General features: G+C 59.1%; 58 protein-coding genes (1 of these 58 running past the window's edge). 25 read left to right on the plus strand and 33 right to left on the minus strand.

What is annotated here, in order from left to right; genetic code table 11:
- Both BK658_RS20590 and BK658_RS20595 read left to right on the plus strand, forming a co-directional pair.
- A partial coding sequence (locus tag BK658_RS20590; protein ID WP_185019873.1) for a DUF637 domain-containing protein occupies positions 1-2,379 on the plus strand: 2,379 nt, incomplete at its 5' end.
- Complete coding sequence (locus BK658_RS20595; RefSeq protein WP_123583922.1) at positions 2,379-2,837, plus strand: hypothetical protein; 459 nt, start codon at positions 2,379-2,381, stop codon at positions 2,835-2,837. The genes BK658_RS20590 and BK658_RS20595, both read left to right, overlap by 1 nt.
- Before the next feature lie 288 nt (positions 2,838-3,125).
- Here the strand turns inward: BK658_RS20595 and BK658_RS20600 are convergent, their stop codons facing one another.
- The 5 genes from BK658_RS20600 to BK658_RS20620 all read right to left on the minus strand — a co-directional run bounded on the left by BK658_RS20600 (position 3,126) and on the right by BK658_RS20620 (position 6,379).
- Positions 3,126-3,392 carry a short-chain dehydrogenase gene (locus BK658_RS20600; RefSeq protein ID WP_123583923.1) on the minus strand — a complete coding sequence of 89 codons (267 nt, stop codon included), beginning with the start codon at positions 3,390-3,392 and terminating at the stop codon, positions 3,126-3,128.
- Complete coding sequence (locus BK658_RS20605; RefSeq protein WP_123583924.1) at positions 3,389-3,673, minus strand: DUF3077 domain-containing protein; 285 nt, start codon at positions 3,671-3,673, stop codon at positions 3,389-3,391. Before BK658_RS20605 ends, BK658_RS20600 begins: the two co-directional genes overlap by 4 nt.
- Positions 3,674-4,154: 481 nt before the next feature.
- Positions 4,155-4,763 carry a hypothetical protein gene (locus BK658_RS20610; protein ID WP_123583925.1) on the minus strand — a complete coding sequence of 203 codons (609 nt, stop codon included), beginning with the start codon at positions 4,761-4,763 and terminating at the stop codon, positions 4,155-4,157.
- Positions 4,764-4,771: 8 nt separating this feature from the next.
- Positions 4,772-5,371: a papain-like cysteine protease family protein gene (locus BK658_RS20615; RefSeq protein WP_123583926.1), complete on the minus strand. Its 600-nt coding sequence runs from the start codon at positions 5,369-5,371 to the stop codon at positions 4,772-4,774.
- A 270-nt stretch (positions 5,372-5,641) separates the two neighbouring features.
- A complete protein-coding gene (locus BK658_RS20620; protein WP_123583927.1) occupies positions 5,642-6,379 on the minus strand; it encodes a DUF899 domain-containing protein in 738 nt (245 codons plus the stop codon).
- A 192-nt stretch (positions 6,380-6,571) separates the two neighbouring features.
- Here BK658_RS20620 and BK658_RS20625 point away from each other — a divergent pair, with 192 nt between their 5' ends.
- Positions 6,572-6,964 (plus strand): transcriptional regulator, encoded by a 393-nt coding sequence (locus BK658_RS20625; RefSeq protein WP_123583928.1) that lies wholly within the window; start codon positions 6,572-6,574, stop codon positions 6,962-6,964.
- Here BK658_RS20625 and BK658_RS20630 read toward each other — a convergent pair.
- Together BK658_RS20630 and BK658_RS20635 are read right to left on the minus strand one after the other, a co-directional pair.
- Positions 6,961-7,830: a DUF6279 family lipoprotein gene (locus BK658_RS20630; protein ID WP_123583929.1), complete on the minus strand. Its 870-nt coding sequence runs from the start codon at positions 7,828-7,830 to the stop codon at positions 6,961-6,963. The two genes, BK658_RS20625 and BK658_RS20630, sit on opposite strands and share 4 nt — an antisense overlap.
- 176 nt (positions 7,831-8,006) lie before the next feature.
- Positions 8,007-8,195 (minus strand): hypothetical protein, encoded by a 189-nt coding sequence (locus tag BK658_RS20635; RefSeq protein WP_017337097.1) that lies wholly within the window; start codon positions 8,193-8,195, stop codon positions 8,007-8,009.
- 352 nt (positions 8,196-8,547) lie between these two features.
- Here BK658_RS20635 and BK658_RS20640 point away from each other — a divergent pair, with 352 nt between their 5' ends.
- Both BK658_RS20640 and BK658_RS20645 read left to right on the plus strand, forming a co-directional pair.
- Positions 8,548-9,384, plus strand: coding sequence for a CvfB family protein (locus BK658_RS20640; RefSeq protein ID WP_019692453.1), 837 nt, complete (start codon positions 8,548-8,550; stop codon positions 9,382-9,384).
- Between the two features lie 97 nt (positions 9,385-9,481).
- The gene (locus BK658_RS20645) at positions 9,482-10,411 is read left to right on the plus strand and encodes a DMT family transporter (protein WP_123583930.1); all 930 of its coding nucleotides are present in this window, start codon (positions 9,482-9,484) and stop codon (positions 10,409-10,411) included.
- On the opposite strand, the gene BK658_RS20650 is transcribed toward BK658_RS20645, so the two are convergent.
- Complete coding sequence (locus tag BK658_RS20650) at positions 10,359-11,537, minus strand: MFS transporter (protein WP_123583931.1); 1,179 nt, start codon at positions 11,535-11,537, stop codon at positions 10,359-10,361. The genes BK658_RS20645 and BK658_RS20650 overlap by 53 nt on opposite strands.
- A gap of 103 nt (positions 11,538-11,640) precedes the next feature.
- Between BK658_RS20650 and ptrR the strand changes: the two genes are divergently transcribed.
- Positions 11,641-12,576: a putrescine utilization regulator PtrR gene (ptrR, locus tag BK658_RS20655; protein ID WP_123583932.1), complete on the plus strand. Its 936-nt coding sequence runs from the start codon at positions 11,641-11,643 to the stop codon at positions 12,574-12,576.
- 72 nt (positions 12,577-12,648) lie between these two features.
- Entirely contained in the window at positions 12,649-12,777 is a 129-nt protein-coding gene (locus BK658_RS30390; protein WP_259740122.1) for a PA1414 family protein, read from the plus strand.
- A gap of 169 nt (positions 12,778-12,946) precedes the next feature.
- On the opposite strand, the gene BK658_RS20660 is transcribed toward BK658_RS30390, so the two are convergent.
- Together BK658_RS20660 and speB are read right to left on the minus strand one after the other, a co-directional pair.
- Positions 12,947-14,326 carry a sodium:solute symporter family protein gene (locus BK658_RS20660; RefSeq protein ID WP_123583933.1) on the minus strand — a complete coding sequence of 460 codons (1,380 nt, stop codon included), beginning with the start codon at positions 14,324-14,326 and terminating at the stop codon, positions 12,947-12,949.
- 415 nt (positions 14,327-14,741) lie between these two features.
- Positions 14,742-15,692 carry an agmatinase gene (speB, locus tag BK658_RS20670; RefSeq protein WP_123583934.1) on the minus strand — a complete coding sequence of 317 codons (951 nt, stop codon included), beginning with the start codon at positions 15,690-15,692 and terminating at the stop codon, positions 14,742-14,744.
- A gap of 372 nt (positions 15,693-16,064) precedes the next feature.
- On the opposite strand from speB, the gene BK658_RS20675 reads away from it, so the two are divergent.
- Together BK658_RS20675 and BK658_RS20680 are read left to right on the plus strand one after the other, a co-directional pair.
- Entirely contained in the window at positions 16,065-16,958 is an 894-nt protein-coding gene (locus tag BK658_RS20675; RefSeq protein ID WP_123583935.1) for a LysR family transcriptional regulator, read from the plus strand.
- A 13-nt stretch (positions 16,959-16,971) separates the two neighbouring features.
- Positions 16,972-17,571: a tRNA-uridine aminocarboxypropyltransferase gene (locus BK658_RS20680; RefSeq protein WP_123583936.1), complete on the plus strand. Its 600-nt coding sequence runs from the start codon at positions 16,972-16,974 to the stop codon at positions 17,569-17,571.
- 52 nt (positions 17,572-17,623) lie between these two features.
- Here the strand turns inward: BK658_RS20680 and lapD are convergent, their stop codons facing one another.
- The 3 genes from lapD to BK658_RS20695 form a co-directional block, all read right to left on the minus strand.
- A complete protein-coding gene (gene lapD, locus BK658_RS20685; protein WP_123583937.1) occupies positions 17,624-19,564 on the minus strand; it encodes a cyclic di-GMP receptor LapD in 1,941 nt (646 codons plus the stop codon).
- A 140-nt stretch (positions 19,565-19,704) separates the two neighbouring features.
- Positions 19,705-20,100 carry a YbaN family protein gene (locus tag BK658_RS20690; protein WP_123583938.1) on the minus strand — a complete coding sequence of 132 codons (396 nt, stop codon included), beginning with the start codon at positions 20,098-20,100 and terminating at the stop codon, positions 19,705-19,707.
- 10 nt (positions 20,101-20,110) lie between these two features.
- Positions 20,111-20,698 carry a UPF0149 family protein gene (locus tag BK658_RS20695; RefSeq protein ID WP_019692442.1) on the minus strand — a complete coding sequence of 196 codons (588 nt, stop codon included), beginning with the start codon at positions 20,696-20,698 and terminating at the stop codon, positions 20,111-20,113.
- Positions 20,699-20,973: 275 nt separating this feature from the next.
- On the opposite strand from BK658_RS20695, the gene recQ reads away from it, so the two are divergent.
- From recQ to BK658_RS20710, 3 genes are all read left to right on the plus strand, one after another.
- Positions 20,974-23,103, plus strand: coding sequence for a DNA helicase RecQ (gene recQ / locus BK658_RS20700; RefSeq protein ID WP_123583939.1), 2,130 nt, complete (start codon positions 20,974-20,976; stop codon positions 23,101-23,103).
- Between the two features lie 118 nt (positions 23,104-23,221).
- Positions 23,222-23,656: a MarR family transcriptional regulator gene (locus BK658_RS20705; protein ID WP_123583940.1), complete on the plus strand. Its 435-nt coding sequence runs from the start codon at positions 23,222-23,224 to the stop codon at positions 23,654-23,656.
- Between the two features lie 112 nt (positions 23,657-23,768).
- Entirely contained in the window at positions 23,769-25,421 is a 1,653-nt protein-coding gene (locus BK658_RS20710; protein WP_123583941.1) for a motility hub landmark protein FimV, read from the plus strand.
- A 46-nt stretch (positions 25,422-25,467) separates the two neighbouring features.
- Here the strand turns inward: BK658_RS20710 and BK658_RS20715 are convergent, their stop codons facing one another.
- On the minus strand, positions 25,468-27,657 hold the full coding sequence (locus BK658_RS20715) for a patatin-like phospholipase family protein (RefSeq protein ID WP_123583942.1): 2,190 nt from the start codon (positions 27,655-27,657) through the stop codon (positions 25,468-25,470).
- Positions 27,658-27,727: 70 nt separating this feature from the next.
- Here BK658_RS20715 and BK658_RS20720 point away from each other — a divergent pair, with 70 nt between their 5' ends.
- Positions 27,728-28,015: an Rdx family protein gene (locus tag BK658_RS20720; RefSeq protein ID WP_123583943.1), complete on the plus strand. Its 288-nt coding sequence runs from the start codon at positions 27,728-27,730 to the stop codon at positions 28,013-28,015.
- Here BK658_RS20720 and BK658_RS20725 read toward each other — a convergent pair.
- Together BK658_RS20725 and BK658_RS20730 are read right to left on the minus strand one after the other, a co-directional pair.
- Positions 28,009-28,902 (minus strand): DMT family transporter, encoded by an 894-nt coding sequence (locus tag BK658_RS20725; RefSeq protein ID WP_123583944.1) that lies wholly within the window; start codon positions 28,900-28,902, stop codon positions 28,009-28,011. The genes BK658_RS20720 and BK658_RS20725 overlap by 7 nt on opposite strands.
- Before the next feature lie 91 nt (positions 28,903-28,993).
- Positions 28,994-29,752, minus strand: coding sequence for a helix-turn-helix transcriptional regulator (locus BK658_RS20730; protein ID WP_123583945.1), 759 nt, complete (start codon positions 29,750-29,752; stop codon positions 28,994-28,996).
- 134 nt (positions 29,753-29,886) lie between these two features.
- On the opposite strand from BK658_RS20730, the gene BK658_RS20735 reads away from it, so the two are divergent.
- Entirely contained in the window at positions 29,887-30,708 is an 822-nt protein-coding gene (locus BK658_RS20735) for a UDP-2,3-diacylglucosamine diphosphatase (protein ID WP_123583946.1), read from the plus strand.
- 150 nt (positions 30,709-30,858) lie between these two features.
- Here the strand turns inward: BK658_RS20735 and BK658_RS20740 are convergent, their stop codons facing one another.
- Together BK658_RS20740 and BK658_RS20745 are read right to left on the minus strand one after the other, a co-directional pair.
- Positions 30,859-31,449 (minus strand): HD domain-containing protein, encoded by a 591-nt coding sequence (locus BK658_RS20740; RefSeq protein ID WP_123583947.1) that lies wholly within the window; start codon positions 31,447-31,449, stop codon positions 30,859-30,861.
- Between the two features lie 99 nt (positions 31,450-31,548).
- On the minus strand, positions 31,549-31,860 hold the full coding sequence (locus BK658_RS20745; protein WP_123583948.1) for an Mpo1-like protein: 312 nt from the start codon (positions 31,858-31,860) through the stop codon (positions 31,549-31,551).
- Positions 31,861-32,020: 160 nt separating this feature from the next.
- On the opposite strand from BK658_RS20745, the gene BK658_RS20750 reads away from it, so the two are divergent.
- A complete protein-coding gene (locus tag BK658_RS20750; RefSeq protein ID WP_123583949.1) occupies positions 32,021-33,082 on the plus strand; it encodes an AraC family transcriptional regulator in 1,062 nt (353 codons plus the stop codon).
- On the opposite strand, the gene BK658_RS20755 is transcribed toward BK658_RS20750, so the two are convergent.
- Positions 33,039-34,493, minus strand: coding sequence for a TrkH family potassium uptake protein (locus tag BK658_RS20755; protein WP_123583950.1), 1,455 nt, complete (start codon positions 34,491-34,493; stop codon positions 33,039-33,041). The two genes, BK658_RS20750 and BK658_RS20755, sit on opposite strands and share 44 nt — an antisense overlap.
- 121 nt (positions 34,494-34,614) lie before the next feature.
- Here BK658_RS20755 and BK658_RS20760 point away from each other — a divergent pair, with 121 nt between their 5' ends.
- Positions 34,615-35,181 (plus strand): nitroreductase family protein, encoded by a 567-nt coding sequence (locus BK658_RS20760; protein WP_123583951.1) that lies wholly within the window; start codon positions 34,615-34,617, stop codon positions 35,179-35,181.
- Between the two features lie 112 nt (positions 35,182-35,293).
- Here the strand turns inward: BK658_RS20760 and BK658_RS20765 are convergent, their stop codons facing one another.
- The 6 genes from BK658_RS20765 to BK658_RS20790 all read right to left on the minus strand — a co-directional run bounded on the left by BK658_RS20765 (position 35,294) and on the right by BK658_RS20790 (position 39,354).
- On the minus strand, positions 35,294-36,640 hold the full coding sequence (locus BK658_RS20765) for a sensor histidine kinase (RefSeq protein WP_123583952.1): 1,347 nt from the start codon (positions 36,638-36,640) through the stop codon (positions 35,294-35,296).
- Between the two features lie 67 nt (positions 36,641-36,707).
- On the minus strand, positions 36,708-37,148 hold the full coding sequence (locus BK658_RS20770; protein WP_123583953.1) for a Spy/CpxP family protein refolding chaperone: 441 nt from the start codon (positions 37,146-37,148) through the stop codon (positions 36,708-36,710).
- Between the two features lie 104 nt (positions 37,149-37,252).
- Positions 37,253-37,930, minus strand: coding sequence for a response regulator transcription factor (locus BK658_RS20775; protein ID WP_123583954.1), 678 nt, complete (start codon positions 37,928-37,930; stop codon positions 37,253-37,255).
- Positions 37,931-37,937: 7 nt separating this feature from the next.
- The gene (locus BK658_RS20780) at positions 37,938-38,348 is read right to left on the minus strand and encodes an SH3 domain-containing protein (RefSeq protein ID WP_123583955.1); all 411 of its coding nucleotides are present in this window, start codon (positions 38,346-38,348) and stop codon (positions 37,938-37,940) included.
- A gap of 108 nt (positions 38,349-38,456) precedes the next feature.
- On the minus strand, positions 38,457-38,756 hold the full coding sequence (locus tag BK658_RS20785) for a YciI family protein (protein WP_123583956.1): 300 nt from the start codon (positions 38,754-38,756) through the stop codon (positions 38,457-38,459).
- A gap of 1 nt (position 38,757) precedes the next feature.
- Complete coding sequence (locus tag BK658_RS20790; RefSeq protein WP_123583957.1) at positions 38,758-39,354, minus strand: septation protein A; 597 nt, start codon at positions 39,352-39,354, stop codon at positions 38,758-38,760.
- 87 nt (positions 39,355-39,441) lie between these two features.
- Between BK658_RS20790 and BK658_RS20795 the strand changes: the two genes are divergently transcribed.
- The 5 genes from BK658_RS20795 to rluB all read left to right on the plus strand — a co-directional run bounded on the left by BK658_RS20795 (position 39,442) and on the right by rluB (position 44,357).
- Positions 39,442-40,305, plus strand: coding sequence for a PHP domain-containing protein (locus tag BK658_RS20795; RefSeq protein WP_123583958.1), 864 nt, complete (start codon positions 39,442-39,444; stop codon positions 40,303-40,305).
- Between the two features lie 13 nt (positions 40,306-40,318).
- Entirely contained in the window at positions 40,319-40,948 is a 630-nt protein-coding gene (locus BK658_RS20800; RefSeq protein ID WP_103315681.1) for an L-threonylcarbamoyladenylate synthase, read from the plus strand.
- Between the two features lie 120 nt (positions 40,949-41,068).
- Positions 41,069-41,767 (plus strand): segregation and condensation protein A, encoded by a 699-nt coding sequence (locus tag BK658_RS20805; protein ID WP_185019876.1) that lies wholly within the window; start codon positions 41,069-41,071, stop codon positions 41,765-41,767.
- Positions 41,768-41,779: 12 nt separating this feature from the next.
- Positions 41,780-42,772: an SMC-Scp complex subunit ScpB gene (gene scpB / locus BK658_RS20810; protein WP_123583960.1), complete on the plus strand. Its 993-nt coding sequence runs from the start codon at positions 41,780-41,782 to the stop codon at positions 42,770-42,772.
- Between the two features lie 301 nt (positions 42,773-43,073).
- Positions 43,074-44,357 carry a 23S rRNA pseudouridine(2605) synthase RluB gene (gene rluB, locus BK658_RS20815; RefSeq protein ID WP_123583961.1) on the plus strand — a complete coding sequence of 428 codons (1,284 nt, stop codon included), beginning with the start codon at positions 43,074-43,076 and terminating at the stop codon, positions 44,355-44,357.
- Positions 44,358-44,528: 171 nt separating this feature from the next.
- Here rluB and BK658_RS20820 read toward each other — a convergent pair whose 3' ends face one another.
- Positions 44,529-45,491: a M29 family metallopeptidase gene (locus BK658_RS20820; protein ID WP_123583962.1), complete on the minus strand. Its 963-nt coding sequence runs from the start codon at positions 45,489-45,491 to the stop codon at positions 44,529-44,531.
- 67 nt (positions 45,492-45,558) lie between these two features.
- Complete coding sequence (locus BK658_RS30055; RefSeq protein ID WP_054596264.1) at positions 45,559-45,696, minus strand: hypothetical protein; 138 nt, start codon at positions 45,694-45,696, stop codon at positions 45,559-45,561.
- Between the two features lie 952 nt (positions 45,697-46,648).
- Between BK658_RS30055 and BK658_RS20825 the strand changes: the two genes are divergently transcribed.
- Both BK658_RS20825 and arfB read left to right on the plus strand, forming a co-directional pair.
- Entirely contained in the window at positions 46,649-48,070 is a 1,422-nt protein-coding gene (locus BK658_RS20825; protein WP_123583963.1) for an amino acid permease, read from the plus strand.
- 206 nt (positions 48,071-48,276) lie between these two features.
- Complete coding sequence (gene arfB, locus BK658_RS20830) at positions 48,277-48,690, plus strand: alternative ribosome rescue aminoacyl-tRNA hydrolase ArfB (RefSeq protein ID WP_123583964.1); 414 nt, start codon at positions 48,277-48,279, stop codon at positions 48,688-48,690.
- Here arfB and BK658_RS20835 read toward each other — a convergent pair.
- The 6 genes from BK658_RS20835 to phhA form a co-directional block, all read right to left on the minus strand.
- Entirely contained in the window at positions 48,687-49,886 is a 1,200-nt protein-coding gene (locus BK658_RS20835) for an MFS transporter (protein ID WP_123583965.1), read from the minus strand. The genes arfB and BK658_RS20835 overlap by 4 nt on opposite strands.
- A 115-nt stretch (positions 49,887-50,001) precedes the next feature.
- Positions 50,002-50,184, minus strand: a complete 183-nt coding sequence (locus BK658_RS20840) for a hypothetical protein (RefSeq protein WP_123583966.1) — start codon at positions 50,182-50,184, stop codon at positions 50,002-50,004.
- A gap of 74 nt (positions 50,185-50,258) precedes the next feature.
- Complete coding sequence (locus tag BK658_RS30400) at positions 50,259-50,390, minus strand: hypothetical protein (protein ID WP_256676601.1); 132 nt, start codon at positions 50,388-50,390, stop codon at positions 50,259-50,261.
- A gap of 268 nt (positions 50,391-50,658) precedes the next feature.
- Positions 50,659-51,852 carry an amino acid aminotransferase gene (locus tag BK658_RS20845; protein ID WP_123583967.1) on the minus strand — a complete coding sequence of 398 codons (1,194 nt, stop codon included), beginning with the start codon at positions 51,850-51,852 and terminating at the stop codon, positions 50,659-50,661.
- A complete protein-coding gene (locus BK658_RS20850; RefSeq protein ID WP_019692410.1) occupies positions 51,852-52,208 on the minus strand; it encodes a 4a-hydroxytetrahydrobiopterin dehydratase in 357 nt (118 codons plus the stop codon). The genes BK658_RS20845 and BK658_RS20850 overlap by 1 nt, the downstream gene beginning before the upstream one ends.
- A 69-nt stretch (positions 52,209-52,277) precedes the next feature.
- Positions 52,278-53,069 carry a phenylalanine 4-monooxygenase gene (gene phhA / locus BK658_RS20855; protein WP_123583968.1) on the minus strand — a complete coding sequence of 264 codons (792 nt, stop codon included), beginning with the start codon at positions 53,067-53,069 and terminating at the stop codon, positions 52,278-52,280.
- Between the two features lie 281 nt (positions 53,070-53,350).
- Between phhA and BK658_RS20860 the strand changes: the two genes are divergently transcribed.
- On the plus strand, positions 53,351-54,913 hold the full coding sequence (locus tag BK658_RS20860; protein WP_123584122.1) for a sigma-54-dependent transcriptional regulator: 1,563 nt from the start codon (positions 53,351-53,353) through the stop codon (positions 54,911-54,913).
- Between the two features lie 386 nt (positions 54,914-55,299).
- Positions 55,300-55,637: the beginning of a flagellar basal body rod protein FlgF gene (locus tag BK658_RS20865; protein WP_123583969.1), read on the plus strand. 403 nt of this gene lie beyond the right edge of the window; the window shows 338 of its 741 coding nt (coding positions 1-338); the start codon lies at positions 55,300-55,302; the stop codon falls past the right edge of the window.

Below are 55,637 nucleotides of genomic sequence, written 5' to 3' on the forward strand. Positions count from 1 at the left end.
GAGCAGCACTCGTACAGCAAAACCAAGGAAGTGAAGAGCCAGGAGGACCATGTTCACCAGGTGTCCACCACTCTCACCGCCGGCGGCAATGTCGCGCTGAGCGCGGGCAAGGACTTGACGCTGATTTCCAGCCGCATCAACGCGGGCGACGAAGCGTACCTGGTGGCGGGCGACAAGCTTGAACTGCTGGCCGCACAAGACAGCGATTACTCGCTGTATGACATGAAGAAAAAGGGCAGTTGGGGCAGCAGTAAAACCCAGCACGATGAAGTGACTCAGGTCACGAACGTCGGCAGTGAAATCAAGACCGGCGGGGACCTGACACTGGCCAGCGGTGGGGACCAGAAGTATCAGGCGGCCAAGCTTGAAAGCGGTAAGGACATCACGCTGCAAAGCGGTGGCGCCATCACCTTTGAAGGGGTGAAGGATCTGCATCAGGAGAGTCATGAGAAGAGCGACAGCGACCTCGCCTGGACTTCTATGGAAGGTAAGGGCAGTACTGATGAAACCCTGCGACAGAGCAAACTGCTGGCCCAAGGCAATCTGGTGATCAAAGCCGTCGACGGCCTGCACATCGACGTCAAGCAGATCAACCAGAACACCGTTAGCCAGACCATTGACGCAATGGTCAAGGCCGACCCACAACTGGCTTGGCTCAAAGACGCCGAGAAGCGTGGGGATGTGGATTGGCGGCAGGTTAAGGAGATGCACGAGTCCTTCAAGTACAGCCATTCCGGGCTGGGCCAAGGGGCGATGCTGGCGATCATTATTATCATCACGGTGCTGACGGCGGGAGCGGCGAGTGCAGCGGTGGGGACTGCGGCTGGTGCTGGCGCCGGCTCAGGCACTGCAATGGCTGCTGCGGGCACTTCCGCGATGGTTGAAGCTGGTACGGCTGTAGGAACCGCCGCCGCTGGATGGGGCAACGTGGCTGCCGCCGCAATGCTGACCTCAGCTGCCAGTGGGGCAGCAATTAGCACAATCAACAACAGAGGCAACGTTGGGGCTGTGCTCAAAGATGTCACTTCCAAGGAAAGCCTTAAAGGTTATGTGGTTGCCGGAGTCAGCGGTGGTATAGGGAATGCGAGCGTTGGTGTTCGATTAGCGGTTAACTCTGCGTTGAAAACAGTCGCCAATGGCGGAAAGTTCAAAGACAACCTCGCCCAGGCCGCGATCGGAATGGCCGCAGATATGCTCAGCGGGGCGATCTACGACAAGGTCGGCGATCGTTTGTTAGGTAGCGGTTTGCCGACCAAGGTTGCAGTTCACGCCATAGTAGGTGGTTTGATCGGTGAGGCGGCAGGCGGAGACTTCACTACTTCGGCGCTGGCGGCTGGAGCAAACAAAGCGTTGGTCCAACTGGTGGGGGACAAGATTTTTCCTGGCGAAGCTCATAACCAAGTGCTGGCCATGACTTCTCAACTGCTGGGTATGACTGTTGCGGCGGCGGCCGGTGGTAGTGATAAGGATCAGCAAGTAGCTGGATGGGTAGCACAGCAGGCCACGGTTAACAATTACCTAAACCATAAGGAGGTTGAGGGCTTAATAGAAGAGTCCAGAACCTGTGCTGCCACTAATACCTGTGAGCAGGTTAGAAACAAATACGCAGATTTGAATGATGCCAACGAGAAACGGCTGAAATCGTTTTGCGACGCTGATCCAAGCGGGTGTAAAGCAGCATTTCAAGATTTGGTGGCGGATTACAACAAGACACACGAACTCATTTCTCAAGCGCGGGTATCCGGTGATATTCCGGAGGAGATGAAACGAGTACTTGCGACTGCTCAGTTGATGAACCAAACCACTCAAATTCGCCTTGTGGAGGCGGGGATAGCATCGGGAGCAGCGCAAGCTGCTAGCGATTTTGCGGGGCGGTTTGGTGTTGATGTCAAGCCCGAAACGGTGGGGAGTTTTGCCAAGTGGTCGGCTATACTCTTTGGGGCAGGGAAGGCTGCCGGCAGCTCTTCCCCGAAAACAGCAGTTCAAGAGCTTGAGGTGGACTCTTATCAAAATTTGAAATTAAGAGAAGTGGTTGGAGATGGCCTAGAGCATGATCATATCCCTTCATTTGCTGCGTTACGTACGGCGAAGGAAGCTGAGTTAGGTCGTCCCCTTACTGAAGTGGAAACGAAGGCTCTATATCAAAATGCTACTGCTGTAGAGGTGTCGAGAGATGTACATATTGCAGGTACTACTTATGGCGGAAAAAATACGCCTGCACAGATTCAGCGAGATGCGGCGGATCTCTGCGGTGCTGTTTGTCGTGATACAGACGCATTGCGAACAAGCTTAACGAGTCGAGGTTATGACTCGAAGCTTGTGGAAGAGACAGTTCAAAAAATCGTGGAAAGAAATCGGCAAATAGGGGTTATTAAATAATGAATATTTGGTCGGATTTTGTTCTGGCCCTTGGTCAAAAAGAGGCTGGGGACGTAGTAGAGAATGTGTTTCGGCGGATTGGAGAGTCTCCGAGTGTTTCAGAAACTCCAGATAGTTATAATGATCCGTTAGGGAAAACTAAGTTTTATAAATTTTATGAGTCGGGTTTGGAATTTGGATTTCGTTCTGGGAAACTGAATCATGTGCATTTTTTTGTGCAAGATCATGAGGGGTATTCAGCTTATAGGGGGGATATGCTTGGTCGAGTCGCGCAAGTCTGGAACTGTAAAGAAGTTGTTAGAGAGTTAGGTATTGCTAGTAGAGCGGGGGAGGGTAGGGTCGATATGCTCATCGGCTATGTACATCAATGGATGAGGTATGAGTATGGGGAATATGCGCTACGTATGGAGTTTTCTCAAAATGGTGATTTGTGGAAGGCAACTTTAATATCGACATAAAGATCGCTTCTATGAGCTGGACGAAAAGAGGACACCCATTAGCCGGTCTCAAGTCAAGGCTAATAGGTGTCCCCTTTTGGGTGCAGATCAATTGCAGCTTGGAAGGCTCCACCATCGGGCCCACTCCGAAAACGAATCTTACCCTCAAATAAATCGTACCCCGCGATGAGGTAAATGGTTATCGCGGGGTACGGCGTTGAACACCATCGCTTTGCAAGATTTTGCACGCTTGGCCTGAGGCTCAGTTCATCCTTCCCCGCAACGTGCGGGAACAGCCTATGCGTTACTTCAGTGCTGCGCCCGAATCTGGCGCCCCAATACATCCATCACATCGCAGCCATCACGCAGCAGCATGGCCGCTGCGTGGGCTATTTGCTGCACGTCTGCGCCTTTGGCATGGGCAATGTCGAGGCTGGCCAGGCTTTCCATCATCTGCGTGACCGCCAGAAACCGTGCAGCGGCGTTGCTGTGCAGCACCTCCAGCGGCGCTTGGGTGGCGACCAGCAGCACCGGGATGTCGCAATCGTTGTTGGTCATCGGCATGTGCGGGTTCATGCGTCCTCTCCCGGTTGGGCGGCGTGCAGTCCGTCGATCGAAGCCTGGAGCAGTGAGCGGGCGGTGCCGAGCATCTGCTGGCTGGCCCAGCGTAACGAGACGATGTGTTCCGGGGTGGTGGCGGTGGGGGCTTGATGGGCGAGGGCTTCGGCGCAGCTCAGGTAGACCGAGGCGTGTTCGAGTGCGTCGAGTAACGGGATGTCGGGTTGGACGGCGAACAGGTAGTGGTCGATGTGGTCGCAGCGGGCGAAGGGGGTGGATTTTGTGGTTGGATCGGTCATGGGTGTAGCTCCTTGGAAGTCAGAGAGCTGCCACTGGGTCGCCGTCAAACGAAATAGGGTGGCAACTGTGCGCAGGTTGACGGACCGGTCCAAGATACCCGGCGCACTCGAAAGTGCCCCGCACACAGTTACCATTAAGCTGTGCAGCGGGCACACAAGTGCACGAGCAAAGTTGAGGAACCATGCGCATCTTGGAATTGCCGAGCCGTCAAACCCGATCACGAATGAGTCGTGACAGGCGCGAGGATAGGGAGTGGGGCGAGGTCAGTCAATCGACCTAAGGTCTGACGCAGGTGGTTTGTTTGTAGGTTTGTTCCGGAACTGACAGTTGCCGTGTGCGCAGATACCGATGCGGAAAAGGGGACACCCATTAGCCGATCCCGCCCTGAACAAGGTTCACACCTGTTTCAGAACCAGACACTCACCAAAAAGCCCGAACACTGTCCGGGCTTTTTTACATTTCAGCTCACCAACAGCTGATTTAACTCCCCAACAATCCCGTAGTGTCCGCATCAAACAGTTTTTTGGTCTGGTTGGCGGCAGGCGTCAGCAGGGCGAGTATTTTTGCCTCGTTATACAACTGCGTACCGGCCAGGCTCTTGGGTGTCGGTTCTATCGGAATAATGACGTCCTCATTACTCGCGTCGTTTGCATGCAGCCAGATCGCCACAAAGTGCAGTGCCGAGACAAACAACACTCTTAGCTCATAGGATTTTCCCTGCAGGCTCGCCGAGTTTTCTGCCAGGTTCAGCGCGCTGACGGTGGCGGGGGCCATAGCGCCATGGTTCACCGATGAGAACTCGACATTGCCGTGTGCTTCGGTCAGCTCTGCATCGGCAATGGTCGTTCCATCGGAAAACACCAGGTAGTGCCAGTTACCTTGGGTGGCCGCTTTCAAGCCTTTACCCTGGGTCAAGTCTTCCAGGCTCAGTGAATAACCACGGTAAGGTTCGGAGAGGCTGATTTTGCTCGGGACGGCATTTGCAAACTGGCGGTTGATACCAAAGCCTTGTGTCTGCAAGGCCGCTTGAAGAGCGGGACGCAGTGCCTGTACGCCGTTGGAAGGCGCCATTGGGTAAGAAAGTTTCATGATGCCTCCTAGTTTTTCCGGGTGAAGTAAGTGTTGGTCCAGTTGCCGCCGCTGTTGTATGAGCCGGGGAACGAAGTCAATGCGCGCGTGGAATAGCCATAGATGGAATCTGCAACTAGTACATAGTTGCCGTTGGTCCCATAAAACGTCAGGAAGTGAGCACCACCGCCATACCAGGCAACGCGTATGCCGATGGGTCTTCCCATGTTGATCTGTTTTTCGATGGCGCTCATTTGAATCGAACCCTGGCTCATGCTGGCAAAGCTTCTTGTGGTCCTGAGGGCCGAGTCCAGATAGCCGTAAACGTTGCAGGGGCCCGGCTGGTTGCAGCAGGAGTTCCTGTCGAGTTCATCGTTGGCGACAACGCATTGGGTCCAGGACCCGGTGCCGTAATAGTTGCCAACAGACGCCGAAACCGCTGCCCAGCACCAGTTGGTTTGGGTTTGCCGCTGCATGCTGAAATTGAGACTGGCAGCGGCCAACGCTGCTTGCTCTACCGATGTTTCGATTTCGGCCAGTTCAGGGTTGATAAGGTGTTGGGACAGGCATTTGGGAAGGGCTTCGCCGGTGGCCGAACTTTTAAACTGTGTTTCTTCAGTCAGTAACATGATTCATCCTCCATGAATAAACGTAAGCGTCCAGCTTGGGTATGTGTACCTAATTGAAATAAAACTGCTTTTTAGCGGGTGAGGTATCGGCTTGCGCTATTTGCCATTTTCGATGGCCTGCTCCGATCGGGTCTCGCTGTAACCTTAGGATGCAATATGCGTTAGCGCAAATTTATAATGCGTTAATGCATTTTTTGTGGCGGACGTCTTCGAGTGGAGAGGGCGCTTGCACTCCCTCGCCCCAACCGGGGCGAGGGGCCGGCAGCATCATTACTCGCAGCCACAGTCTTTGGCGCCTGGCGCGGTCTCGTAACGATCGTGATGGCGCACCCATTTCATGCCTTGCTCTTCGTTGCGGCCCTTGGGCGTCAGGTCGAGGTAGTTATAGGCTCCGACCAGCAAGTCCAGACCGCGAGCGTAGGTGGAATAGGTGTGGAAGATTTCCCCGGCGTCATTGCGATAAAACACGCTCAGCCCCGGCAGTTCACCTTCAGTGCTGGTGCTTTTTTCGTAGTTGTAGGTCGCGGTGCCGTCCGCGAGTTCCTGATCGCTGATGGTCACCTTGTAGTCGGCGTTGAAGTCGCTGCCGGCCGATGAGACCCATTTGAACTTCCAGCCCATGCGTTTGCGGAACGCCTGGAATTCGCTGAGTGGCGCGTGGGAAACCACTACCAGCGAAATGTCGTGGTGGGCCAGGTGCAGGTTGGCGCCGTCGATGTGGTCGGATAGAAACGAGCAGCCGTGACAGCCTTCTTTCCAGCCCTTGCCAAACATGAAGTGATAGACGATCAGCTGGCTGTTGCTACCGAAAAGATCGGCGAGGCTTTGCCGCCCGTCGGGGCCCTCGAACACATAGTTCTTGTCGACTTTTACCCAGGGCAGTGCGCGACGTTCGGCGCTGAGTTTGTCGCGCTCCCGGGTAAAGGCTTTTTCGTGAATCAGATGCTGTTTACGGGCCGCGAGCCATTCTTCTCGGGACACGATCTTATGCTGTTGCACGCTGTTCATGACTGTTCCTCCTGCGAGGTGGGCGTGTTGTGGCTTACACAGCCTAGTCGTTTGGCCGACGCTGTAATCGACAAGCCGCTGATCGGTTGTCGCCGAGATCTACCCGCATGACAACCAGGTTGAACGGCTATCGATGGCGCCGGTCACAACCTATGAAAGGCATTTCACTCTCTGTCTGGAGGTTGATATCGGATGACGGCTTATAACTGGGATTTGCTTGAACGAATGCTGCACGAAGTGCAGAACAGCGCCGAGCATAGCTTTGCCCCGCGCGTCTACGCCGAGCAGCATGCGGCGGCGAAGGCTGCAGAGGGTGAGCCGATCGGCAATCTGGATGAGCTGAAAGTGACCGCCACCGAATATGAAAAGCTCCTGCTGGACCGTGGCTATATCGAGTCACGCCCCGAAAGCGAAGGTGGTAACGGCGAGAACTTCATCCTGACACCGCGCGGTTCGAGTCTGCTGAGCATGATCGACAGCAGTATTACGGGCAATGACCATCCACGGCAGGTGCTCGACGAGCAGGTGGATGCACTGGACCCGGCGACCTTTGATGAAGTGGCGTCTAAAGCGCAGATCGCTTAAGAGGCTCCCGCTACTTTTAAACACTTCAATGCGCTGAAATCGCTGCGCATCTTGTCGATTTTTTTCAGCAAGTGCTGGCGTTGATCGGCGGTACTGTCGGCCATCAGGTCGACAATCAGGCTGCGCGCCTCGGCTTCGGTGTGGGTGTAAGCCTGACGATACGCCGGGGTCCATAGGGTCTCGCGATCGACCAGCAGGGTTTCGATGCGTTGCGCAAAGTCGCTGCTGTGACGTTGTTCCACTGCTGCGCTGAACAGTGCCTGCCAATGAGCGCGGTTGGCGATCCATTGCTGATTTTGCTCGCCCAACGCGTTGGCCCAGGCAACAACCCGCTGCGCCTGAACAGTGTTGAGCGGACCAAGCCAGTCGTCCACGCGTTTATCCATCCGCTCGATGCGATGTTTGATCTGCTGTGCCAGCGGCGCTTTGAGGTATTTCTCCTGATGCGCGCGCTGGTCTTTGGCGAAGGCCTGTTTCATTTCATTGACCTGCTGGTCATTCAAGCCTTGCAACAACTCGACCGCCGACGGGGTGATTTCCCGGGCGGTCTGGGCAATGGCTTGCTTGGCTTCCAGGATGCGGGCTTGCAGTGCGGCGTCCGTGACTCGATTGGTTTCGACCATCTGCTGCAAACGGTCGAGCCAGTCGACGTAGCCGGGTATTTGCGTGGAGCAATGCCAAGTGAGGTGTTCCTTGAGACGTTCGCTGAGCCAGCCTTTCTGCTCGCTGTTCATGTCCAGGTAGTCGTTGAGCGTCCAGGGAATGATGATGTCGAGATTACGATAGGCCAGGCTCACTCGGTTGCAGGCCGATAGTGAGAGGCACAGGGTCAGGAACAGGGCCAGGTGTTTCAACCAGCGCGACATGAGCCAATCCTTGCAAGGGCGTAGTTCTGGTATCTGAATGCAGGATGGACCCGGTCGTTCAGCTGATCAAATAGAACGCACGTTTGGTCTTGAAGGATGTTGCAGGGGAGGAGGGTTCCAGTCCTAGCGCTTCGAAGCTCAAAGCGCTTAGGGACCAGGGTGACGCGAGGGGGGTATTACTTTTTGCCCAGGGTGATCTGTTTGGACGGGCCGAATGTCTGGCCGCTGACGCCTTTGGCAATTTGCTGGATCTCGCCGCCGGACTTGAGGAAAGCAGCAATCTGGTTGTTGATCGATTCGCTGGTTTCAACGGCTGGAGCTGGCTTTGCTTTGCTGTTGGATGCTTTTACACGCATGGCGGCCATTAACCTGTAGAAAATTAACTTGGCCAGGCATCGTACAGGAAATACTTGACAATTGCTTGGTAAATATCCCCCTGGAATAACCGAGGGTAGGGGTCGATTATTCATAAGTTGCTATTCGCAATAATCACCTAAGCTGCTGTTTTGAATAAGAACGCAGGCCTGAAAAGTACCGTGTATGGCTTACCGATATCAGCAGAATACCGTCCGGACGGTCTGACGAGCGGGCTCTGCCCTGGTGCAAAACCCAGGAAAAATGAGCCTTGCAGCGGATTTTTCTTCGCAAGCCGGCCAGTCACCCAACAGCACCGGCAAAACCGGGTAGAATGCCGCCCAAGCAATGAGGGTATTGGAAATGGCTTTAGTCGGGCGCTACAACAGCTTGCAAGTGGTTAAACACACTAACTTTGGTTTATATCTGGACGGTGGCGCGGATGGCGAAATCCTTCTGCCGAATCGTTATATCCCCAAAGATATTCCCAGCGAAGATGAAGACTGGCTGAACGTTTTTGTTTATCTGGACAGCGATGACAAACTCATCGCAACTACTGAAAAGCCGAAAGTTCAGGTCGGTGATTTCGCCAGTCTTAAAGTCGTTGAAGTCAACAGCATCGGTGTGTTTCTCGACTGGGGTCTGCCCAAGGACCTGCTGCTGCCGTATTCCGAAGAAAAGCGTCAGATGACCGCGGGCGAATACTGCGTGGTGCACGTCTACCTCGACAAGCACACCCGCCGTATCACCGCGACCGCGCGTCTGGATCGCTACCTGGACAAAACCCCGGCCAACTACAAACCCGGCCAGGAAGTTGACCTGTTGGTAGCCGAAGCGACCGATATGGGTTTCAAGGCGATCATCAACAACAAGCATTGGGGTTTGATCCACAAGAACGAAATCTTCAAGTTCATGCGTGCCGGCAAGGAAGAGAAGGGTTTCATCAAGGAGATCCGCGCCGACGGCAAGATCAGCCTGAGCCTGCAGCCCGTGGGCGAAGAAGCAGCCACCAGCTTGAACTCGAAGATTCTCGCCAAACTGCGCGACAACAACGGCACCTTGCCCGTCAGTGACAAGAGCGACCCGGCGCTGATCAGCAGTTTGTTCGGCGTCAGCAAAGGCAACTTCAAGAAGGCCATCGGCGCGCTCTACAAGAACGGCCAGATCGTCATTCATGCGGATCGAATTGAACTCAGCTGAGCCGAGCTGACCTGACCTGATTGCCCCGGCCAAGTACCGGGGCATTTTGTTTTTATTGAGTAACTGCCATGTCGTTAACCGTTCGCGAGGTTTCGCGGTGATTCCTACTCGGCGCAGCGCCGATGGTTTTGCCCTGCAAGTGATGCTCGGGTTGTGCCTGGTCTGGGGTATCCAGCAGGTCATGATCAAATGGGCGGCGGCGGACATCGCACCCGTGATGCAGGCCGCCGCACGTTCCGGGATTTCTGCATTGCTGGTGGGTTTGCTGATCTGCTGGAAGGGCGGCTGGAACCAGGTCGGCAGCACCTGGCGCGGCGGTTTGCTGGCGGGCGGCCTGTTTGCCACCGAGTTTTTGTTCATCGCCGAAGGCCTGAAACTGACCACGGCGGCGCACATGTCGGTGTTCCTCTATACCGCGCCGATCTTCACCGCATTGGGCGTGCACTGGCTGCTGCCGAGCGAGCGCTTGCGACGGTTGCAATGGCTGGGGATTTTGCTGGCGTTTATCGGCATTGCCGTGGCCTTTGCCGGGGGCGTGTCCTGGGACAATCTGGACCGGCGGATGCTGCTCGGCGATGCGTTCGGCGTTCTGGCCGGGGCTGCCTGGGGCGCGACGACCGTGGTCGTGCGCGCCTCGCGGTTGTCGGAAGCGCCGGCGACCTTGACCCTGTTTTATCAACTGATCGTCGGTTTTCTCGGTTTGTTGCTGATTGCCGCGCTAAGCGGGCAGGTCACCCACGTCCACCTGACTCAGGTGGCGGTGGCCAGCGTGCTGTTCCAAGGACTGGTGGTGTCGTTTTTCAGCTACCTGACGTGGTTCTGGCTGCTGCGCCGTTACCTGGCGTCGAACCTCGCGGTGTTCTCCTTCATGACACCGCTGTTTGGTGTCACCTTCGGGGTGTTGCTGCTCGGTGAGCCATTGAGTGTCAACTTTATCGTCGGTGCCGTGCTGGTGTTGCTCGGCATCACGTTTGTCAGCGCAGAACAGTGGGTGCGCCGTCGTTTGCGCAAAGCGCTGGAGCGTTGAGTGGACGCAGCAGCAAACCACCGGCTACCAGCATGCCGCTGCCAGCCACCATCAACGCCGGTTGCAAGCCACCACTGAAGTGGCTGCTCAGCGCGGCCAGCAATGGCCCGCTGAGCTGACCCACGGCAAAGCACGCGGTCAGCAGGCCGGCGTTGCGCTGGGTGGCCTGCGGCGCCAGTTCTCGCGAGCGTTGCATCACCAATTGCATGCAGGCCAGAAACGGCGTGCCACACAGAATCACCCCCAGGGCCAGACCAAGACCGCTGCCCAGCAGACAAGCGAAGACCCCGGCCGCTTGCAGCCACAGCTTCGCGATCAGCCAGTGCCGCGTGGCATTGGGGTTATGCGGGCGCAAACTCACCAATAGCACACCGGTGGCGGACGCCAGACCAAAACACGGCCAGAACAAATCGGCCTGCCATTGACCATGAAAGCGGGCACTGGCCATCTGCGACAGGAAGGTCGCAGGAATGATGTAGCCCAGGCCGTACAGTGCGTAGATCAAACCCAGTCGCGGGATACCGGCACTCTTTGAGGCGTCGGCCGTGGGGATGGCTGCCACGCTCGCGGTCGGTTGCGGCAGGATCGGCAGAATCACCAACAGCATTGCCAGGCCTACGCCGGCATACGCCAGCCACAAGGTCGCAGAGCTTTGTCCCAACAGGTTCGAGCCAAGAGCGAGCAAGCCCGTCAGAAAAATCCCCAATCCCGGCCCGGCGAATACCAGAGCGCCAAGCCGTGGACGCCCGGCGGCCATCGCCAATGGCTGACTCAATGCGGTGATCATTACCAGCACCCAGGCGCTGGCTACGCCGGTACCGAAGCGCAAAACCAGATGCGGCCAGAAGCCCTTGGCCCAGAACGACGCGAGGGTCAGTAGCACGCACAGCCACAATCCGCCGAGCAAGCGCCGGCGGACTTGCTCGGGGCGACGGGCGAACATCGAGTCCACGGCACCGATGAAGTAGCCCAGGTAATTGGCCGCTGCAATCAGACCAGCGGCAGTCAGGTCGATCTGACCTTCGCTGAGCAAATGCGGCAGCTGCGGAGTGAGCGCAAAGCGGCCAATACCCATGGCCATCATCAAGGCGATGAAGCTGGCGAGTAAGCGTACAAGTGGCGACATGATCAGGATTCCTGCAGCGGAGCAATGACCGTTAGGCTAGGACTGATTGACTTTCTTTAAAAATGAATAATAGTGAGTAACTTGTTCTTATTTGGAGAAAGGTGTGGAGTTCAGCCAATTGCGCATCTTCCAGGCTGTGGCCGAGGAAGGTTCCATCACCCGCGCCGCTGAACGCTTGCATCGGGTGCCGTCGAATTTGTCGACCCGGCTCAAGCAGCTTGAAGATCAGTTGGGCGTAGAACTGTTCTTGCGTGAGCGTCAGCGCTTACAGCTGTCGCCCGCAGGCAAAGTGCTGTTGGACTACACCGCCAAATTGTTTGCCCTGCATGACGAAGCCCACGCAGCCGTGCAGGGCGGGCAACCGGCCGGCGATTTTGTGCTTGGCACCATGTACAGCACCGCGGCGATTCATCTGCCGGGTTTGCTGGCGCGCTATCACCGCACTTATCCGGCGGTGAACCTGCAAGTGCAGTCGGCGCCCAGCGGCGAATTGCTTGAAGGCCTGCTCACCGGGCGCCTTGATGCCGCGCTGGTCGATGGCCCGCTGCAGCTTGCCGGGCTCGACGGTGTACCGCTGTGTGACGAAAAACTGGTGCTGATCAGCGAAGCCGATCACCCACCGGTACGCAGCGCACTGGATGTGCAGGGGCGCTCGGTGTTCACGTTTCGCCAGGGCTGTTCCTACCGGATGCGCCTGGAGGCCTGGTTCGCCCATGACCACGCGGCGATGGGCCGGGCGATGGAAATCGAGTCCTATCAAGGGATGCTGGCGTGTGTGATCGCCGGCTCCGGCGTAGCGCTGATGTCCGAGTCGATGCTGGCCAGTCTGCCGGGCCGCGAGAGTGTGGCCGTGCATCCGTTGGCCGAGCCTTTCGCCAGTGCCACCACCTGGTTGATGTGGCGCAAGGGGATGCTCGGCGCCAATCTCAATGCCTGGATCGAAGTGCAACAAGCAGCGTTCGGTGGTAACTGCCCGGTTAGGGCCGATTTTGATGAATTCGGTAACAGATCTTTGCCTTTTGAGGCGAGCATTGCGTAAGACTTCGGACTACTATCTGTATGAAGCGTCTATAGAACCCGGTCGCTCAGCACTACCCTGAAGGGGGGCACCATGAAAGAGAAACTGCAAAACTGGCTCCATGACCTTGGTGTCGCGCTTGGTTTGATCGAACCACCTCTGCAGCCCGTACCCGTCCGTACTGACGATGAGCAACGTCGGCGTCAGCAACGCCGCCGGTAAGCACCGTCCAACGCCGAAGATCGCAGCCTTCGACAGCTCCTGCTGGCATCGTGCCAAACCGTAGGAGCTGTCGAAGCCTGCGATCTTTCTGTTTCTCCAGACGAAAAAAACGGGTGTGGCAACCGACGCCACACCCGCCGAAGAAAGCGATTCTATTGATAGTCTGGGATCAGGCAACGCTGGCCTGTGCAACCGGGCGAGGGGACAGCAGGCTGACCACGACGAAGCTCACCAGGCCGATCGCCAGGCTGTAGTAGATCGGGGTGTTGGCATCCAGGCCATCCTTGAACATGAACACCAGCGCGGTCACAAAGCCCAGGCCCATGCTGGCGATAGCGCCGGAGGTGGTTGCACGTTTCCAGAAAATGGCCCCGATCAGCGGAACCAGCATGCCGCCCACCAACAGGTTGTAGGCCAGGGTCAGGGCACTGATCACGTCACTCACAACCAAAGCGATACCCAGCACGACAATACCGGTTAGTAGGGTGAACAGACGGTTGATTTTCAGGCTCGACTGTTTGCCACCGCGCAGTTTTGGCAGCAGGTCTTCGGTCAGGGTGGTGGACGCGGCGAGCAGGCCGGCGCTGGCGGTGGACATCATGGCGGCCAGGGCAGCAGCGATGACCAGGCCACGGATGCCATCAGGCAAGGACAGTTTGACGATTGCGGCGAAGGCGTTGTTGACATTGTCCAGATCCGGGATCAGCACGTGCGCAGCCATACCGATCAGCGCACAGGCCAGACCGTAGAGGATGCAATAGAAGCCGGAAATGGTGCCTGCATACTGAGCGACTTTTTCGTTCTTGGCGGTGAATACCCGTTGCCAGATGTCCTGGCCGATCAGGATGCCGAAGAAGTAGATCATGAAGTAGGTGATGATGGTGTCCCAGCCAATGGTGGTGAAGCTGAAGCTGGATGCCGGCAGTTTCAACACCAGCTCATCCCAGCCGCCCACGCGGTACAGGCAGATCGGCAACAGGATGAACATCAGGCCAACGGTCTTGATCACGAACTGAACGATGTCGGTCAGGGTCAGCGACCACATGCCGCCGATGGTCGAATACACCACAACCACACCACCGCCGAGTACCACTGAAATCCAGAATGGCAGGCCGAACAGCACTTGCAGCACGGTGCCGATCGCCAGGATCGAGGTCACGCCGATCATCAGCGCGTAGGCCAGCATGATCACCGCACTGGCCTGGCGGGCCATTGGGTTGTAACGCTTTTCGAGGATCTGGGTAACGGTGAAGATCTTCAGTTTGAGCAGCGGCTTGGCGAGGAACAGGTTCAGCGCAATGATCCCGCAACCCAGCGCGGCGCAGAGCCAGAAACCGGAAATACCGTGGACGTAGCCCAGGCGAACGGTGCCGACGGTCGATGCGCCGCCCAGTACGGTAGCGGCCATGGTGCCCATGTACAGGGTTGGACCGAGGTTACGACCGGCCACGAGGTAGTCTTCGTGGGTCTTGGCCTTGCGCATGCCGTAATAGCCCAGCACGAGCATGCCGGCGGCATAGATGAGTACAACGAATAAATCCAAAGCCATGAAGCGTGTCTCCGATTGTCTTTCTTATGGTGGAACACTGGGTTGAAGCGATCTCTGTGGCGAGGGGGCTTGCCCCCGTTCGACTGCGCAGCAGTCGCAAACCGGCAGAGGGGTTCTTCCTGATGAATCCCTATGCTGGCTTCAGGGCCGCTTCGCGCCCCAACGGGGGCAAGCCCCCTCGCCACAAAAGCTCCAAGTCACAGAATGTGTTAAATCAGCCTGTTTTGCGCATGACCGCTTTAGCGAACGAATCCGTGCCCGTGCTGCCCGAACACGGCCACTGGTGCGGGGATCAGGCTCGACAACGCCAGCTGTCGCACAACGCCTGATTGGCATTGCGCGATAGCTGCGGTTGTCCGAGGGCATAGAGAACGAAGCCGGCAGCAGCGCTGAAGCAAGCTGGGGTTTCGTTGCCTCAGCGGTGAGCCACACCCGGCAGTACGCAGAGCATTTCGTACAGCAGGTTGGCGCCCAGCAGCGAGGTGTTGCCGGTGGTGTCGTATGGCGGCGAGACTTCTACCAGGTCGCAACCGACCAGGTCGAGGCCTTGGCAGCCACGAACGATTTCAATCGCCTGAATGGTCGTCAGGCCGCCGATTTCCGGGGTGCCGGTGCCTGGTGCCCAGGCCGGATCGATGCCGTCGATGTCGAAGCTCAGGTACACCGGGCCGCCGCCGACTTTTTCGCGGACTTCAGCCATCAGAGGCTCCAGCGATTTGTGCCAGCACTCTTCAGCCTGAACCACGCGGAAGCCCTGTTTGCGGCTCCAGTTGAAGTCTTCGGCGGTGTAGCCCTGCGCGCGCAGGCCAATTTGCACGACGCGGTCGCAGTCCAGAAGGCCTTCTTCAACGGCGCGACGGAAGGTGGTGCCGTGGGCGATCTTCTCGCCGAACATGTGATCGTTCACATCGGCGTGGGCGTCGATGTGCACCAGGCCGACCTTGCCGTGCTTTTTGTGGATGGCACGCAAGATCGGCAGGGTGATGGTGTGGTCACCACCGAGGGTCAGCGGGATCACGTCGTGTTTGAGGATCTCGTTGTAGGACTCTTCGATGATCCGCACGGCGTCCAGCAGGTTGAAGGTGTTGATCGCCACGTCACCGATGTCGGCAACCGACAGCGAGTCGAATGGCGCAGCGCCGGTGGCCATGTTGTACGGGCGGATCATCACCGATTCAGCACGAATTTCCCGCGGCCCGAAGCGGGTGCCGGCGCGCAAGGAGGTGCCGATGTCCAGCGGGATGCCAATGAAGGCAGCGTCCAGGCCGGCAGCGGTTTGCAAGTGGGGGAGTCGCATCATGGTGGCGATGCCGCCGAAGCGCGGCATTTCATTGCCGCCCAGTGGTTGGTGAAGAATCTTGTCCACGGGTATGGCCTCATCATCATTGTTTTATTTATGGGGTTGCACCGCGCAAAGGGATCGCACGGGCACCTGTTGGGCGGATTCTGCGAAATACGCTGCGGGAGAAGAATCGCTGCCGGCAAATACTTAGTTCAGGTTTTTCTAAACTAATGCCTTCGACAACGATAGACTTCCGGCCAGGTACTACTCCCTGTGGCGAGGGGGCTTGTCGGAACGCCGCACCGCCCCGTTGGGCTGCGAAGTGGCCCCCAAATCAGGCAACCGCATTCTCTCTGACACACCGTATAGCCTGATTTTACGACTGCTACGCAGCCGAACGGGGGCAAGCCCCCTCGCCACAAGAGCATCGCGCTTCTTTGCAATTGGAGACTCCTCATGGCCAACGCTTTACCCGACCTGAAACTGTTGCGCATCTTCGTCAGCGTGGTGCGTCATCAGGGGTTTGCCAATGCGCAGCAGGAGCTCAACCTCTCGACATCGGCCATCAGCACCTACATGAGCCAGCTCGAAGCGGCGTTGGGGCTGGTGCTTTGCCATCGTGGGCGTGGCGGTTTCAGCCTGACCAGCAAGGGCGAGCTGTTCCATCAGGAAACCTTGCGCCTGTTCGGTGAACTTGAAGGTTTCGAGCAATACGCCGCGGCGCTCAAGGGCGAGTTGCGCGGCACGCTCAACCTCGGGGTGATCGACTCGACCGTCAGCGACAACGCCTTGCCGTTTGCCGAAGCTATCGGCGCCTACAGTCAGGAGCACCCGGCGGTGCATTTGCACTTGTCGGTGATGAGCCCTTACGAACTGCAACTCGGCGTGCAGGACAACCGGCTCGATCTGGCCATTGGTGCGTTCTCCACGCGCATGAGCGGGCTGGTCTACATGCCGTTGTACCGTGAACAGCATTGGCTGTATTGCAGCAATCGTCATTCCTTGTTCAACGAGCGGCGGATTCCCGAACAAGTCATCACCCAGCAGCGCATGGTCGGTCGCGGTTACTGGAGCCAGGCCGAGTTGGCCCGCCACGGCTTCAAACACAGCGCGGCGACCGTGGAGAGTATGGAAGCGCAGCTGATTCTGGTGTTGTCCGGCGCCTACATCGGCTACCTGCCGGAGCACTACGCCCAGGCCTGGGCCGACAAGGGCGATTTGCGCGTGCTGCTGCCGGCGACCTTTGGCTATCAGGCACCGTTTTCGATGATCGTGCGTCGTGGGCGCAGCCGCGAGCCGTTGATCCAGACCTTCCGCGATTTGCTCAAAGCGCAGCTCAACCAGGCCTGATCGGAGAAGTCGTATGTCCAGAATCCAATGCGCCCATTGCCTGCGCCCGCAAACTCACTGCCTGTGCCCGTTGATTCCGAGCCTCGACAGTCGCACCAGGGTGCTGCTATTGCAGCATCCAAGCGAGGTGAACCATGCGTTGAACACCGCGCGGCTGGCGGCGTTGGGGCTGAACAATGCCGAGCTGATCGTCGGTGAAGTGTTCGAGGATTTACCGCGTCTGCTGAATCCACCGGGTTACCAGGCCCGCTTGTTGTTCCCGGCCGATGATGCGCAACCGTTACAGGCCTATACACCCGCCGATCAACCATTGCTGCTGGTGGTACCGGACGGCACCTGGCGCAAGGCGCGCAAGATGCTGCACCTCAATCCATTGCTGGCAGCGTTGCCCCGAGTGACGCTGGCCGAAGGCGCGGTCTCGCGTTATCGGTTGCGCAAGGCACCGGGGCCTGGGGCGTTGTCAACGGTGGAGGCGATCGTACAGGCGTTGCAGGTGCTTGAGGCACCGACTTCGTTCGAACCGTTATTGCGACCGTTTGAAGCGCTGATCGAAGGGCAGATCGCGGCGATGGGGGAGGAGACGTACCAGCGTAATCATGGTGGCAAAGTCTAGAGGCCACGACGCAAGCTGGCGTAGCCTGCCACTGGGCGGCCACACCTGCGTACTACATGGGTTCTGGTGGTCCGATCAGGCGGCCCATGACGCCGAACACTCCCAGCGACTTGATTGCCTCCAGTTCCCCCTGCGTTTCTATCTGCTCGGCAATCAACGGCAAATCGATGCTGTTGGTCGCGCGGAAAATGGCTTCGATGAACAGGCGCTTGTCGCTTTGCTGGTCGATGGCGCGAATGTAGCTGCCGTCGATTTTCAGGTAGGCCAAACCGAGTTGGGTGAGGTTGCCGATCTGGCTGAAGCTGCCACCGAAGTGCTGCAGGCCAATCGCGTAGCCGGTGTCGCGCAGGCTCAGGCACAGTTGACGCAGCTCTTCGGGGGGCGGCAGTTGGCGTTCGTCGAGCTCAAGGGTCAGTAAGGGTGCAAGGCTGGGCAGGCCGTCGAGCATATCGAGGATCAGGCGCCGTTGCGCGGCATCGCGCAGGGTGCTGCCAGACAAGCTCAAGGCCAGCGGCCAGCGGTGTTCGGCAAGGTAGTCGAGGGTGTGTTCGAGCATTGCCAGGTCGAATCGCGCCGACCAGCCCAGACGTTCTATCCAGGGTAGAAAATGTCCGGCGCAAATGGCTTTGCCCTGCGGATCGAGCAGTCGCGCCAGCACCTTGTGGTGCAGCACCTGGCTGGTGTCGGCGCATTGCACCACGGGTTGAAAGTACAGCTGCATCTTGCCATGGGTCAGGGCGTCATCGATCCAGGTACGCCAGTCGTGCTGCGTCTGGTTCGGTGTGTTATCGGACTGCTCCAGATGCACCCACGGTCGTTCTGGATGCTGCTGGGCCTGAGTCAGTGCCTGATCGAGGCGCAACAGAATGTCGGTGGAAGTTTCGCCAGGTGTGTAGGCGACTATTCCCAGATGCGCCACTGGCATGCAGTCGCTGGCGCCGGTCAGGCGCAGGTTTTCCAGGGTGGCGCTGATCTCTGCGGCCAGGCGCGCTGCGTCCTTGCTAGCCAGGCCTGGGGTCAGCAGGCTGAACTCACCACCACGATTACGTGCAGCCAGCCAGGTATGGCGATCCGGCTGTTGAATCAGGCGTTTGAGTAACTGACCCACGGCGCTGATCAGGGCGTCGGTACGCTGGCCACCCAGTCGCTGGTTGAGCCCGGTCAGGTCATTGATCCGCAGCATCAGCAGGTGTCCGGCGCTGCTCTGCTCGGTCACCAGCAACTGATCGGTGAGTTGCTCATTGAGCAAACGTCGGTTGGCCAGCCCCGTGAGGCTGTCCTGAAACGATTCGGCGCGCAGTTGTTCGCTACGCGCGGCTTCTTCGGCAAACAGCCCTTTGAGCTTTTCGACCATTTGGTTCATCGCCAGCACCACGCGTTTGAGTTCCGGGGTTCTGGGCAACTTCGGCAGGCTGAGAAACTCGCGTTTGTTGATGGCTTCGGCCTGTTTGACCATGGCGTCCAGCGGGCGCAGTTGCCGACGCAGCAACCAACTGCCGAACACCGCGCTGAGCAACCCGCACAGCAGTAACCAGATCAGACTGCCGAGGGTACTGTCCCACAGTTTGGCCAGTGCGAATTGTGGGGTGCTCACCACTTCAACACGTGCGGCTTGCTCCCAGCCGCGCATGACCAAGGCATCCCCCCCTTGCGGGTGCAGGTTCACCAGATCGACGAACCAGTTCGGTACACGTTCGGTGGTGGCGGCCGCATTGCGCTCGACCAGGACGCGCTCGTCCTCGATATTGATGACCCGAATACTGGAAAAGTAGCCGCTGTCGAAGACCGAGCTGACCATCAATTCAATCATCGCCAGATCGTTGATCTGTGGGGTCAGCGACAGCCCCAGTGCGGTGGCAGTGTCCTGGGCATGGGCGCGCAATTGGCTGAGCATCTGCGCACGCGAGCTTTCCAGGCTGACAAAAAAACTGCCGCTGAAGGCGACCAGCAAGAACAGGCAGATGGCCAATAACAACTGTTTGAGTAGCGACATGAGACGCTCCGGAGACATGACTATCCTGGGCAACAGGATTTGTCTGGCCGTTGACGTGCAGATGTCTGGAGTTTAGGCGCTGTTTTGTGAAAAGCAGGGCAGGTCGTTGGACAGGCCCTTGCCGCAAGGTTGGAAGGTATTCAGGGTTTGATCAGGGTTTTCTGCCGCAGGATATACACCGTCACCAGCATTGCGCTGGTCAGCATGAAGCCGCGTGCCCAGGGCAGTGGGACGAGGATGCAGGACAGGCCGATGCTCAGCCACATCAGACCAATGGCATAGACCTTGCCCTTGAGCGGGATGCCATTGCCGTCCAGATAGTCGCGAATCCATGGTCCGAGTCGTGGATGCTCGACCAGCCATTGATAAAAGCGCGGCGAACTGCGGGCGAAACAGGCCGCCGCCAACAGCAGGAAAGGGGTGGTGGGCAGTACAGGCAGGAAGATCCCGATCACCCCCAACGCTACGCTCAGCCAGCCGATGGCCAGCAGCACGTAGCGCAGGATCAGGGGGCGGTTGCCTATGGGGTCAGCCACAGGCAACGACTCAGTGGTGACGAGGCTTGAGGATCGCCGGTTTTTCGTCTGGCGCGTTGCACAGCAGGTACAGCGCGGTCAGGGCTTCCGGGATCTGCACGATCATGTCGTCCATCAGGTTGGCGTCGGCCGCGATGTCGGAGAACTCGGGCTGTTCGTCGAACAGGCCGGAACCGACCATGATCGGCAGCAGCATTTCGCTGACTTCGTCTTCGGCGGTTTCGAACCAGGCTTCTTCACGCAGGAATACGCCTTCCATGAAACCGATGCACCAGCCGCGCAGGTCGGAATCATCCGGCTCTTCGCCCAGGTCCAGGTCACATGGGAGCTCAAACTCTTCATCGGACGCCAGTTGGCGAGCAATGTGAGCCTTGAGGGCCAACAGGGTCGATTCGATTTCCTGACGCTCGGCGTCGTCGCGATAATGCGGCTCTTCGGCGAACAGCGCGTCGATCCACTCACGATCAGGCACCGTCTCGGAACAGATCGACAGGGCTGTCAGATAGCCGTGGGCGGCCACATAGTCCAGCGCCTCGTCATGCAGCTCGTCGGCGTCGAGGAAGGCTTGCAGGCGGGTTAGTTGCTCAGCGAAGGACATTGAAGGGCTACCTTGGGAATATACGATGCCCAATTCTAGGCGTTCTTGAGCGGTCCGGCCAGCCGCACGGCAGATTTGCCAGCATTGTGTGTTGTTGCGGCTATTCGTCAGTGACGCCCTTTGCCTGGGATGCCTCGGGTATACTCGCGCGTTTTGCAAAGCCCTGCAGGTGTCGCGACGGTCCAGGACAAATCCGCTTACGGATCTGTCCGTGACAACGTGGTTTTTTGATCCAGCCTGCACACAGGGATATTCAGCACCATTTGGAGTTTTTCATGCTCGAACAGGCTCAGCGCGTCCTCAAGGACATCTTCGGCTACGACAGTTTTCGTGGCCGTCAGGGTGCCATCATTGAGCGCGTGGCCAGCGGCGGTGACGCTCTGGTGCTGATGCCGACCGGCGGCGGCAAATCGCTGTGCTTCCAGGTCCCGGCATTGTTGCGCGATGGCCTGGCGGTGGTGGTTTCACCGCTGATTGCCTTGATGGACGATCAGGTCGCGACCCTCGAAGAACTTGGTGTGGCCGCGGCGGCGCTCAATTCGACCTTGAGCGCCGAGCAACAGCGCGATCTGGCAGCGCGGATCAAGCGTGGTGAAGTGAAGATGCTGTACCTGGCACCTGAGCGTCTGGTCCAGCCACGAATGCTGGCCTTTCTGCAAAGCCTTGAAATCGCTCTGTTTGCCATTGACGAAGCTCACTGCGTGTCGCAATGGGGGCACGATTTCCGCCGGGAATACCTACAACTGGGCCAGTTGGCGGAACTGTTCCCCAACGTCCCGCGCATTGCCCTGACCGCCACGGCCGACAAGCGCACCCGGGAAGAAATCGTCGAGCGCCTGCATCTGCAGAACGCCGAGCGCTTTCTGTCGAGTTTCGATCGGCCGAACATTTTCTACCGCATCGTGCCCAAGGAGCAGCCGCGCAAGCAGTTGCTGGCGTTTTTGGCTGAACGGCGCAGCGATGCCGGCATCGTCTATTGCCTGTCGCGCAAGAAGGTCGACGAAGTAGCGGTATTCCTCAGCGAGCAAGGTTTCCCGGCGCTGCCCTACCACGCCGGCCTGCCCAACGATACGCGGGCACACCACCAGAAGCGCTTCCTCAACGAGGAGGGCCTGATCATGGTCGCCACCGTGGCGTTCGGCATGGGCATCGACAAGCCCAACGTGCGCTTTGTCGCGCATCTGGACTTGCCGAAGTCCCTTGAGGCCTATTACCAGGAAACCGGTCGAGGTGGCCGTGATGGTCTGCCGGCAGATGCCTGGATGGCTTACGGTCTGCAAGACGTGGTGATGCTCAAGCAGATGCTGCAGAACTCCGAAGGCGATGAGCGCCACAAGCGTCTGGAGCAGCACAAGCTCGACGCCATGCTCTCGCTGTGTGAAGAAACCCGCTGCCGCCGTCAGACGCTTCTGGCCTACTTCGACGAAGACATGCCGCAGCCCTGTGGGCATTGTGACAACTGTGTCGACGGTGTGCAGACCTGGGACGCCACCGAACCGGCCCGTCAGGCACTGTCGGCAATCTACCGCACCGGCCAGCGTTATGGCGTCGGGCATCTGGTGGACGTGTTGCTGGGCAAGGACAACGAAAAAGTCCGCAGCTTCGGCCATCAGCATCTGTCGGTGTTTGGTGTCGGCAAGGCGCGGGCCGAAGGTGAATGGCGTTCTCTTTTCCGACAATTGGTGGCGCGCGGTCTGGCGGACATTGATCTGGAAGGCTACGGCGGCCTGCGTTTAAGCGCCAGCTGCCGACCGCTGCTCAAGGGAGAAGTAACCCTGGAGCTGCGCCGCGACCTCAAACCGCAAACCACCGCGAAAAGCAGCAGCACCAGCCAGGCCAGCCAGTTGGTGCGAGGCGAAGAACGCGAGCAGTGGGAAGCCTTGCGCGCCCTGCGCCGCAAGCTCGCCGGAGAGCACGGCGTGCCGCCGTACGTCATCTTCCCCGATTCGACCTTGCTCGAAATGCTTCGCAGCCAGCCAAGCTCGTTGCCGGAAATGGCCAAGGTCAGCGGCGTCGGTGCACGCAAGCTGGAGCGCTATGGCGAGGCCTTCCTCGAAGTGCTGGGCGGCCAGGCCGAGGCCCCGAAAGTGGTTGCCGACCTGCGCCACGAGTTGATCACACTGGCGCGCGCCGGTATGACGCCGATGCAGATTGCCGGTCAGTTGCAGTGTTCGGAAAAGAACGTGTACACGATGCTCGCCGAGGCCATCGGCAAGCAGCAACTGTCGCTGGAGCAGGCACTGGACCTTCCGGAAGACCTGATGGGTGAAGTCCAGGACGCATTCCTGGACGGCGAGGGCGAGTTGCCGCCGGTGTCGGAGATTTCCGCGTTGTTCGCCGGCCGTGTTCCCGAGGGCGTTTTGTACTGTGTGAGAGCGGCATTGCAGTCGGAGTTTGAAATTTAAGTGTCGAAGATCAAGATGTAACGATTCAGTACAGACCGAGCCTTGCCTAGAGTCGAGGGTCATGCTTAGCTGACTAATAATTAGTTTCAGCCTATTTCAGTCTAACCATGAGTTTTTTATGCCGTTAACCGATCAACACCGTTTTGGCATGCAGTTGGCGCAGATGTCTCGCGGCTGGCGCGCCGAACTGGATCGCCGTCTTGCCGGCCTTGGCCTGTCCCAGGCCCGCTGGCTGGTGCTGCTGCACCTGGCGCGTTTTGAAGAAGCCCCCACTCAGCGTGAGTTGGCACAAAGCGTCGGTGTTGAAGGACCGACGCTGGCGCGTCTGCTTGATAGCCTGGAAACCCAAGGTCTGGTGCTGCGTCAGGCCGTGGTGGAAGACCGTCGGGCGAAAAAAATCGTGCTGTGTGCGTCTGCCCGTCCCTTGATCGAACAAATTGAAACCATTGCCACCGAGTTGCGCCACGAGCTGTTCGAGGGCGTCGACGAAGAAGATTTGCGGGTGTGCATGCGGGTCCATGGGCACATTCTGGCCAATCTGGAAAAATCTTGAGGCATAACCACACCGCAGACTTTTGAGAACTGGCACAGAGCAGACTATAAGAACTACCAGGCAATAACGTGTTCACACTGGAAGGTTGATTCTGGTTAGCTAAGGAATGCTCATGCTCAAGAGTTTGCAGTCTGTGTTACGGCGCTCCGTCAGCCTGTTGTCGGTCGCCGGTGCCTTGAGTTACTCCGCATTGGCACCCGCGTTGGGGTTGGGCGACATCACGTTGCACTCAGCCTTGAACCAGCCGTTGAATGCCGAAATCGCCTTGGTCGATCCCGGTGCCCTGAGCGACGGTGAACTCTCGGTCAGCCTGGCGACGGCGGATGAGTTCGCCCGCGCCGGTGTCGAGCGAGTGTTTTTTCTCAACGACCTGCGTTTTACCGTCGTTCTGCGTGGCAATCGCAGTGTTATTCGGGTGGTGTCCAGCAAGCCGGTCAATGAACCGTTCCTGAATTTTCTGGTGCAGGCGAACCAGCCCAATGGGCAGTTGCTGCGCGAATACACGTTGCTGATCGATCCACCGGGGTCACCGGGCATCGTACCGGCGAGTGACGTCGAGCCGGCCCCGGCGATCAGCCAGCAACCCACTGCCGCTACCTCCGCCAAAACGCCAGCAGCCCCGGTGAGCAAGGCGCCTGCAGCTACCGCCCGCACTTCCGAGTTGCTGGCAGCCAGCGTCCTGGAAAACCAGCAACTGAAACAAACGGTCGATCAGTTGAACACCCGGCTACAAGCCCAGGATGAACAGATCGCCAGCCAGCGCAAGCAAGTCAGCGATCTGCAAACCGAGTTGGCCGAAGCCAAAAAGCCCTTGCCTGTTCCCGTCATTCCTGCCGCGCCAATTCCGGTGCCCGCAGCCGCCGTGGATGAGACGAGCAGTGGTTGGGCGTTGTGGCTGATCGGCGGCCTGTTGGTGCTTGGCGTGCTCTTGCTGCTGGGCTTGTTTGTGCTGCGTCAGCGGCGGGCACAGCCTGTATCGGAACCCGCGCCACGACATGAGCCGGTGGTCCGTCGGGGAGCGCCCGATAGTGCGCAGAAACCATCGATTGAGCTTTCTGCGACGCAGAGCCCCCCTGCGAACCGCGAAACCGTTCATGGGGCAGAAGTGCTTGAGGGCGTCGGTATCTACCTGACCTATGACCGCTTCGCCGAGGCGGCCAGTCTATTGCGCGAAGCCTTGCTCAAAGAGCCGCAGCGCAGCGATTTGAACCTGAAGCTGTTGGAGGTGCTGGGGCTGCAGGGCGACAGCGCAGCTTATTCGGACCACGAAAACAGTTTGATTGAAGCGGGTTACAGTGCCGAGGTGCTGGAGCAGATTCGCGCACGTTCGCCGAAACTGGCCAGTGCACAATCGTTGGCGACTCTTGAGTCGACGGCTCAAACGACGGCTGAACCTGCTGCCTCGGTAGGGGATGAGTTCCAGTTGAATCTGGATGACTTGTCGATGGATTCGAGCTGGGATCTGGCCAGTCCGTCCGACACCACAGCGGCAATGGCTAAACCCGTGGATCAGCTGGAACCGCTGGACGATGGCTTTCCAGACCATTTCGCTGATGCATCACCGACCCTGGAGCTTGAGCCGTTGTCGGGCGAATTCGCGATACCTGCGCACGAAGAGATTCACCCCGGCAAACTGGAAGAAGCGCAGAACTGCATCGACGACGGTGATCTGGACAGCGCCATTGCGCTATTGAACGAGTTACTCAAGGACAGTGATGAATCCTTGAAGCAAACCGCCCGCAGCCTGTTGGCCAGTATTCGCTGAGCTCCTACAGGTCTCGCGCAGCCATCAGTTTTCGCAATACCTGCGATCAGAACGTCTGCCCAAGGTTCAGGTAAATCGCCTTCTGATCGTCGTCGTTGAAGCCATAGCTGAAGTTCAGCGGCCCCAAAGGCGTGTCGAAGCCGAGGAACACACTGGCAGCGTTGATGTAGCCGCTGTCGAATTCGTTGTCGTTGTTCCAGGCGCGGCCACGCTCCAGCGACGCACCGATGTACATCGGGAAGTCCAGCGGCAGATAAGCCCGCGGCGTCAGGCGGCGGAAATACACGGCGCGGGCCAGGCTGATGTTCTGGCCGGAAATCGAGTCCTGCCGGAAGCCCGACAGTTGCCGCGCCCCTCCGAGCACGAAGCTCGATGTCACCACGTCGGCCTGATCCAGGGTGCGCCCGTAGCGACCGCCAAGGATGAAGGTGTCCGGGCCGCTGCTCAGCGCCTTGTCCAGTTTGAACTCCCACTGACGGTAGCGTTTGTCTGAACCCAGCGTTGGTTCGAATTCGCGGAACGCCAGGCCAATGTCTTCACCGGTGTGAGGGAAGTACACATTGTCCAGCGAGTCGAACGAATATTTGAGCTGATAGAACCCTTCGCTGAAGCTTTCGCTGGGCAGATTCTGATCACCAATTCGTACGTTTGCCTTGCCCCACGCCTCACCGACACCGAAACGGATTTCGCCACTGTTGCCGATCTGCCGCCCGACATTCAAACCGAAGCCATAACGCTCAAGGCGATATTCGGCTACAGGGTCGTTGTCCAGAATGGCATCGACGTTCTGCGATTTGAACTCTGCATACGGTGCGACGAAGTAGCGAGAGCCGACATCCAGTGGCTGATAAAACTCAGTGTAGAGTTCTTGCCGATCACCAATCTGTGCCCGCGTCAGCCATTCCGCACCGAGGCGGTTGATGCCGTTCATTCGGTAACTGGCGCCAATGTTGAAGGCGCTGTCACCGCGCATATCGTCAGACAGGTTCAACCCCAGGCGCAGGTAGTCAGTACCGCTGCGTTTGCCGCGAGCACTGATCACCAGCGTATGGTTCTGGCCTTTGTGGACGACGCGGTACTGCACCTGTTCGAAGTAATCAAGGCCATACAGGGTGCCCATGTCGGTCTGCAAGCGCTCGAGGTCCAGCGGTTCGCCGATGATCTGGCGAATGTAGTAGCGGATTACGTCGTCGCCGATCTTCGAGTCATTTTCGACCTTGATCGCTGTGATGATCGGCGTGCGCTGACCGGGAGCGCGGGCGGCGGTCAGTTCACCGTCCACCGGCTCGGCGGGGCGCAGGCGTGCCAGTCGGGCGTCGAGGATGCGGGTGGCGCGATAACCGGCATCGATCATGTCCTGGGCCTTGCCGAAATCGGTGGCACCGAAACTGGCCAGTGGTGGCTGGATCAGCACATCGTCCTTGCGCAGCTCCGCGAGCTGTTCTTCGGAGTTGCGCCGGGTCATGAGGGTGATCGACTGGTTCAGCACGTCGACCACGGTTGTCAGTTGTTTACGGCTGCGTAACGGGGTGCCGATATCGACCACGATGGCGACGTCGACGCCCATCTCGCGCGCCACGTCCAACGGAATGTTGTCGGTCATGCCGCCGTCCACCAGCAGCCGGCCATTGAGTTCGACCGGGGCGAAGACGGCGGGGATCGACATGCTGGCGCGAATCACCTGGGGCAGGTGGCCTTTGCTGAAGACCACTTTTTCGCCACTGGCAATGTCGGTTGCGACGGCGCGGAAAGGGATCGGCAGTTTGTCGAAGTCCCGGGTGTCACTGGCGTGAGCGAGCAGGCTTTCGAGTAACAACGCGAGGTTCTGCCCCTGAATAACTCCCAGCGGCAGGCCGAGGCTGCCGTCGTCGCGAAAGCTCAGTTTCTGCTTCACCAGGAAGTCGCGGTCGTCCTGTTTGCGTCGGAACGGCACGTCAGCACGTTGCGGCGCATCGGACAGGGCCTGTTGCCAGTCGATGCCCAACGCGAGCTTTTCCAGTTCGTCGATCTTGTAGCCCGAGGCGTACAACCCGCCAATGACCGCGCCCATGCTGGTGCCGGCAATTGCATCAATCTTGATGCCTTGCTCTTCCAGCGCCTTGAGCACACCAATATGCGCCAGCCCACGCGCCGCGCCCCCCGACAGCACCAGTCCGACTTTCGGTCGTGGTGTCTCAGCGGCATACGCGAACAATGGGACTACACACAGCAACAGGCAGGACAGCAGACGGCGCATCGGGAATCTCGGGCGAGCGGCAAAGGCGGCTATTATAGCGGCGCCATCGAGCTCAGGAGTCCAGCACGCCATGACCATACACAAACCGGAAGTTGTCATCACTTACTGCACGCAATGCCAGTGGCTGTTGCGCGCCGCCTGGCTGGCCCAGGAGTTGCTCAGTACCTTCGGTGACGACCTGGGCAAAGTTTCTCTGGTGCCGGGAACCGGCGGGGTGTTTTTCATTACCTGCGACGGGGTGCAGATCTGGGAGCGCAAGGCCGATGGCGGCTTCCCGGAAGCCAAGGTGCTCAAACAGCGAGTCCGCGATCAGATCGACCCGGATCGTGATTTGGGCCATAACGACAAAACTCAGTGAGAGGCGGCTTCGGCCGCCACGTTTTTCTTGCTTGAACTGCCAGACAGGCTGCTGGACACAACAATCGCGATGATGATCAGCGCACCGCCAATCAACATCCGCAGTGTCGGATTCTCACCGAACAGCAGCCAGGCGACGGTGATGCCGTAAACCGGCTCCAGGGCAAACACCACCGCGGCGGTGCGAGCCTTGATCACCGCCAGACTGGCAACGAACAGGCTGTGGGCGACGCCGGTGCAGAACACCCCGAGCAGACCGATCCACAGCCAGTCGATGGCGCGCACCTCACTCAATCCCGATGCCGCCACCGGCAACAGACAGAGGGCGACCACTATGTTCTGACACAGCGCTGCCTGCACAGCGGGTATACGCCCGGAGCTGGCACGGTTGGTCAGCGACAGCAAGGCGAACAGCAGGCCCGAGCCCACCGCCCAGAGCAGACCGCTGGTAGCTTCGCTGGCCAGGTCGAAATCCGGGGTGACCAGCACCAGGCCGACGCTCACCAGCACCACCAGGAGGATTTCATTGGCGCGAATTCGCTCGCGGAAAATCAGGCCTTCGAGGATCACCGTGAACGCCGGGAAACTGGCAAAACCCAAGGTCGCAATCGCTACGCCGGCGACTTTCACCGCAATGAAAAAGCTCACCCAATGCCCGGCCAGCAACAGACCGCTAAGCAGCAGGCGACGCCAATCCACCGCTTCGAGTTTCTGCCAGCCGGTATTGCTGGCGAAACGGGCAAAGAACGCCAGTGCGATCACCGCGAATGCCGCACGACCAAAGACAATGATGGCAGGGGAGGCCGCAGCGAGTTTGCCGAACACACCCGTCAGGCCAAACATCAATGCGCCGATATGCAGGGCGCCAAGGGCGGTACGCGGAGTCATTTCAATCCTTAATCCATAGAGGCAATGACGACATTGAACTGCGTGACGGCCTGATCTGTCTGTCGCCAGACTCGCGTTTTTTATCGTCAGCCTAGCGCTTGCCGGCTGTACGACGCAGCGCGCCCGGCGAAGCGCCGAACTCGCGCATGACCGCTGCGGCGAAGGCACTCTGGGAGCCATAGCCGACACGGCTGGCCACTTCGCCGATGGGCAGCGCGGATTCACGCAGCAATTTCACCGCAATATGCAGGCGACGACTGCGGATGTAATCCATCGGCGTCTGCCCGCATTCAGCGACAAAGCGTGCGTGCAGACGTGCGCTGGACAGTCCGGCGATGCGCGCCAGATCGGCGACTTGCAGCGGGTAGGCGGCGTATTGGTCGATGTGCGCGTTGAGCGCGGCGTAAGGCAAGCGGCGCCCGGCGATGCTGTTCGGCGTGGCGTTGTTGAGGCTGGCAAGCAACAACACGGCGCCTTGCTGGGCGATCAGCGGGTCAGTGACCGGGCTGCTCGCCAGCCAGCTCACCAGTTGGCTTTGCCCGGCATCCAGCGGCAAGCGTCCGGGGTTGTCGAGCAAGCGTCGACTGGCATCGGCATGCTCACCCAATGATTGCAAAACCCATTGATCGCTCGGCACATCGAGCACCAGGCAGCGGCTGCCATTCGGGCTGCCGCAGGCGTGATGAGCGCCTGACGGCACGACCACAAAACTCTGCTGCACCACCTGGCTGCCATGACCGCCGACCTCGAAGTCGAGCGCACCCGACAGACCGAACACCAGTTGTGCGTGGTCATGGCTGTGGATGATCAGGTCGTGGGTGTATTGGCGTAGCGTGAGGATCGGTCTCATCGCAGTCTCCTGGGCAGACTCGCAGTCTACACCGGCCACGCCAGGGTTCGGACTGTCATCAGACTGCCGTATTTGTGTCATGGGCTATTAATCGCTGCGGTGCAAGCTTGCGAAAAATCTCGCAGAGGTTGCCCATGACCAGCGCCGAACGTGCAAAACCCAGCCGTAAACAACGCGTGCGCACCTTGTGGATCTCCGATGTACACCTCGGCACCCGGGATTGCCAGGCAGAGCATTTGTCGCAGTTCCTCAAGGGCTATCAGACCGACAAGATCTATCTGGTCGGCGACATCATCGATGGCTGGAAACTGCGCAGCGGCATGTACTGGCCTCAGGCTCACACCAACGTCATCCGCCGACTGCTGACCATGAGCAAGCGTGGCACCGAGGTGATTTACGTCACCGGTAACCACGACGAGTTTCTGCGGCGTTATTCGAAGCTGATCCTGGGCAATATCCAACTGGTGGACGAGGCGGTTCACGTCACCGCGGATGGTCGGCATCTGTTGGTGATTCACGGCGACCAGTTCGACGTGATCACGCGTTATCACCGCTGGCTGGCGTTTCTCGGCGACTCGGCCTATGAGTTCACCCTGACCCTCAACCGCTGGCTCAATCACTGGCGCGCGCGGTACGGCTACGGTTACTGGTCGTTGTCGGCGTACCTCAAGCACAAGGTCAAAACCGCGGTCAGCTTCATCAGCGATTTTGAAGAAGCCATTGCCCACGAGTGCGTCAAGCGCGAGCTGCACGGGGTGGTTTGCGGGCACATCCACCATGCCGAAATCCGTAAGGTCGGCGAGGTGGATTACCTCAACTGCGGGGATTGGGTGGAGTCGTGCACGGCCTTGATCGAGCATTTGGACGGCACGATCGAGTTGTACCGGTTGGCGGATGCGCAGGCGCGAGAGGCACAACTCAAGGCAGAGTTGGTGAAGGTCGCAGAGCCGGTGTAAACCGCGAGACTTTTGCTGCCTGGTCCGGCCCTATCGCGGGCAAGCCCGCTCCCACATGGGACGGGGCAAGGCCACAAATCTGTGGTCACCTACGATTCAGTGTGGGAGCGGGCTTGCCCGCGATGGACCGCATAGCGGTCCCCGGATATTTCAGGCCGGTGCGTATTCTTCCATCGCCGCCATGTAGATCGAGTTTTTTGGCCGGGCAAACAGGCGTTCCATCATCGGTTCGAAGAAGCTCAGCGGCAGGGTCTCGTAGTCCGGATCAAAGGCTGCAGCGTCATACCTGGCGCAGAACTCGATGGTTTGCCGGTACTGCGGGTGTTCGCGAAACTGCTCGCGCAGGTGCCGGTCCATGCCCAGGTGATGGAAGAAATAGTAGCCCTGGAAAATCCCGTGCTTTTCCACCATCCACAGGGTTTCAGGGCTGACGAATGGCTTGAGGATCGCCGCTGCAATGTCCGGATGGTTGTAGGAGCCAAGGGTATCGCCAATGTCGTGGAGCAGCGCACACACCACGTATTCCTCATCCTGGCCATCGCGCCAGGCGCGGGTGGCGGTTTGCAGTGAGTGGGTCAGTCGATCGACCGGGAAACCGCCAAAATCACCCTCCAGCAGTTTCAGGTGCGCCACAATCCGTGTCGGCAATTGTTTGGCGTAGGCACCGAAGTCCGCGGCGATGATCGCCCAGTCTTCCTGCGTACCATCCTTCATATGGGTGAAACGGGCGTGCGCATTCATCAGCTATCCTCTTATTGTTTTCGAAGGGACGTTGTGCAGTGTAGAGCTTGGATCCAATGTTGCACTGGCCATATGGGACGGCTTGATGGCCCGGCGAGCCTAGAAAGGCACTTTGCCGAGGATCATGTCGCGATACATGACGAAGTCGCCGAGCAGGCTGTAAAGCGGATGCTGGAATGTCGCCGGCCGGTTCTTTTCAAAGAAAAAGTGTCCGACCCAGGCGAAGCTGTAGCCGGCCAGAGGCAGGGTCAGCAACAACAGCCAGGCACCTTTGCCGATAGCGAAGGCCAGGATGCAAATCACCAGGCTGGTGCCGAAAAAATGCAAGCGTCGGCAGACACTGTTGCTGTGTTCGCTGAGGTAATACGGGTAAAACTCGACGAAGCTGCTGAAACGTTTGATGTTTTCCACGACTGCGATCTCTGTGGTTATTGTGCTGCTGAGCGGATGTTCTGCGGGGAGCTTATTTAAGTCTAGAGTCATCAGTGGCAACAGCCAGTGACCTTGGGCGCCACTTTAGTATCCTTCTGAAATTGGCCGTGACACGCGGCTCATCAAGTAAGAAAACGCCATGAGCGAACGAACGACTTCTGCAAGCTGGGCGATGGGGATTGTCAAAGCACTGGAGATGGACGGCCTGGATTGCCGGGTCTTGTTCAAACAGTTGGGGCTCGACTACGCGGCGCTGAATGATCCGGATGCGCGCTTTCCTCAAGATTCGATGACGCGGCTCTGGCAGCGTGCGGTAGAGCTGTCCGGCAACCCGGCGATCGGTCTGAACATGGGCAAGCTGGTCCGCCCGGCATCGTTTCATGTGGTCGGTTATGCCTTGATGTCCAGCCAGACCCTGGCGGAAGGTTTTCAGCGCCTGGTGCGTTATCAGCGGATCATCGCCGAAAGCGCCGACCTGAGTTTTCGCCTGTTACCCGAAGGTTATGCACTGATTCTGACGGTGCATGGCGACCATCTGCCGCCCACCCGGCAAAGTGCCGAAGCGTCGCTCGCCTGCGCGCTGGGCTTGTGTGGCTGGCTGACCGGACGCACCTTGCAGCCACGCAAAGTATTGATGCAGGGCGATCAACCTGTAGACCTCGAACCCTACAAATTGGCTTTTCATGCGCCGCTGGAATTCAACGCGCCCTACGACGCGCTGATTTTCGAACAGGCGGACATGGAAGCCCCGTTGCCGACTGCCAACCAGGCCATGGCGTTGTTGCATGACCGGTTTGCCGGCGAATACCTGGCGCGGTTTTCTGAAAGTCGGGTCACCCACAAGGCACGGCAAGTGCTCTGTCGCCTGCTGCCGCAAGGCGAGCCCAAGCGTGAAACAGTGGCGCAAACCCTGTACTTGTCCCAGCGCACCTTGCAGCGACGCTTGCAGGAAGAGGGCACGAGTTTTCAGACGCTGCTCGACGACACGCGCCGTGAGTTGGCCGAGCAGTACCTGGCGCAACCGAGCATGACCCTGCTGGAAATCGCCTACCTGTTGGGGTTCGCCGACCCGAGCAATTTTTTCCGGGCATTTCGGCGCTGGTTCGATACCACTCCCGGCGAATACCGGATGCGGTTGATGGACGCGCCCAAAGAACTCAGTGACGCCAGAACGCCGGGATACACAGCACAAACACGGTAATGATCTCCAGTCGCCCGAGCAACATGCCGAGGGACAGAATCCACTTGGCGGCGTCGGGCAGGCTGGCGAAGTTACCGGACGGTCCGATGGTTTCACCCAATCCTGGCCCCACTCCGGAAACCGTACTGGCGGCGCCGGTCAAGGCTGTCATCCAGTCCACGCCCAGCAGCGACAGCGCCAGGGCGATGGCGCAAATGGTGATCGCAAAGAAGAACGAAAACGTCAGGATCGAGCGCACAATTTCTTCGTCGAGACGATGACCGTTGTACTTCTGCTTGATCACCGCACGCGGGTGGATCAGTTGATTAAGGTTGGCCTTGAGCAAGATAAAGGCCACCTGGAAACGGAAGATCTTGATCCCGCCAGCGGTCGACCCCGAGCAACCACCGACAAAGCCCAGATAGAAGAACAGCATCAGTGAGAAGTTGCCCCACAGGCTGTAATCCCCCAATGCAAAACCGGTGGTGGTGACCACCGACGTGACGTTCAGCGCAACGTGGCGCAGTGCGTCCAGCCAATGCAGGTTGGTGGTCCACCAGTACCAGGTGCCGAGTACCAGCCAGGTCACCAGCAGCATGCCGAGCAATCCCTGCACTTGCTGATCCTTGATCAACGCCCGCCGATTGCCGCGCAAGGTCGCCACGTACAAGGTAAATGGCAGGCTGCCGAGAATCATGATCACCACCGCGACCCAGTGCACGGCCGGTTGCGTCCACTTGGCCAGGGACTGGTCGGAGGTGGAGAAGCCGCCGGTGGATATTGCCGACATCGCATGGTTAACCGCGTCGAACGGGCTCATGCCCGCCCACCAGAACGCCAGGCTGCCGAGAATGGTGATGCCGACGTAGGCGGCGACGATCAGCCGGGCCACCATGTGCGAACGAGGCATGACCTTTTCGGAACGGTCCGACGACTCGGTCTGAAACAGCCGCATGCCGCCGATGCGTAGCAGTGGCAGAATCGCGACCGCCATGCCGATAAAACCGATACCGCCCAGCCAGTGCAGCAACGAACGCCACATCAGGATGCCCGGAGACATGCTGTCCAGGCCACTGAGCACAGTAGAACCGGTGGCGGTGATGCCCGACATGCTTTCGAAAAACGAGTCGGTGTAACTGATGCGCTGGGTCAGCAGGAACGGCAATGCCGCGAATATGCAGACCACCACCCAGCTCGACACGGTGAGCAGGTACATGTCCCGCGGGCGCAGGTGTATATGCTCTGGTCGCCCGGGGATGACCAGCGCCAGGCCGGCGAGAAAGGTGATCGTGCTGGCCCAGAGGAACGACGGCAGGTCACTGGTGCGGTCGTAAATCAGCAGGGTTGCCATCGGCACAACCATGCTGATGGCCAGGGTGATCAGGAAGATGCCGATGATGAAACCAATGATCCGTAAGGTCGGCAACGCCATGAAGTCCGCTCGGGCTGATAGGGAAGGGCGCCATTCTACCTGCGAGGCAGGGCATGTAAACCGGCACCCCGGCGGCAGTTGCCGCTAGAATAGCCAGACATTTTTTTTCAGGAGGTGGCCGATGCAGGCTCTCGACGCTTTGCTCAACCGTGTATCCGTTCCGCGTTTGCTCGACCCGGCGCCCACCGCAGCACAACGCGAAGTGTTGTTTGCCGCAGCCATGCGTGCACCGGATCACGGGCATTTGCAGCCGTGGCGTTTTCTGACGGTCGAAGGTGCAGCGCGTGAGCAGTTGGGCGAGTTGCTGGCTGAGGCTGCACGCCTGCAAGACGCCGATGTGCCTCAGGCCCTGGTGGACAAGGCACGGAACGGCCCGTTGCGCGCGCCATTGGTTGTCGTTGTGGTCGCACGTCTGCAAGACCACGTCAAAGTGCCGAAGTCCGAGCAGTTGCTGGCGGCAGGTTGTGCGGCCCACGGTATCTTGCTGGCGGCTTACGCTCAGGGTATCGGCGCGGTGTGGCGTACCGGCGAGCTGGTCTATTCGGCGCATGTGGCCCAGGGGTTGGGCCTGGCGGAAGGTGAAGAAGTGATTGCGTTCCTTTACCTGGGTACACCGCAGAACGAACCGCGGGTGGCCGGGAAAGTCGATCTCACCGAGTTTGTCAGCGCCTGGCCCGCCAAGCCCTGAATCATTGGATCGTTCCCACGCTCTGCGTGGGAATGCCTCTATGGACGCTCCGCGTCCAAGTGACGCGGAGCGTCACGGGCTGCATCCCCACGCGGGAGCGTGGGGACGATCGTTACGTTGCGATACCGGGTTCTAATGGCAACTCCAGGCTGGCAATGAATCCACCTTCCGGGTGATTGGCCAGAATCAGGCTGCCGCCGTGGCGCTCCGCCGCACGCCGGGCGATGGCCAGTCCCAGGCCATGTCCGGCGGCCGTCTGCCCGGGTGCCCGAAAAAACGGCTCCCCCAGTTGGCTCAAATGCTCGGCTTCTACGCCGGGGCCGTGGTCGCGCACGCTGATGACAATCCGATCTCCCTGACGCAATGCCAGCACTTCAATCGGTTGTCCTGCCGGATTGAAGCGCTGGGCATTGCGCAACAGGTTGTCCAGTGCCCGCTCGATCATGGTCGGCCAGCCCTTGAGGCTTAATTGCCGTTCGGCTTCGATACGTATGCTTTGTTCTGGCGCGCCAAGCTGAGCGTCTTTTTGCACAGTATTGAGTAGCGCATTGAGGTCGACCGTTTCGGCACTCGCGTTGTCGGCGTCGACCCGTGCCAGCACCAGGATTTCGCTGATCAGAGCTTCCAGACGATCACATTCGCGGGTCAATCGTGGCCAGAGTTTTTCGCGCTCTTCAGGGCCGGCCCGTTCCGCTAGCGCCAGGGCGATACGCAACCGGGCCAAGGGCGAGCGCAGTTCGTGAGACACGTCGCGCAGCAGTTGCCGCTGGCTGCCGATCAGGCTTTGCAGGCGTGCGCCCATGCGGTTGAAGTCGTTGGCCAGCACGCCAAACTCGTCACGCCGGTTGGCCAGCCGCGCCAGGCTGTTTTGCTGATAGGTCGTCTGACCGAGGTCGTGCACCGCACCGCGCAAACGGCTCAGCGGGCGGGTGATGGACAGCGTCACCAGCAGGCTGAACAGTGTCAGCACCACCAAGGCAATCGCCAGCGCACTGAAGGGCCAAAGCAGGCTGTTGCGGTGCCAGGCATTGAGCTCTGGATGCGGAATACGGTAGATCAGCAAGTAGGTTTCAGCGCTTTTCGGGCTGGTGTACTCGACGGTCAGACGCCGCCAGGGCAGGTGGCGAGCGCTGTTGTCGGGGTTGTCGTTCTGCCGTGCTTCCAAGGCTGCCGCGCGGCGAGGAAAGGTCCCGCGCACCACCGGGTCGCCACTTTCATTCAGTACTTGAACATCGATGTGGTAACGCCGTTTGCGTTGTTCGAGCAGCGCTTGCGCCGCGTCCTCGCCTTTTTCTTCGTAAAGCTGCGTCCACTCTTGCGCCAGGGTATTGAGGCCCGGGTGGCGACTGAGAATCCAGGCGTCCTGGTTCAACATGTGCCCGAGCAGGATCGACAACCCTGCAACCAGGGCGATGGCCAGCCAGAAACTGGCAAGGATGCGCCAGAACAATGAACGCACGGTAAGTCCTCAAACAAAGAAAGCCCAATGGCGATTGACCATTGGGCTGGGGAGAAACGCTAGAGCATTATTGCGTTTTTTTCGGTTGTTGGGCTTTCCAGGCCTGGAACTGCTCCCATTCGGCTTTGCGTTCGGCCCGCTTCTTTTGGATAGCATCGAACTTCTGCTGTTGGTCCGGCTTGAGAAGGGCACGAATGTCCTGCTCGGTTTTCTGGCGGCCGGCCGCCATTTGGTCTTTCATGGCCTGCTGATCGGCTGGCGAGAGTTTTTGCAGGTACTGCTCGACCAGCTCTTTACGTGCATGCATCTGCTCGCCGATCAGTTTGCGAATCTGTTCGCGTTGTTCATGGCTGAGGTTCAACTCTCTGTACATGCCTTTGCCGCCGTGCATGTGCTCGCTGTATCCGTGGCCATCCATTGGACCCATCGGGCCTTGGCCTTCTGGTGCAGCCATGGCAATGGTCGGCAGTGCCGCCGCGAACATCAAAGCGATAAGGGTCTTGCGCATGGTGTGTCTCCTTGTCTCGTTCCCGGTGTGTTCCGGATGAGTACAGAATACGGAGATCAAGGTCAGCGGCGGTCAGCAGAGCGTAAAGCTTGGGTAAAGACGGTTCAGAGGCTGTAGTAATAACCACGGCTGCGCAGGGCAATGATGCGCGGGCGACCGTCGGGGTGTGGGCCGATCTTTTTGCGCAGGTTGCTGACGTGCATGTCCAGGCTACGGTCGTACAGGGTCAGCTTGCGCCCGAGGGCGATCTGCGCCAGCTCCTGCTTGTCCAGCGGTTCGCCGGGTTGCTTGAGCAGGGCTTCGAGCAGGCGACTTTCAGAGACGGTCAGGGTGAATTCCTGGTCGTCGATGCTGACCACGCCGCGGACCGGGCTGAAGCACAGGTCACCGAGTTCCATCTGGCTGGACACCGCTGCCGGATGGCTGCGCCGCAGTACGGCGCGCAGGCGGGCCGTCAGCTCTCGGGGATCACAAGGCTTGGCCAGGTAATCGTCGGCGCCCAGTTCCAGCCCGAGGATCCGGTCCAGCGGCTCGCCACGGGCCGAGAGCATCACCACCGGCAAGTCCGGGTGGTCGTTGCGCAACTGCTTGAGCAGCTCCAGACCGCTGCCATCGGGCAGCATTACGTCCAGAACTACTGCTGCCGGTGCAGACTCGGCCAAGGCGCGGCGTGCACTCAGACCGTCGTGGCAAGCGCGCACGACAAAACCTTCCTGGCTCAGCCAACTGCTCAGGAGCTCACACAGCTCCTGGTCATCATCAATTAGTAACAGCTCGCTCATGACTCACTCAATTTAGCCATTGCCGACGTTTTCTACGTCCACCACTGGCGAAGATACCGCAGAGCAGGGCCAATAGCGCTACTCCGGCTCCAGTGACGAACCACTGCTGTTGATCGGTCAGCAGGCGCGGCAGCGGGTTTGCCTGGGCTTCCTTGAGTTGCAGCTTGAGGCGCTGATTCTCTTGGCGTAACCGGCCCAGCAAAGCGCTTTCGCGTTCGTTATCGGCATTTTGCAGTTGTTTGTTCAGCTCTTCTCGTTGCCGCTCGCTTTCTTTCAAGCGCTGCTGCAATTCGGTGATCTGGCTTCCGGCGCTTAACGACAGAGGCGTTGAATAGCCCGAGTCCGAGTGCTCTTCGGCGTGGGCGAAGGCCCCGATCGATAACGTGACCAACAGCAGACACAGCGGACCTTGGCGCATCGAAACTCCTGATTCCAATCGAGTGTTGGGCAGGTTGTCGGCCGTTGAACAAGAATAATGAGCAATTGAACGCGCGATGAACCGAAGGTTCATCGCGCAGAGGCTGGGTTATGGCAGGACTTGCTTGAACGGTTTGACCAGAACGTTGGCGTAGACGCCTGCGGCGACATACGGATCGGCATCGGCCCAGGCCTTGGCGGCTTCCAGGGAGGCGAACTCGGCGACGATCAGGCTGCCGGTGAAACCTGCTGCGCCCGGATCATTGCTGTCGATGGCAGGGTGCGGGCCTGCCAGAACCACACGGCCTTCAGCCTTGAGCTGTTGCAGCCGCTCGATGTGGGCAGGGCGCGCAGCCAGGCGGTTTTCCAGGGAATTGGCGACGTCTGTAGCAATGATTGCGTAAAGCATGTCAGTCCTCGGTTTTTGGCGTAGAAGTGTCGGCGTCGTGCAGGTGGCGGGACAGGTAAATGCCCTGGCCGACCAGGAACAGCAGGGTCATGCCCAGGCTGCCGAAGACTTTGAAGTCGACCCAATAGTCCTGGAAGGTGAACGCAACGAACAGGTTGGCCGCGCCGCAAAACAGGAAAAACCCGATCCAGGCGATGTTCAAACGGGTCCAGACCTGGTCCGGCAGGGTCAGCGCGTGGCCCATGATGCGTTTGATCAGCAACTGCTCGCCGATGAAGTGGCTGCCGATAAAGGCCAGGGCGAACAGCCAGTTGACCACCGGCGCTTTCCATTTAAGGAAGGTTTCGCTGTGGAAGGCCAGGGTCAGGCTACCGAAAACCAGGCAGGCGATCAGGGTCAGCCACTGGCTCTTCTCCAGCTTGCGCTGTTTGATGAACAGCGTGCCGTAGACCACCAGGGAGCTGGTGATCAGCATCGCGGTGGCGCTGTAAATGCCGCCTACCGTCAGTGGGTAACCGGCGATGTCGACGACCCGTGGATCGATTTTGAAGACGATGAAAAACAGCAGAAGCGGGATGAAGTCGATGAATTGTTTCACAGTGGCAGCCAGAAGCAGGATGTGGCGGCATAATAACAAACATATTGGGTCGCGAAAGCGCCAGCTGATTTGAGGTTACACAGTCCTGTGAATGTTGATTTGCACTGCCATAGCACGGCCTCCGATGGCGCCCTGGCGCCTGCGGTACTGGTTGCGCGTGCGTTCGAGAAAGGCGTGCGAGTCCTGGCCTTGACCGATCACGACACCCTTGAAGGCCTCGACGAGGCCCGCAGCGCCGCGGTTGCGCTGGGGATGCAACTGATCAACGGCGTCGAATTGTCCTGTACCTGGGGGGGCGCAACCATTCATGTGCTCGGTTACGGGTTCGACGTCAACGCGCCGGCGTTGGTCGAAGCGATTGCCAAATTGCGTGACGGGCGCTGGCTGAGGTCCGAAGAAATCAGTCGCAAGCTCGAACTCAAGGGCATGCCGGGCGCGCTGGAAGGCGCGCGGGCTATCCAGCAAGAGCTTGGTGACAGCGGCAATGCGCCGGCCCGACCGCACTTTGCCGACTATTTAGTCCGTGCAGGCTTCGTCAAGGACCGTGCCGAAGCCTTCCGCAAGTGGCTGGGCGCCGGCAAGCTGGGGGACGTCAAGCAGCACTGGCCGACCCTGGAAGAAACCGTCGAAACCCTGCGCGCTGCCGGGGCCTGGGTCAGCCTGGCGCATCCTTGGCACTATGATTTCACCCGCAGCAAGCGCCGTCGCCTGATTGCCGACTATATTCAAGCAGGCGGCCACGCAATCGAGGTGGTCAATGGCCATCAGCCGGCCGAGCAGGTTGGCAGCCTGGCTATTCTTGCGCGTGAGTTCGGTCTGCTGGTCAGTGCCGGCAGTGATTTCCATGGACCCGGAGGCTGGTCCGAGATTGGCGAGTACCGCCCACTCCCGGAGGACCTGCCGCCACTTTGGTGTCGGTTCAAACATGACCCAGCCATTATTGCCGTCTGAACAGGTAGAAAATGTGAGTCAATTTTTCCAGATTCATCCGGAAAACCCGCAAGCGCGCCTGATCAAACAGGCTGTCGAGATCATCCGCAATGGCGGGGTAGTGATTTATCCTACTGACTCGTCCTACGCCATTGGTTGCCAGATCGGTGACAAGAATGCTGTGGAGCGCGTGCGTCGGCTACGTCAGCTGGATGAAAAGCACAATTTCGCGCTGATTTGCAGCGACCTGTCACAGCTGGGGCTGTTCGCCAAGATCGACACCGGCACCTTCCGCTTGCTCAAGGCCCACTTGCCGGGGCCGTACACGTTTATTCTCAACGCCACCCGCGAAGTGCCGCGTCTGCTGCTGCACCCGAAGAAGCGCACCATCGGACTGCGGGTGCCGAGCCATCCGATTGCCCTGGCGCTGCTCGCAGAACTGGGTGAGCCGCTGATGAGCGTGACCCTGATCATGCCCGGCGACACCGACCCGTTGAGCGATCCGTATGAAATGCGTCAGTTGCTTGAACATCAGGTCGACCTGATCATCGACGGCGGTTTTGGCGGTATCAAAGCCTCCACGGTGATCAACCTGGCTGACGGCGAGCCAGAAGTGATTCGCGTCGGTTGCGGTGACCCCGCGCCGTTTACGGTTGAGGCCTAGATGTCCGCAGTAGAGCCCGTCGATAGCCAGGCCGGGGCACAGCAAGAGCTGCCGTTCGCGATGGTCTATGGCCAGGCGGTCATGGAAATGCCGCTGGACCTGTACATTCCCCCGGATGCGCTGGAAGTCTTCCTTGAGGCCTTCGAAGGCCCGCTCGACTTGCTGCTGTACCTGATCCGCAAACAGAACATCAATATCCTCGACATTCCGGTGGCGGAAATTACCCGGCAGTACATGGGCTATGTCGAGTTGATGCAGTCGGTGCGTCTGGAACTGGCCGCCGAGTACCTGGTGATGGCGGCGATGCTCGCCGAGATCAAGTCGCGGATGCTGCTGCCGCGCTCGGCCGAGATCGAAGAGGAAGAGGACGATCCGCGTGCCGAACTGATCCGTCGCTTGCAGGAGTACGAGCGCTTCAAGGCCACGGCTGAAGGTATCGACGGCCTGAGCCGGGTCGGCCGCGATGTGGTGGTGCCCAAGCTCGATGCCCCGGAAGCGCGGGCGCGCAAGTTGCTGCCGGACGTGAGTCTGGAAGAGTTGCTGATGTCCATGGCCGAGGTGCTGCGCCGTGGCGATATGTTCGAAAGCCATCAGGTCAGCCGCGAGGCGTTGTCAACGCGCGAGCGCATGAGTGATGTGCTGGAACGGCTCAAGGGCGGCGGCTTTGTGCCTTTTGTCGAGCTGTTCACCGCTGAAGAAGGACGCCTGGGTGTGGTCGTGACATTCATGGCGATCCTCGAACTGGTCAAGGAATCCTTGGTCGAGCTGGTGCAGAATGAGCCGTTTGCGGCTATCCATGTGCGGGCGCGAGCCGAATAACGAGCAAAATCAATGAATCTGAGTGAACCCCGCGAGCTGGCGCCACTGCTTGAAGCCTTTCTGTTGGCCTCGGGAAAGCCGCAGTCGATGGAGCGTCTGTTCGAGCTCTTCGAGGAGGGCGAGCGCCCGGAGCCGCCGGTCTTCAAGAAGGCTTTGGCGATTCTCGCGAAATCCTGCGACGGTCGGGCTTTTGAGCTGAAGGAAGTCGCCTCGGGCTACCGTCTGCAAATTCGCGAAAAGTTCGCGCCCTGGGTCGGACGTCTGTGGGAAGAACGCCCGCAGCGCTATTCCCGAGCGATGCTGGAGACCATGGCATTGATTGCCTATCGCCAGCCGATCACCCGTGGCGAAATCGAAGATGTGCGTGGCGTGGCGGTCAACAGCCACATCGTCAAGACCCTGCTGGAGCGTGAGTGGATCAGGATCGTCGGTTACCGCGACGTACCGGGCAAGCCGGCGATGTTCGCCACCACCAAGGCGTTTCTCGATCATTTCAACCTGAAGAACCTCGACGACCTGCCACCGCTGGCCGAACTGCGCGAGCTGGAGCCCGAGCCGATGCTCGAGTTCGACGACGCACCGGTGCCGCAGGGCCTGCAAGAACTGGCCGATGCCAGCGCCGAGCCGGAAGAACCGAAAGACGAGACCAGTTTCCATTCCTTGTTGCTCGAACTGGACTCGATGGAAGAGGGGATCAAGACCGACTTCGACGACTTGCTGCGTGATGGCGCGGTCAGCGAGAGCGAGCCGCAGTCGCCCGTTGATGAGCCTGTCGAGGTGGTGGAAGAGACCGGGCTTCAAATCGAAGCCGAGGCCGAAACCGAAGAAGTTGAGGAAGAGGCCGAAGATGACATCCTGGGCGTTGCCGAAGCTCGCGAGAAACTGCTCGCCGCCGTCGCCGCGCTGGAACAGCCCAAGCCAGAACCCGAGCTGAGCGACGAAGAAGCCGAAGCCCAGGCCCTCGCCGAAGCGATCGAGAACGAACGCCGCCAGTTCGAGGATTGACGCATATTACTGTGGGAGTGAGCCTGCTCGCGATGAGGGAGTGTCAGTCGACATCAATGTTGTCTGATACACCGCTATCGCGAGCAGGCTCGCTCCCACAGTGGTTCAGTGTTGTGATTGACCTGACTCGGCACCACCGGTCGGCGGAAAAACAATTAACCGACCGTTTATCCGCTAGTCTCTGATGCGCGAGCGGCGTCATGCGCGTATGATTCGCGACCCTTCGGCGATCCTTTCGCCCAAAGACCAGATTTCAAATCTTCAGGCCAGGCCTGAACAGACCACACCGGGAGGTGCCCAGATGAGTATCAACGACCAGAAAGACGACCAGGAAATCGGCCCAGCAGGCGAAAAACTGCAGAAAGTCCTCGCCCGTATCGGCGTCGGCTCGCGCCGCGACGTAGAAGCCTGGATCAGTCATGGCCGGATCAAGGTCAACGGCAAAGATGCCACCCTTGGCCTGCGAGTCGACCTGCACGACGCCATCACCATCGATGGCAAGGTGATCAAGCGTGAAGAAGCGGCCGAATCGGTCCGCCGCGTGATCATGTACAACAAACCCGACGGCGAAATCTGCACCCGTGACGACCCAGAGGGCCGTCCGACCGTGTTCGACAAAATGCCGAAACCAAAAGAAGGCCGCTGGATCAACATCGGTCGTCTGGACATCAACACCACCGGTTTGCTGATGTTCACCACCGACGGTGAACTGGCCAACCGCCTGATGCACCCATCCTACGAAATGGACCGCGAGTACGCGGTACGTGTACGGGGTGAAGTCGACGACGAAATGATCGAGCGCCTGAAGGCTGGCGTCGTTCTTGAAGACGGCCCGGCGAAGTTCACCGACATCAAGCAGGCTCCAGGTGGCGAAGGTTTCAACCACTGGTACCACTGCGTGGTGATGGAAGGTCGTAACCGTGAAGTTCGACGTCTGTGGGAATCCCAGGGGCTGGTGGTCAGCCGTCTGAAGCGCGTGCGTTTCGGTCCGGTGTTCCTCAACTCTGACCTGCCGATGGGCCGCTGGCGCGAAATGAGCCAGTACGAAGTCGACGTACTGAGTGCTGAAGTCGGTTTGACCCCGGTGGCCATGCCGCAAATGAACGCCAAGAGCAAAGACAAGCTTGAGCGTATGCAGCGCAAGTCGTCGCGCCCGGTCGGCAAGAGCGAGCGCGTGCGGACCCTGCGTCCAGCGACTGGTGCTCCAGCGGCTGCTGGCCCGCGTCCAGCGCGCGAGCCGCAGATCGAAGGCGAGCGTCCAGCCCGCAAGCCGGCACCACGTCAGGACGGCGAGCGCGGTCCACGCACTCCGCGTCCGGCCAACGGTCGCACTGAACGCGGCGAAGGCCGCGGTGCTCCGGCAGGTGGTCGCAGCGATCGCGGTGCGCCGGCAGGTCGTGGTGAGTCGGGTCGCGGTACGCCAGTGGCAGACCGTCCGTCCGACACCAAGCGTCCGGCCAAGCCTGCGCCGAAAAAGCGTCCGGGCATCGTCCTGGTCGACCGTGATGCGCCATCGGGCAAGCGTCGCGGCGCACCGGCCGGTTCCGGTCAGCGTCCAGGCTTTGGTCGTCGCAAGCCGGAATAATCGGTAAGCGCTCCATAAAAAACGCCAACCCTCGGGTTGGCGTTTTTTTTTGCCTCTGATCGTTCCCATGCTCTGCGTGGGAATGCCTCAATGGACGCTCTGCATCCGCTCTTGGTATGTGACGCGGAGCGTCACGGGCTGCATTCCTTTGCTGCGCATGGGAACGATCAACTAAAAGACAAACCGCCCATCAAACACCGGCTTGTCATCCAGCGCCAACACGCCGCTGGCGAAGATCAGGTCCAGGTGATGGCTGCCCTTGGCGCCACCGCCCAACCCCAGGTGGAGGCCGCAATGGCGCTCTTCGAAGCCAGCGTTGCGGGCATACAGGTCCTTGACGCCCTCATTGGTGCCGATCCCCAACTCCTCGATGCGTCGGTTGGACGGATTGGCATCCAGGTATTTGTTGAAGTCATGTTCCAGTCCCGGCACTTGCGTGGCGATTCGGCTGATGGTCGAGTTTTCGATCCACAACTCCAGCGGTGATTCGAGCACACCATATTTGCGGGCGAAGGGAATGGTGCCGAGGAACGTACCGACGAACTTTACCTGGCCATTGATGGCTTCGCTGTGGGTGGCGATCTCGCCGGGCGCCAGGTCGAAGTTGCCGATGCCGTTGATATTGGTCCACTTCTTGATGCTGCTTAGCGGTGTTTCGAAGTAAGAGCCGTGCCGATCACTGAAGCTCAGGGTGGTGGCCTGGGACATACGCTGGATCAGATGGCTGTTGAGCCCGGCGATACGTCGTGGCGTGACGCTGAAGGTGTCGTAGAAGTAATCGCCGTAATCCTTGAACAGCAGCGACTTCTTCCAATGGTCGGCCATGATGCTTTGCAGGGCACGAACAAAGTCGGGGCCGTCCGGGCGCGGGTTGGGCAGGGTCGACGAGTCGTAGAAGAAAATGTACAGATCGCAGTCGGCAATCGCCTGTGCCAGGGTTTGGGGCGATTCGAGGTCCAGGCGCATGGCACTGAAGTGAAATGGCTCGTTGGCCGCTTGCTCGATGATCGCGCCGGTCAATGCCTCGTAAGGTTGCGTATGTCCGAGCAGGACCTTGGCCGGACGCACGTCAACGAGGGCAGGGTGGTGTTCGAGGTAGTAAAGGAAATGCGAAATGGCGCGGAGTCTATCCATGAATCCTCCCTGACAGTCAGCGAATAGTGGCAGGTACGACCGGCCGGCGCGTACCTGCCTGGATGTCTTACAAAGGCCACATCGCCGTGCCGAACGGAACGACCGCGTCGGCTTGCATCATTTCAACAGCAGCGTCATGAGTCGGCGCTTCAAACCACTCGTCCAGTTGCAGTTCGGTTTCCAGGTCTTTATTCATCGCTTGCATAGTGAATCTCCCAGATGGCTTTAAAAGGTTGAATGGCGGTGCTGTTTTCAGTGCAGGAATAAATCATTGCGACTGAAAAAAGTTGCCGCTTACTTGCGGGACTTCACGGTCTGGCAAGTGGTTGGAAACCTAGTCCAGTACTTTTTAAAATACAATTTAAAATTTAAATTCAACTTCGGTGAAATTTTTATTCCGTTTTTTGCTGTCTGTTTTTTCAATTAAAAACAAAACGCTAACTCGGCCTCATCGGTAGGAATGGGGCTGCTGTCAATTTGCAGTCGGCCCCCAGAAAGATCTGTTGTGGAAAAAATACGTTACGCCTCGTAACGGAGGCTTTACGAAAAGCCGCGTTCTGCGCCATGGATTCGGGTTTAAGTGAGGGCTGTAAGGAAAAGCTTCCGGTTGGCACTCGATAGTGTGGTTTGCAGGGCTCTGGTCCGCTTGTTTCAGGACGGTTTCAGCGGTGAGATGCGCCCATGCCTGTCGTGCAGGTACATAACAAGAAGGAGGCGCAATGAACGCCGTGAGTCATCTCCATCTCTCTTCGAGGGGCGATTTTTCCATCGCTCCCGTCAACGACCCGCAAAGGTCTGAGCCTTTTTTTGCAGCCGCCCGGGCCCCTCGAGGCGGACACAGGCAATCCCGGCAAACGACGCGCTGATTCAGCGGTGTCTGGCAGCAGGGGGTTACAGGTGTACAATGCGCCGCGTTTTAACTGTGACCTCCTTGCGTAACTGCGCAAACTCAAGGCTATCCGCTTTGTTAACTCCGCCGCGCCACAAGCGTGTCGGGTTCGATTTCGTCACAGATAAAAACAAACAGGTGACGCATGACCGGTAAAAAAACGCTGAACTCCTGGTGCCTGCGCTGGGGTTTGATCCGCGCTGCTTGATCCTGATCCGAGCAGCAACGTCTTAACGAACATTATCAAACCTTGCGTGAGACCCTTTTAATGAGTGGACAAAACTCGCATTCAGGCGAGCTTAAACGCGGCCTGAAAAATCGTCATATTCAACTGATCGCCCTCGGCGGCGCGATCGGTACCGGATTGTTTCTGGGTTCTGCCGGTGTGCTGAAATCGGCCGGCCCGTCGATGATTCTCGGTTACGCAATCTGTGGTTTCATCGCTTTCATGATCATGCGCCAACTGGGCGAAATGATTGTTGAAGAGCCGGTGGCTGGCTCGTTCAGCCACTTTGCGCACAAGTACTGGGGCGGTTTCGCCGGCTTCCTGTCGGGCTGGAACTGCTGGATCCTGTACATCCTGGTGGGCATGTCGGAGCTGACTGCGGTCGGTAAATACGTGCACTACTGGTGGCCGGATGTCCCGACCTGGGCCTCGGCTGCAGTGTTCTTCGTGATGATCAATGCGATCAACCTGGCTAACGTCAAAGTCTTTGGCGAAGCGGAGTTCTGGTTCGCGATTATCAAGGTCGTGGCGATCGTCGGCATGATTGCCCTGGGCAGCTACCTGCTGGTCAGCGGCCATGGTGGCCCGCAAGCCTCGGTGAGCAACCTGTGGGAACACGGCGGGTTCTTCCCGAACGGCGTCAGTGGTCTGGTGATGGCTATGGCGATCATCATGTTCTCCTTCGGCGGCCTGGAAATGCTCGGTTTCACCGCAGCAGAAGCCGACAAGCCGAAAACCGTGATCCCGAAAGCCATTAATCAGGTGATCTACCGGATCCTGATTTTCTACATCGGCGCCCTGGTGGTTCTGCTGTCGCTGACTCCGTGGGACAGCTTGCTGGTGAGCCTGAATGCATCCGGCGATGCCTATAGCGGCAGCCCGTTCGTTCAGGTGTTCTCGATGCTGGGCAGCAACACTGCGGCGCACATCCTCAACTTCGTGGTGCTGACGGCAGCGCTGTCGGTGTACAACAGCGGCACCTACTGCAACAGCCGCATGTTGCTGGGCATGGCTGAACAGGGTGATGCCCCGAAAGGCCTGGCGAAGATCGACAAGCGCGGCGTGCCGGTGCGTTCGATCCTGGCCTCGGCCGCGGTAACGTTCGTTGCGGTGGTGATGAACTACCTGATCCCGCAGCATGCGCTGGAACTGCTGATGTCGCTGGTGGTTGCAACGCTGGTGATCAACTGGGCGATGATCAGTTTCTCGCACTTCAAGTTCCGTCAGCACATGAACCGCACCAAACAAACGCCGCTGTTCAAGGCGCTGTGGTACCCGTACGGCAACTACATCTGCCTGGCGTTCGTGGCCTTTATCCTGTGCATCATGCTGATGATCCCGGGCATCCAGGTCTCGGTGTACGCGATTCCGGTATGGGTCCTGTTCATGTGGGTCTGCTACAACATCAAGAACAAGCGCAGTGCTCAGCACGCGTTGAATGCTGCGGCTTCTGCGGTGAAGTAACGCGCAGCGCAGAAACAACAAACCCGGCCATGTGCCGGGTTTGTCGTTTCTGCGCTCTGCGTTACGTAGGAGCTGCCGAAGGCTGCGATCTTTTGATCCTTATCTTGTCCCGATCACAAGCAAGATCAAAAGATCGCAGCCTGCGGCAGCTCCTACAAGTGCCCGTATCCGCGTATCCTGAACACCCTGACCCCGGACTGTTTTCCATGCTGGTGATTTCCAACAACGTGCATCTGCCGGATGCCGAGATCGAATTGACCGCCATTCGTGCGCAAGGCGCGGGTGGGCAGAATGTCAACAAGGTCTCCAGCGCGGTGCACCTGCGCTTTGATGTTCCGGCGTCATCCTTGCCGGAGTTCTACAAGGAACGCTTGCTGGCGCTGCGTGACAGTCGGATCACCAGCGACGGCGTGATCATCATCAAGGCCCAGCAATACCGCACGCAGGAAGCCAACCGCGCCGATGCACTGGCGCGTCTGACCGAGTTGATCCTCAGTGCCACCAAGGTTGAAAAGAAACGTCGCCCGACCAAGCCGACCCTGGGTTCGAAGAAGCGTCGGCTGGAGTCAAAAACCAAGCGCGGCTCGATCAAGGCCGGGCGCGGTAAAGTCGACTTCTAGTGCGCTTCGCGTTCTTCACGATACTTTGGTGACTGTCGATACAAGTAGAAGCTGAGCATCAAACCGCTCAAGGCGGCGAGGGCGGCGAACAGGAAGATCGAGGCAAAGCCGAATCCGGCCGCGATGGCGCCCGCCAACGGCCCGGTGATCCCCAGTGACAAGTCGATGAACAGCGAGTAAGCGCCGACTGCCGCGCCACGGCTGGAGGCGGGCACCAGATTCACCGCTTCCACCCCCAGCGCCGGGAACACCAGCGAGAAGCCGAACCCGCTCAACGCCGCGCCCGCCAGTGCCCAATGGGCGTCCGGGGCTATCCACAACAGCAACAGGCCAAGGGTTTCGACCGACAGGCAGGCAATCGCCACGCGAAAACCGCCGAGGCGATTGATCAAGTTGCCGAACAGCAGGCGCGCGCCAATGAAACAGGCGCCGAACAGGCTCAGGCAGAGCACGGCGTTGTCCCAGTGTCGGGTGGCGTAATACAGGGTGATGAAGGTGGCGATGGTGCCGAAGCCGATCGAGCCCAGTGCCAGTCCACAGCCGTGGGGCAACACCCGTCCCAGGACATGCATGAACGGCAGGCGTTCGCCGGCAACGATCGGCGCCGCGGTTTTCGGCCAGGCCAACAGTAGCCCCAGCGCTGCCAACAACAGAATGCTCACGCCCATGCTCCACAGCCCCAAGTGATGAACCAGCAGCACGCCGAGCGGTGCGCCAACGGCCAGTGCGCCGTAACTGGCGATGCCGTTCCAGGAGATGACCTTGGCGGTATTCGCTGCACCGACCCGGCCGATGCCCCAGCCAATCGATCCCGAACCGACCAGGCTTTCGGCGCTGCCCAGCACCAGTCGACCGATCAGCAGGCTGATCAGGCTCAAGGTCGGCAAGCTCTGCGTCCAGGCCGACAGCAGCATGAACACCCCACTCAAGCCGCACCCCACCAGGCCGTACATCACTGCGCGTTTGCTGCCCTGATTGTCGATGATCCTTCCTGCGTACGGGCGGCTGAGCAGGGTGGCGAGGTATTGCACGCTGATCACCAGGCCCGCGATCACTGCGCCAAAACCCAGGTCGCTGTGCACGTAACCTGGCAACACGGCCAAGGGGATGCCGATATTCAGATAGCCGATGAAGGTAAACAGGACGATGGAAACGACTTGCAGCGTGACCGCCATGGGGCGCTGAGGATCTGGCATGGGAGTGGGTCCACGGGACAGCAGGATAGATAGGCTGCTTATGATACCGGTGGTTGGATGCGCAGAGGGGGAGAAATTGGCGTCAGGTGTCGGCCGTTGTGTTGCCTGGCCGGAATCAGGATTTGGCGGGTGCGACCAGTTGCGTGGTCACCAGTGCGGCGAGGGCGTTTTCCTGGTTGCCGAAACGGGCCAGTAGCAGGGCTTGCTTCTCGGGTGTCAGGCGGTTCCAGATATCGATCATCTTTTCGGCGGTGCCGATCAGTACGCTGGCCTGGCTTTCGGTGAAGGTGTCGCTCATGTGCGGGTCCTTGGTTCAGGCTGTGTGGAAAGCGCATGAGTTAGCGCTTTCCACACGGTCTGGGTAGTGCTTTTTCAGTCTTCGCTGTCGGCCTTGCGGCTGCCAGTGGCTTCTTTCGGCTCGGGCTGTTGGGCACCGGCTTGTTGCGGGGTTGTCTGCGCAGTTTCGTGCAGGCTTGGGAAGGGGAGATTAGGAATCTCGTGCATGTTGGTTGCTCCTCGCAAGGTCTGTTTTTAAATCGCTGTGTAGATCCGCGCTTTTAAAAAAGCCTGGGAAGGATACAGCAGGGGAGATGACAGAAAGACTTTTATCTCCCTTTGTTGCGACGGATGGGATTGTCTAGACAGGTCTACGACAGATCGTTCCCACGCTCTGCGTGGGAATGCAGCCCGGGACGCTCCGCGTCCCAACAGCGGACGCAGAGCGTCCATTGAGGCATTCCCACGCAGAGCGTGGGAACGATCAGGAGAAGGGTTACTTGCAGACGTCGGCGATAGCTTGCGCCAGCAAATCCAGACGTGTGGCATCAATCCCGGCGACGTTGGCGCGCCCGGAGCTGACCATGTACACGCTGTGGTGGTCGCGCAGGCTTTTCACCTGCGCCGGCGTCAAACCGGTGTAGGAAAACATCCCGCGTTGCACACCGATATGCGCGAAGCGTTCGCCCAAGCCGTGTGGCTCCAGCGCTTCCACTAGGCCCGAGCGCAACTGCGCGATGCGCAAACGCATGGCTTCCACTTCATCGGCCCACAGTTGTTTCAGCTCCGGGTCGCCAAGGATGGTTGCCACCACGGCGGCGCCGTGATCCGGTGGTGTCGACCACAGGTTGCGGGCGATGTTGGCCAATTGGCTGCGGATATCCACAAGCTTTTCGGCATCCTTCGCGCAGACGATCAACGCGCCAGTGCGGTCGCGGTACAGGCCGAAGTTTTTCGAGCAGGAACTGGTGATCAGCAACTCAGGTAGTTCAGCGGCAAACAACCGCACGGCCCAGGCGTCCTGCTCCAGACCATCGCCAAAACCCTGATAAGCGAAGTCGATCAGTGGCAGCAGTTCGCGGCTGCGAACCACCTCCAGCACTCGGCGCCAGTCATCGTGAGACAGGTCGAAACCGGTCGGGTTGTGGCAGCAGGCGTGCAGCAGCACCACATCGCCCTTGGGAATCAGGTTCAGGGTCGCCAGCATCGCTTCGACATCGAGGCGATTGTCGCTGCCCACGTACGGATAGTGGCTGACCTTGAGGCCGGCCGTGGCGTAGATGGTTTCGTGAATCGGCCACGTCGGGTTGCTCAGCCAGATGCCACGCCCCGGCAGGCAGTGTGCAATGAAGTCGGCGCTCAAGCGCAAGGCGCCGGTGCCACCCGGGGTTTGGGTCGCGCCGGCTCGCTGTTCGGCGATCAGCGCGGAATCGGCGCCGAGCACCAGCTCATTGATTACTTTGCCGAATGCCGCGTCACCATGACCGCCGATGTAGGTCTTGGTGGTCTGACGATCCACCAGGCGCAGTTCGGCGAGTTTCACCGACTGCGGAATCGGGGTCAGGCCCTGGGCATCCTTGTAGACGCCCACGCCAAGGTCGAACTTGCACGGATTGTTGTCCTGCGCATAGGCCTCCATCAGGCCGAGAATCGGGTCGCCGGGTACTCGGCCGATGGCGTCGAAATGCATTATTTGCGGCCCTCGGCGTCTTTGGCCACTTCGTCAGTGCGCGCGGCCATGATGAAGTCGTTGCGGTGCAGGCCTTTGATCGAGTGGCTCCACCAGGTCACGGTGACTTTGCCCCATTCGGTGAGCAGGCCTGGGTGGTGGCCTTCGGCCTCGGAGATTTCACCCACGGCATTGGTAAAGGCCAGGGCGAATTTGAAATTCTTGAACAGGAAGACTTTTTCCAGCTGCATCACGCCATCGCGAACTTCGATGTTCCAGTCAGGGATCTGCTTGATCAGTACCGGCAGTTCTTCGTCGCTGACTTGTGGGGCATCGGCACGGCAGGCTTCGCAATGGGCTTGGTTCAGAGCGTTCATGGTGTATTCCTGAATTCGGTTCTTGTTAGACGTTACTATTTTTTGAGGGGCGCCGCGACTGCGGCGCTCTCAGGCCGCCTTGGGCTTAGGCGGAAACTTCGGTGCGTGCAGACCCAGCTGCATGCCTTGCTGGACCATGCCCATGATGTCCTCGTGGGCGAGATCGAACAGACGCTTGAGATTGGGCAGGACAAAGTACAGCGGTTGCAGGATGTCGATGCGATATGGCGTGCGCATCGCTTCCAGCGGGTTAAAGGCTTGATGCTCCGGTTCGCCGGACAGGCTGTACACGGTTTCTTTCGGCGAGGAGAGGATGCCGCCGCCGTAGATGCGTTTGCCTTGCGGGGTGTCGACCAGGCCAAACTCGATGGTCATCCAGTACAGGCGCGCCAGATAAACGCGTTCTTCCTTGGAAGCCTGTAGGCCGAGTTTGCCGTAGGTGTGGGTGAATTCGGCGAACCAGGGGTTGGTCAGCAGCGGACAGTGCCCAAAGATCTCGTGGAAAATGTCCGGTTCTTGCAGGTAATCCAGTTCTTCGCGAGTACGAATAAAGGTCGCGACCGGAAACTGCTTGCTGGCCAGTAATTCAAAGAAGGTCTGGAATGGAATCAGCGCCGGTACGCGGGCGACTTGCCAGCCGGTGGTCTCGCCGAGGACTTTGTTGATTTCGTCGAGTTGCGGAATGCGGTCATGGGGCAGGCCGAGTTTTTCGATGCCGTCCATGTATTCCTGGCATGCACGACCCTCGAGCACTTTCAGCTGGCGAGTGATCAGCGTGTTCCACACCGCGTGTTCTTCAGCGGTGTAGTGGATAAAACCTTGCGCATCGGGCTCGCGGGCCACGTATTGCGTCTGCTTCATGCTGCTCTCCTGCAAAGGGATACGTTCTTGTTATGTCTGTTGCCTATGGACCTAGAGATAACCCGAAGTGTGCGACCTTGCAGCAGGGTTTGAGCGTTGCGCGTAGGAGAATTCCCTGATTTTCGTAAAGTATTCGTTACGGATGGGCGGCTGTCGCGTAGGTATTGAGATTTTCGGGTTTTAAAAGGCCCTGGGCTGTCACATAATCTTGACAACAAACTTCGCGCCTTGGCAGAAAAATCCTCGCCATGCGCCTCATTTACCATCGTTCAGGCCTTTATATGCGTATCAAAGTCCACTGCCAGAACCGCATCGGTATCCTGCGCGACATTCTCAACTTGCTGGTGGAGTACGGGATCAACGTCGCCCGGGGTGAGGTCGGGGGCGAGCATGGCAACGCGATCTATCTGCATTGCCCGAACCTGATCAATATTCAGTTCCAGGCATTGCGTCCGAAGTTCGAGGCAATCGCCGGTGTGTTCGGCGTCAAGCGCGTAGGGCTGATGCCCAGCGAGCGTCGGCACATGGAGTTGAATGCCTTGCTCGGCGCGCTGGAGTTTCCGGTGTTGTCGATCGACATGGGCGGCTCGATCGTCGCGGCTAACCGTGCCGCCGCGCAATTGCTCGGTGTGCGGGTGGACGAGGTGCCGGGTATTCCCTTGTCGCGGTATGCCGAGGACTTCGATCTGCCGGAGCTGGTGCGCGCCAATAAATCGCGGATCAATGGCTTGCGGGTCAAGGTCAAGGGTGATGTGTTCCTGGCCGATATCGCGCCGTTGCAATCGGAACATGACGACAGCGAGGCCATGGCTGGTGCGGTGCTGACGCTGCACCGGGCGGACCGGGTCGGTGAACGCATCTATAACGTGCGTAAACAGGAGTTGCGCGGTTTCGACAGTATTTTCCAGAGTTCGAAGGTCATGGCCGCGGTGGTTCGTGAAGCACGGCGCATGGCGCCACTGGATGCGCCGCTGCTGATCGAGGGCGAGACCGGCACCGGTAAGGAGCTGTTGGCGCGGGCCTGCCATCTGGCCAGCCCGCGTGGGCAGTCGCCGTTGATGGCGCTCAACTGTGCCGGGTTGCCGGAGTCGATGGCCGAGACCGAGTTGTTCGGTTATGGCCCAGGGGCGTTCGAAGGGGCGCGGGCCGAAGGCAAGCTCGGGCTGCTGGAGTTGACGGCGGGCGGTACGTTGTTTCTCGATGGTGTCGGGGAAATGAGCCCGCGCTTGCAGGTGAAACTGCTGCGGTTTTTACAGGACGGTTGCTTCCGCCGGGTCGGCAGCGATGAAGAGGTTTACCTGGATGTGCGGGTGATTTGCGCCACCCAGGTCGATTTGTCTGAACTGTGTGCCAGCGGTGAATTCCGTCAGGATCTTTACCATCGATTGAATGTGCTTTCGCTGCACATCCCGCCGCTGCGTGAATGCCTCGACGGTCTGACGCCGCTGGTCGAGCACTTCCTTGATCAGGCCAGTCGGCAGATTGGTTGTCCACTACCGAAGCTGGCACCGGCGGCGATGGAGCGGCTCAGTCATTACCACTGGCCGGGCAATGTCCGGCAGTTGGAGAACGTGCTGTTTCAGGCGGTTTCGCTGTGTGACGGCGGCACGGTCAAGGCGGAGCATATTCGCCTGCCGGATTACGGCGTGCGCCAGCCTCTGGGGGATTTCTCGCTGGAAGGCGGGCTGGACGAGATTGTCGGGCGTTTCGAAAAGGCGGTGCTGGAGCGGCTGTATTCCGAGTACCCGAGCAGTCGCCTGCTGGGTAAACGCCTCGGGGTTTCTCATACCACCATCGCCAACAAACTGCGTGAATACGAAGTCGGTAAAGAGCCGGGCGCATAACCTGTGGCGGGCGGGCTATTGTGGCTGGCGCATAACCTTGTGGCGAGGGGGCTTGCCCCCGCTGGGGTGCGAAGCAGCCCTGATAGTTACAATCGGGTTTCAACTGACATACATCAAGGGATGGCATTGCGACCGCTTCGCGGCCGAACGGGGGCAAGCCCCCTCGCCACAAGGTACGTGTTGACCTGTTCAGGCCGACACTTGCCGTAAGCGGCATAACCGCGCCGGTTTTTCGTCTTTGATGCCATTGCCCATTCTCCTCCAATTCCTCTCAAGTCCTTTGTTTAGAGGGCTTCGAACCCCTGCGTGAAAGTTGGTCTGCAAATTGCTTGAGGCTCAGCAGTACAGCGGTGGGCGGCAAACGTCCGACATGCAGAGGAAAGACTGTGGACAAGTACCTTTATGTGGCAATGACCGGCGCCAGCCAGAACGCACTGGCGCAAAAGGCTCATGCCAACAACCTGGCGAACATCTCCACCAACGGTTTTCAGAAAGACCTGGAGCAGGCGCGGTCGATGCCGGTGTTTGGCGACAGCTTTCCGGCGCGAGCGTTTGCCCTGTCCGAACGTCCGGCCACCGACTTCTCTCCTGGCGCGATGATTGAAACCGGTCGCGACCTCGATGTAGCGGTTCAGGGCAACGGCTGGATTGCCGTACAGAATCCGAACGGTGGTGAAAGCTATGTGCGCACCGGCAGCCTGAATGTCGACGCCTTGGGCGTGCT

Source organism: Pseudomonas brassicacearum (assembly GCF_003732175.1).
GTDB lineage: Bacteria > Pseudomonadota > Gammaproteobacteria > Pseudomonadales > Pseudomonadaceae > Aquipseudomonas > Aquipseudomonas brassicacearum_G.

What these genes read in the sequence shown, in the direction of transcription:
- BK658_RS20725 (WP_123583944.1), bottom strand. Translation starts at nt 28,902, where the DNA reads ATGACTCCGCGTACCGCCCTTGGCGCCCTGCATATCGGCGCATTGATG.
- BK658_RS20825 (WP_123583963.1), top strand. Translation starts at nt 46,649, where the DNA reads ATGAGTGGACAAAACTCGCATTCAGGCGAGCTTAAACGCGGCCTGAAA.
- recQ (WP_123583939.1), top strand. Translation starts at nt 20,974, where the DNA reads ATGCTCGAACAGGCTCAGCGCGTCCTCAAGGACATCTTCGGCTACGAC.
- BK658_RS20850 (WP_019692410.1), bottom strand. Translation starts at nt 52,208, where the DNA reads ATGAACGCTCTGAACCAAGCCCATTGCGAAGCCTGCCGTGCCGATGCC.
- BK658_RS20780 (WP_123583955.1), bottom strand. Translation starts at nt 38,348, where the DNA reads ATGCGCCAAGGTCCGCTGTGTCTGCTGTTGGTCACGTTATCGATCGGG.
- BK658_RS30390 (WP_259740122.1), top strand. Translation starts at nt 12,649, where the DNA reads ATGAAAGAGAAACTGCAAAACTGGCTCCATGACCTTGGTGTCGCGCTT.
- BK658_RS20710 (WP_123583941.1), top strand. Translation starts at nt 23,769, where the DNA reads ATGCTCAAGAGTTTGCAGTCTGTGTTACGGCGCTCCGTCAGCCTGTTG.
- BK658_RS20840 (WP_123583966.1), bottom strand. Translation starts at nt 50,184, where the DNA reads ATGAGCGACACCTTCACCGAAAGCCAGGCCAGCGTACTGATCGGCACC.
- BK658_RS30055 (WP_054596264.1), bottom strand. Translation starts at nt 45,696, where the DNA reads ATGCAAGCGATGAATAAAGACCTGGAAACCGAACTGCAACTGGACGAG.
- BK658_RS20630 (WP_123583929.1), bottom strand. Translation starts at nt 7,830, where the DNA reads ATGTCGCGCTGGTTGAAACACCTGGCCCTGTTCCTGACCCTGTGCCTC.
- BK658_RS20750 (WP_123583949.1), top strand. Translation starts at nt 32,021, where the DNA reads ATGAGCGAACGAACGACTTCTGCAAGCTGGGCGATGGGGATTGTCAAA.
- BK658_RS20600 (WP_123583923.1), bottom strand. Translation starts at nt 3,392, where the DNA reads ATGAACCCGCACATGCCGATGACCAACAACGATTGCGACATCCCGGTG.
- BK658_RS20675 (WP_123583935.1), top strand. Translation starts at nt 16,065, where the DNA reads ATGGCCAACGCTTTACCCGACCTGAAACTGTTGCGCATCTTCGTCAGC.
- BK658_RS20595 (WP_123583922.1), top strand. Translation starts at nt 2,379, where the DNA reads ATGAATATTTGGTCGGATTTTGTTCTGGCCCTTGGTCAAAAAGAGGCT.
- BK658_RS30400 (WP_256676601.1), bottom strand. Translation starts at nt 50,390, where the DNA reads ATGCACGAGATTCCTAATCTCCCCTTCCCAAGCCTGCACGAAACTGCG.
- BK658_RS20660 (WP_123583933.1), bottom strand. Translation starts at nt 14,326, where the DNA reads ATGGCTTTGGATTTATTCGTTGTACTCATCTATGCCGCCGGCATGCTC.
- BK658_RS20720 (WP_123583943.1), top strand. Translation starts at nt 27,728, where the DNA reads ATGACCATACACAAACCGGAAGTTGTCATCACTTACTGCACGCAATGC.
- phhA (WP_123583968.1), bottom strand. Translation starts at nt 53,069, where the DNA reads ATGAAGCAGACGCAATACGTGGCCCGCGAGCCCGATGCGCAAGGTTTT.
- BK658_RS20620 (WP_123583927.1), bottom strand. Translation starts at nt 6,379, where the DNA reads ATGAACAGCGTGCAACAGCATAAGATCGTGTCCCGAGAAGAATGGCTC.
- BK658_RS20755 (WP_123583950.1), bottom strand. Translation starts at nt 34,493, where the DNA reads ATGGCGTTGCCGACCTTACGGATCATTGGTTTCATCATCGGCATCTTC.
- BK658_RS20730 (WP_123583945.1), bottom strand. Translation starts at nt 29,752, where the DNA reads ATGAGACCGATCCTCACGCTACGCCAATACACCCACGACCTGATCATC.
- BK658_RS20845 (WP_123583967.1), bottom strand. Translation starts at nt 51,852, where the DNA reads ATGCATTTCGACGCCATCGGCCGAGTACCCGGCGACCCGATTCTCGGC.
- BK658_RS20735 (WP_123583946.1), top strand. Translation starts at nt 29,887, where the DNA reads ATGACCAGCGCCGAACGTGCAAAACCCAGCCGTAAACAACGCGTGCGC.
- BK658_RS20820 (WP_123583962.1), bottom strand. Translation starts at nt 45,491, where the DNA reads ATGGATAGACTCCGCGCCATTTCGCATTTCCTTTACTACCTCGAACAC.
- BK658_RS20695 (WP_019692442.1), bottom strand. Translation starts at nt 20,698, where the DNA reads ATGTCCTTCGCTGAGCAACTAACCCGCCTGCAAGCCTTCCTCGACGCC.
- BK658_RS20705 (WP_123583940.1), top strand. Translation starts at nt 23,222, where the DNA reads ATGCCGTTAACCGATCAACACCGTTTTGGCATGCAGTTGGCGCAGATG.
- BK658_RS20650 (WP_123583931.1), bottom strand. Translation starts at nt 11,537, where the DNA reads ATGTCGCCACTTGTACGCTTACTCGCCAGCTTCATCGCCTTGATGATG.
- BK658_RS20775 (WP_123583954.1), bottom strand. Translation starts at nt 37,930, where the DNA reads ATGAGCGAGCTGTTACTAATTGATGATGACCAGGAGCTGTGTGAGCTC.
- BK658_RS20740 (WP_123583947.1), bottom strand. Translation starts at nt 31,449, where the DNA reads ATGAATGCGCACGCCCGTTTCACCCATATGAAGGATGGTACGCAGGAA.
- BK658_RS20615 (WP_123583926.1), bottom strand. Translation starts at nt 5,371, where the DNA reads ATGTTACTGACTGAAGAAACACAGTTTAAAAGTTCGGCCACCGGCGAA.
- BK658_RS20835 (WP_123583965.1), bottom strand. Translation starts at nt 49,886, where the DNA reads ATGCCAGATCCTCAGCGCCCCATGGCGGTCACGCTGCAAGTCGTTTCC.
- rluB (WP_123583961.1), top strand. Translation starts at nt 43,074, where the DNA reads ATGAGTATCAACGACCAGAAAGACGACCAGGAAATCGGCCCAGCAGGC.
- BK658_RS20785 (WP_123583956.1), bottom strand. Translation starts at nt 38,756, where the DNA reads ATGCTTTACGCAATCATTGCTACAGACGTCGCCAATTCCCTGGAAAAC.
- BK658_RS20760 (WP_123583951.1), top strand. Translation starts at nt 34,615, where the DNA reads ATGCAGGCTCTCGACGCTTTGCTCAACCGTGTATCCGTTCCGCGTTTG.
- BK658_RS20640 (WP_019692453.1), top strand. Translation starts at nt 8,548, where the DNA reads ATGGCTTTAGTCGGGCGCTACAACAGCTTGCAAGTGGTTAAACACACT.
- BK658_RS20605 (WP_123583924.1), bottom strand. Translation starts at nt 3,673, where the DNA reads ATGACCGATCCAACCACAAAATCCACCCCCTTCGCCCGCTGCGACCAC.
- scpB (WP_123583960.1), top strand. Translation starts at nt 41,780, where the DNA reads ATGAATCTGAGTGAACCCCGCGAGCTGGCGCCACTGCTTGAAGCCTTT.
- BK658_RS20680 (WP_123583936.1), top strand. Translation starts at nt 16,972, where the DNA reads ATGTCCAGAATCCAATGCGCCCATTGCCTGCGCCCGCAAACTCACTGC.
- BK658_RS20610 (WP_123583925.1), bottom strand. Translation starts at nt 4,763, where the DNA reads ATGAAACTTTCTTACCCAATGGCGCCTTCCAACGGCGTACAGGCACTG.
- arfB (WP_123583964.1), top strand. Translation starts at nt 48,277, where the DNA reads ATGCTGGTGATTTCCAACAACGTGCATCTGCCGGATGCCGAGATCGAA.
- BK658_RS20625 (WP_123583928.1), top strand. Translation starts at nt 6,572, where the DNA reads ATGACGGCTTATAACTGGGATTTGCTTGAACGAATGCTGCACGAAGTG.
- BK658_RS20635 (WP_017337097.1), bottom strand. Translation starts at nt 8,195, where the DNA reads ATGGCCGCCATGCGTGTAAAAGCATCCAACAGCAAAGCAAAGCCAGCT.
- BK658_RS20770 (WP_123583953.1), bottom strand. Translation starts at nt 37,148, where the DNA reads ATGCGCAAGACCCTTATCGCTTTGATGTTCGCGGCGGCACTGCCGACC.
- BK658_RS20860 (WP_123584122.1), top strand. Translation starts at nt 53,351, where the DNA reads ATGCGTATCAAAGTCCACTGCCAGAACCGCATCGGTATCCTGCGCGAC.
- BK658_RS20715 (WP_123583942.1), bottom strand. Translation starts at nt 27,657, where the DNA reads ATGCGCCGTCTGCTGTCCTGCCTGTTGCTGTGTGTAGTCCCATTGTTC.
- lapD (WP_123583937.1), bottom strand. Translation starts at nt 19,564, where the DNA reads ATGTCGCTACTCAAACAGTTGTTATTGGCCATCTGCCTGTTCTTGCTG.